Below are 57,671 nucleotides of genomic sequence, written 5' to 3' on the forward strand. Positions count from 1 at the left end.
TGCTGCTGTATTAGAAAAGATGTTGGCAGAGCGCGAGTGCGATCGCTACACCTCCACTCAAGAAGTCAGACAAGCTCTCCAGCCTCTAGTGCGATCGCACCCGGTTTCTCAAGCCCAGACATTAGCAGTTGCCAGAGTTGCTCAACCTGCTCAGCCTACGGCTCCCGCTAGACAACCGAAAGCCAAGTCTAGTGTCTCTAGGGCAAAAACTTGGGTGGTTGCTCCGATCGCGCGGCAACCAGTCGCACCAACTCCTCCGCCAACGCCTCCCGCCCCTGCTCTTGCTCCTGCTCCGGTCAGCCCTGCACCGAGTTCGGTTCAGCCACCGAAACGGTCATTTTTGGGGTTTTTGGGCAATCTGGTTTCCTGGCTCGTGATTAAACCCATCTATTATTTATTACTCAAACCCATTTGGTACCTAGTCAAAAAACTGCTGATTTTAGGGATCAGTGTTTTGGTGTTCGTAGGGGTGAGTTATTGGTTTGGTCCTGCTCTGTTGGCTTGGCTAAAAGACTCGATCATCCCCAGTTCCCAAATTGCCGATTCCGTTGCAGGCTCCAGTTGCCAAGAGCAGGTGTTGAAACGTTATGAAGCCCTCAACCTGCCTACAGGCTCTTTCTATCCACAAGTGAATGAGAAGTTCTACGCTCAGCACCCAGAACTGAAAGGACGCACCTTAACGAGCAAGCCAGAAGACGCGCCCTTACGACAGGATTGGTGCCAAATTGCCGATGAAGTTTTGGACCAAACAGAGAGATCGCAACAGAAGCTGAAGTAATAGCGTTAGGAAAATTGCGATCGCGATCGCCAACACTTCCTCGACTCACCTAACCCCTGCCTAGCTGATTAGGGTGCTATCTCCACTCTCTAGAACGGTGTCTTCTAGTTTGGCATCCTCCAGTTTGGCTCCGGCTAGATTGACATCCTCTAGATTGGCTCCTTCTAGATTGGCGCGTTCTAGTGCCGCTTTGCTTAAATTGGCTTGATGTAGATTCGCCACCTCTAAGTCGGCTCCAGCCAAATTGGCTGCTTCTAAATCTGCCTCACTTAAGTCTGCTTCACTGAGGACTGCCCCCGCTAAGTTAGCAGCTTTCAGATCAGCTTGATCTAAAATCGCGCTGTCGAGCATGGCTCCTTCTAAAATTGCTTCATCGAGCACAGCATCACTCAAATCCGCACCACTGAGGTCAGCTTGGGTCAAATCCGCACCCTTGAGGGCAGCTCCGCTCAATGTTGCTTGGCTGAGGTTGGCCCGCCGCAAGTTAGCTCCATCCAGCATAGCTCCATGCAAAATGGCTCCACTCAAATTAATTCCTTCCAGAACAGCTCCTCTGAGGTCAACGATGCTAAAGTCTCGCTCTCCAGCACTGTAGCGTTGCACCAGTTCTTCCACATTCATCTGTGATCACTCCAGATTGATTAAACCAACGGTTAAATGACTCGCTGGCAGATTGCCTGAGCCAGCAATACAACAAAAGTAAGTGACCCGAAGTGCCCAAACGCCTGTCTAGAGGCACACCTTAGCAGATGGTGGTTCTCATTTCTGCCTGTGACCTAGAGGAGAGTGAGCCGAGGGCATTTGCTATTACTGAGCTAGGAGAATATTCGTTGTGCCAGTTTAGACGGTGGAATAAGGAAGCAACCACGAAAGTCTACTGATGGCTTAACCTAATGCAAGCGATTTTGCAGAGTGGCGATCGCTTGATTTAGACCAATCATGCTGGGAACCATTCACCCTGTTCAGACAACATTCTCAAGGGAGATGACAAGCTATATCATTTTTACTGATGCTAGTTATGCTCCCACGTCCCGATGTAGTTTGTGCGAGTAGGAGTTCTCCATGATAGAAACAGAGCACGAATTTCTGAGTCTGCTGGAACAAGGAGCAGACTCTTGGAATTCCTGGAGAGAGGAAAACCCTACGATCAAACCAGACCTCAGCAGAGCTTATCTGTTTGAGGCGAACTTAGCAGGGGCGAATCTGAGTGGTGTGGATTTGAGTCGCGCTTGCTTAATTGGCGCTAATTTGACAGGCGCAGATCTCTCAGGTGCCGATCTGCAAGGAGCTTATGCCAGTAGCGCCAAGTTGAACCAAGCTAATCTCTATCAAGCAAACTTAGAAGGTGCTGATCTCAGCCAAGCCAATTTAAATCACGCCAACCTGACAGAGGCGATCGCGATATCTACCAATTTCAATTTGGCTGCACTAACGGGAGCTTGCCTTGAAGGTTGGCAAATTAACAGCGCCACACAATTAGAAGACATCACTTGTAAATATGTTTACTGGCAAAGGGAGCAACAGCAACGACAACCTGCCAAGGGAAAGTTCAAGCCAGGTGAGTTGAGCCAACTCGTGCAGGCAGTTCCCCAAAACACTCGTTCGGGGCAAGTAGCTCAGCTCTCAACGACGGCGATCGCCCTGGGTAGCGTCACTACAACCGCTGCTGTTTTAACTCGGGCAGACAATTTGGATGCCCAATCTCCTCATCCCAGTCAAACCATCCCTGCTTTTACCCCACCACAGGAGCGTAAGTGGCGCTTAATTGCGGCAGGAGTACTGATTGGCATCAGCCTAACCGCAGTTGCCAGCACCATGATCCTCCGCTTGACCCAAGCTGAAGCGCCTACGGCACAAACGGATACAGCTCAGCGATCGCCCGCCACCGTTGCGAACTTGCCCGCTTTACCTTGCCAAGAACCACCGCCCCCTGCTTTGCTAAATCGTGCTCCTGACTACGAATACCAAACGGGGACGCAATACTTTGGCCCTCTAGCCAATGGCGAACCTACGGATGGGCGTGGCACGATGGCCTATAGCAGTGGCAATCGTTATGACGGCGAATATCGAAACGGCAAACGTAATGGCTGCGGCACCTTCACCTTTGCCAATGGCAGAAGCTATGTCGGGCAATTTCAGGACGACTGGTTTCAGGGTCAAGGCCTTTGGACTCTGGAGAATGGCGATCGCTATGTCGGAGAGTTTCGCCAAAATAAATGCAACGGACGCGGAACATTCATCTTTGCGGATGGTTCATCTCAATCTGGCACTTGGCAAAATGGTAGCTTGGTAGGCACTAATCTCTCTTGCGATCGCACACCCCTAGAAATGCCTCGCTCTTGAGAAAAGTATCTCCACCTCGCATCCATTAGAAAAAGCCCCGATTTTCAGGAGGACACATCCATGCGTCAGCAGTCACCCCACATCTTTCAGTGGCTCTGTGGTTCCGTCGTTTCGCTATCTGTGGTGAGTTTAGCGGTTGCGGCTCCTCTATCCGCTCAAGCTCAAGATGCACCGCCCCCCACTCCCGCTTCTGAATCTCCTGCTTCACCCAGGCCCACTTCCACCCCAGAACCTACACCCGCTCCAGAAGCCAGCCCCACCTCTCAGCCCACTAATACCTCTCAGCCTGCCACAACACCGCCAGGGTCTTTCGTCGTGCCAGCGATAGAGGAACCTGTTTCTACCCCTACTCCTGCCGCAGAAACATCTCCGACTTCAGAGCCTGTGACTTCTCCTCAAGCTCCCTCGAATATTGATGCTGCCCCGGTGGAAGAGAACGCAACACCAACAGATACTCCAACTGCCGCCCCAGAAGCTGAGCCAACTCAGCCAACTCAGGGCTCCGGAAGCACCCCAGCTCCGATCACTGATCCAAATCCTGCCGCTCTCTGGTAATTCCATTGCAGCAGCAGTAATTCCATCTCACTAGAATCTCGACCGTTAGGACAAAGCGTAGCCGTGTTTCCAGACCGTTCTCTGTGGGTTTGTTTTGGGGCAGCCATTTGCTTGAGTGCTGTTGCTACTCCAGCGGTTGCCCGAGTTGCTCAAACGAACCTCAACCGTAATCAAGCGCCGGCTCCTATGCCAGAGCTAAAAACTAAGGCGCTGACTCCCTATATTCCAGAGCTGCCTCCGATTCGTCCGATTCTGCCAGACGTGACGACGCAAGAAACTCGATTGGTGCTGAAGCTGAAGCAACGTCGCCTCTACGTCTACCAAGGCAAGCAACTCAAAGTCAGCTATCCGGTTGCAGTCGGTCGCTCTGGATGGGAGACGCCCACAGGTCAATTTCGAGTCATGGGGATGGTACAAAATCCTGGATGGACCAATCCTTTCACTCGAAAAGTGATGCCTCCAGGTCCTGGCAATCCTTTGGGCGATCGCTGGATTGCCTTTTGGACCGATGGTCGTAACTCCATTGGCTTTCATGGCACCCCCGATCGCGACTCTGTGGGTCAGGCGGCTTCGCATGGCTGTGTGCGGATGTTGAATGAAGACATTCGCGAATTGTATGAGATCGCGGTGTTGGGGACTCCCGTCAGGGTCGAGCTTTAAAGGGAGCGGAGTTGAGGGACGATCGCTGAGGGAAGTTCTGGATCTCACAATGCCTAGGATAGACTTGAAAGGTAAGGACATCACTTCACCTTAAGGTTTTCATGACGGCTGAAGCAGACGTTGTTAAGCAAAGCGACTTGCTCAATCAATTAGTCCTCGATCGCAACAACATGGAAGAGTTGGGGCGAGTCGATATGCTGTGGATGTATCCCGCAGCCCATCGCGTCCTCGGCTTTATTTGCAAGTCAGGCTTTTTAGGCGCAAAAAAGATTGTCTTTAAGCTGCCACAAATTCAGACACTCGGTACCAATAGCATTCTGGTGCATTCCCAACCAGAGGAAACCGACGGCGAAAAAGTGAAGCAGCTAGATTCATTGCTCAATTGCGAAGTCTGGAGCGACGCTGGTAACAAAGTTGGCCGCATCACCGATTATCGCTTCCAACTGAAAACCGGAGAAATCACGCAATATTTGTTTGTCTCTAGCGGCTGGAGTGGTATCACGGGAGATATCTATCAACTGCCTCCGAGCCGCATCATCAGCTTTGGGCGTAAGCGGGTGCTGGTCCCAGAAGGCGCGGTGAAGTCGTTTGAACTCTATCGACCTGGCATTAAACAAACGCTGAGCAAAGCCCGAAACATCCTCAAAGACGACTATATCTCGCTGGTGAAGCAAGCCCAAAGCCTGACAGAGCAAGCCAAAGAACGGGCACAGGCGATCGCGGAACAAGCCAAAGAAACAGCGCAAACTTTTACTGAACAACTCAAAGAAGAAACCCAAACCTTTACGGAGCAAGCGAAAACCACCAGTCAGACCGTGGCAGAGCAAGTGAAGGAGCGCACTCAAACGGTAGTAGATCAGGCAAATACAGGTTTTCAGAGCCCTTATCCGCCTAGTCAAGCGCCAACCACCCCAGAACCATCCGTCAGCCAACCTGCCGTCTCTCCTCCGCCTCCTGCCTCAACTCCTCAGCCTCAAGCAGCAACAACACATGCCTTTGCCGGCGAGGAAGACGATCCCTGGGACTTCCTAGAAGAGGATGAGCCTTTCACTCCCCCTCCCAGCTATCCAGAGACCTTCAGAAAAGTGGACACTAATCCCAGGACCAAGACAGAGATAGAGGATGGCGATGACGATGACGAACCTTGGATTTAAGCTAGAACTCTAGAACAGCTCTAGAACAGGTTATGAACTGCTGCTTTGAGGTGCGATCGCTGCACAAGTAGAGAATAATTTGCCATGATCGCAGTATGGAGCGATTTCCTACTGTTTTAATTCCTCCCGCGATCGCCGCTGCTGAATCTCCGTTGCAAGTTCAAGCAGCTTTGCAGCAAACTTTGCCGCCGATGGGAGTGCATATGAAGGCTCCCAAAGGTCATTCTGAAAGCCAGTTTGAGCATGATCTGTGGCGCTACTTTCCAGGCAAAATCCAGACGGGACTGCTGGTGAGTAACCCAGCGTGTAAGCAGCCCTATGTGCCAGACTTCGCTTACATTGATCAATCACTCAATTTACATATTGATCTTGAGATTGACGAGCCTTACGCTTACGGCACCCAGAAACCGATCCACTATCTCGGTTCTGCCAAAGACCAACAGCGAAATCAATATTTCCTAGACCAAGGCTGGCTGATCATTCGCTTCAGCGAAGAACAGGTAGTGCGATCGCCTGCAAGTTGTTGCAAAGCTGTAGCCAGCGCGATCGCCACCCTGCTCGGAGATAGCGCTATGCTGCATCCCTTTCGGCAGGTTGCTACGCTAAAGCCCCAGAAACGCTGGACTCAAGCAGAAGGGCAAGGTATGGCTGAACAAGCTTACCGGGAGAAATATTTAGTCGCTCAGCCTCCACCCCAGCCTCCAAAGAATTCTCAGTCGCGCCAATTACAAAAACAAGCATCTCGCCCTAGCACCCGTTTAATCTCCGCTAGTTTCACGTTCTACTGCCCAGAGTGCGGCGATGGCCCGATTCGCTGGCAAGGTCACTATGTCAGTTGCCCCACCTGCCACTACGATGAATTTGTTTTCTAGCTGGCCTGCCACTTGCCATCCTTCGCCCCACCTCGGAGGTGAGGAGATCCGTCCAGCGTCCCTGGCAAAGTTTAGCCAACATGGAAGTTAGAGAGAAGTTAGAGACATATACGCGAGGTGAACTATGTTTCCTTTCTGGAGCAACAACTGGGGCAACGCCTGCTACGGTAACGAACCCATTTCTCGCAAAGCTCGACTAGAACGTAAACTCGGTTTCCTGCGATCGATGCGAGATGACTTAGAAACTAAGTTGGCAGGTCTCAACGCTGCGATCGACAACGTAGAGCGGCAGATTGGCCAAGACGATGTCCCTCAGGTCTAGATAGCGATCGCCTTCTAGAAGTGCTTGAGAGAGCCAAAAACAAACCCCAACCTTCTGGCTAGCTCAGTTGCTAAACGAAAGAGGTTGGGGTTTGTTTTTGCTTATGACGCTTTGTTGGAGGCAGCCGCATTGCGAGACAGGCTGTATTGTCCAGTTCTGCCGCGATACCACTTGTTCTCTTTCACGCCCGCCGAGAGCACATGCAAAATGCGATCGCGAGCTTTGTTGCGCACAGTCTGAGGCATTTCCTGCTCAAAGATGGCATCAACAATCGCGGGTACTTCGATAATGTCTTCGGGCTGGCGTTGCAGTACTACCGAGACGGCTTCAGGCAAAGGAGTTTTACCGAACTCCGACCGCACATATCGCTGCCAACCTTCTAACTTTCTAGCTGGCTTAGCGCCACGCTTAGGTTTGTCAGGGTTAGCCCGCCGACCTCTACCAGATTTAGCAGGAGCGGGAGTTTCGGTTTCTGCTTCTACTTCTGGAGGAGACGCAGGCGTAGAAGGCTCAGGAGCCACCTCATCGGCTACAGGTGCAGGTTTAGCATCCTGAGCTTTACTCGCTCTAGGCTTTCTACCCGGTTTGCCCGGCTGCTTAGCAGGTGCGGCAGGTGCAGCAGGCGCAGCAGGAGTTGAACCTGTATCTGCGGAGCTAAACATACCAATCACGCTTTTCAGGCTGTTGCGCTTTTCGCGGACAGCCTCCAGCTGCACCAAGAGTGTAGCTTCCTGAGATGCCAAATCAGCATCTACGTCTAGGAGTTTAGTCAGAACGGAAGTAGATGTTTGTTCAGATGATGGAGAATCTGTCACCGGAGACATTCCTTTAGGTTACGCATGTTAGTGTTAATTCTAAAAGAGAGAATGAACTGTTCTATCATTTCAGACAAATGTTTTGCATAAAAATTCACATCTTTGTCGCACATAACCCCTCATATCCGCTTTTTTAGACATAAGTTGGCGATCGCTGACACGAATCTCAGTAATTTTACAGATCTAAGTAGAAAAGCTGAAATCCAGCTCTGAACGTTGATTGCTCGTCTGTGTCACTGCCAGATTTACGCTAGTTAATCGTGAAGGCGATCGCCTCCAGTACAGATTAATTAAGCCAGTAATTTTGGCTGAGTCATGCAGGTGGAGATAAGATGATCAAAACTGCTAAAACAGTTAACACTGACGTTCCCACTCGACTCTTGCGATCGCGATGCTGAACATTCCTCAAATTCTGGCTGAAGAGCTAGACCTCAGACCCCACCAGGTTAAAAGCGCCTTAGAACTCTTTGCTGAAGGAGCTACCGTTCCCTTCATTGCCCGCTACCGCAAAGAGCGCACCGAGGAAATGAATGAGGTGCAACTGCGAGCTCTCTTCGATCGCTACACTTACCTCAGCGAGTTGGAAGAGCGCAAAGCTGCCATCTTAGAGGCGATCGCCGCTCAGGGAAAACTAACCGAAGAACTGCAAGCTAAGATTGTCCCTTGCCTCCAGAAAAACGAATTAGAAGACCTCTACCTGCCCTACAAGCCTAAGCGTCGCACTAGAGCCACCATTGCCAGGGAAAGGGGGCTGCAACCGCTAGCCGAGTTTATTCAAGCCTTGAACCGCTCTAGTGCGGCTCCTGCTGCCTTAGAAACAGAAGCCAGCAAATATCTCTCTGAGGAACAGGGAGTGAAGACGAGCGAAGATGCTCTCCAAGGTGCCTCGGATATTTTGGCAGAAGGTGTAGCGGAGCAAGCAGAGCTACGAGCTTATTTGCGGGATTACCTGATGGAGACAGGCATCTTTGTCTCCAAAATCAAGGCAGATTATGCAGAAGGTACAACTAAGTTTGAGATGTACCGCAACTTCCAAGCCAAAGCTAAAGCGATCGCTCCCCATAATCTCTTAGCGCTCTATCGCGGCGAGGCAGAAGGGATTTTAGACTTTGACCTCACCTTCGATGAAACAGCAGTGCTCTCCTATTTGGAGTCGCAGACAATCCGCACCAAAACTCCAGCAGTGCGCGACTTCTACCGCACCATGATTAAAGATGCGTTTAATCGCTTGATGAAAACCTCTTTAATCAGTGAGGTACGGGGCGATCGCAAAGCCTACGCAGATATGGAATCGATCAAAACCTTTGAAACTAATCTCCGGGAATTGCTCCTCTCCAGTCCCGCTGGCATGAAACCCACCTTGGCGATCGACCCTGGTTTCCGCACCGGATGCAAAGTCGCTGTTCTCGACCAAACAGCACAGTTTCTCGCCTATCAAGCCATCTTTCCTCACCAAGCAGCAGCGCAACGCGCCCAAGCCGCTGCCACCCTCAAGCAGTTGATTGAGCGATATCAGGTTGAGTTGATTGCGATCGGCAATGGCACCGCTGGACGAGAAACGGATGAGTTCGTCACAGAAGTATTGGCAACCTTAGACCGCAAGCCAGTCAAGGTGATGGTGAACGAGTCGGGTGCTTCGATCTATTCCGCCAGTGAGGTGGCGATCGCAGAATTTCCTAACTTAGATATCACCGTGCGTGGTGCGATCAGCATTGGACGACGCTTGCAAGATCCCTTAGCAGAACTGGTAAAGATTGACCCTAAATCGATTGGGGTGGGGCAGTACCAACATGACGTAGACCAAAAGCTGCTAAAGAAGAAGTTAGACGAAACGGTAGAGAGTTGCGTCAACTATGTGGGCGTGGACCTCAACACTGCTTCTAAGGAACTGCTGACTTTTGTTTCTGGCATCACTCCCACGATCGCCAACAACATCGTTGCCTATCGCAACCAAAACGGTGCCTTCAAGAACCGCCGTTTACTCCTGAAAGTGCCAAAGCTCGGCCCTAAAGCTTTCGAGCAGGCCGCAGGCTTTTTACGCATTCGAGACGGCGAGAATCCACTGGACAACACCGCCGTTCACCCAGAGAGTTACAAAGTCGTAGAAGCGATCGCCAAGGATTTACAGGTACCTCTCACCCAGATCACGCAAGTTGCAGAACGGGTAAACTCTACCAATCTGAAAAAATATGTGACTGAGACGGTGGGAGAACCGACACTACGCGACATTATCAGTGAGTTAGAAAAACCAGGCCGTGACCCCCGTGCTGAGTTCAAATACGCCACCTTCAGAGAAGGCGTCAAAGAAATTTCAGACTTGCAAGTTGGCATGGAGTTAGAAGGTGTCGTGACCAATGTGGCTAACTTTGGAGCCTTTGTGGATGTTGGTGTGCATCAAGATGGCTTAGTCCATATCTCCCAGCTCGCCGATCGCTTTGTCAGCGACCCCAAACAGATTGTGAAAGTGGGTCAGGTGGTAAAGGTACGAGTGCTGGAGGTTAACGAAGCCCTCAAGCGGATCAGTTTAACCATGCGCTCTGGACAAGAAGCTCCCAGACCCACCAGTCAGCCCAGTAAAGGGAATCAGGTAAGCAAACAGCAAAGCGAAAAGCAGGGTGAAAAGCAGGGCGATCGCGCCAAAACCCCACCTGCCACACTCAACGACCTCAAAGCCAAATTTGGCAAGAAACGCTAGAGAGGCAGCGATCGCTCCTGGTTGAGGAAAAATAGGGGCGATCGCTAGTCCTTATAACTCACCCTGCTTAAGATAGTAATGTTCTCTGTGATAACGTAAATTATCTGGATGGATCTTATGCTCAGCTATTACTGTAAGGACGCCTTCTATTCCTATTAAGGATAAGTTATCTGCTACAGAAAAAGCACCATAGTCAAAGAGCACATGATGATTGGGGCAGAGGCAGAGAAGATTATCTACTGAGTCGCAACCATTGTGAGGTATGCCTAATGGTCTGATATGGGCTGCTTCTGCGTAGGGTCCTACAGCTCCTTCAAAGCGAGTACTACAAACTTGGCAACAGTAATCATATAGCTCTTTGATTCTTCGTGCCTGGTTAGTATCTCTAACAATTCTCAAAATATTCGTTTCTTGGCGATACGAAATAGAGTAAGAAGCTAAGTCGTCTGTAACTTTTGAAGAAGTAAAAATTTCATTTTCAAAAAATTTTACCAGACGATAACGCCAAACGTAATATCCTGCTCTACCTTTTTCTTGCCAAAAGTCTTCTACTCGGTAAAGGCCATCATATCTGTACCCTGTGGAAGGTGAATTGTTACTCTTATGTGCTGAACCACAAATTACCCTAACTGGTAATCCTTTGAGCTTACTCTTTGCTAATGCTAGATTGCCACGATTTAGCTTTTGATGAGCAACTTGCTTACCAGTATTTTGGTCTCGTCCACCTTGACCCGTATAGAGAATTTCGTCACCCAAATCCTGGTCATCCTCATAACCTCCAGACAAGACGATGGAATCTGCTTCATCTGCTTCTGTCCCACTAATCCCTGCTACAAGGGGACGGTGCAGCCCTGCTGCTGCTAACTCTGCCCCAGATTCAAACCAAGAACCAACTGGAAAGCCTGGAATATGACCAAAAATTCTTTCAGGCATACTTCTATTTCACGTTAAGCCTGTTTTTATTCTCAATCAACTTGTCTACTTCAGATAACTATCAACGTGGTCTCCTCTAAGCGGAGGATCACACATTTGATAGCTACGGTCACAGTTGCGCCTGAAGAAAGCTCAAGCCGTGATCAAATCGGGGAATCATTCTGCAATTTAGTTGATTTAGTTCATCAACAATATCAGGACTGTCAAAATCCTTCGAGTTTCGGTTCAGAAAACATGCCTGCTGAGGTTGGTGGCACCGTAAGTGGCTCATGACTGATGCATAGACAAGAGCATCTTGTGGCGTCAAATCATAAGTGTTTTCACAAGATGCTGCTTCGCTCAAAATATCAGCGGTAAGCGCAATGACCTCACCGACTTTGAGAAACCGCTCTCGGCATTGAACAAAGCGCTGTCTTTCCTCCTCATTGCTTTGCACAAGCAAACTAGCAATATCCTGGATGCTCCTGATCCGACTGGTATAAGAAGCTGTACGGGACAGCTGTCGTAATTCAACATCTAGTAACTGTTGCAGATCGCGACGGCTTCTTGCTTGACGACTCAGCTTTTCATGAGGTTCAGCAAGGCTGTAGGCTGGGATAACAAGTTTTGCCTGTCCCGCTTCACAAAGTTGCAGAATTTGTTCACAGCTTGCACACTGCTCTTGCTCAAAGGCTAGCTCTAAAACAAAGTTAGTCTCAACATAGATGTTCACGCTGCCATCTCATGCTCAAACTTTCCACCAGCCAAGACAGCATATAACCCTGAATCGACTAACCATCGCTGAGATTGGTCCATGTTTTCATAAGGTTTCTCAGAGTGCATGATCTCTCCAAGCCATGCTGCAACAATCAATTCCAGGCTTTGCCCACTAATCTGATCAGCTGTTACTCCTGCCTGTTCAAAATAGGGTTGCAGAATTGGATGGGCATCAATCGTATAAGTAGGCTCACTCTGGTCTAAATAACCTTCAGTATCAGCCCATAAATAAAACCGATCTGGAAAGACCATTAAGACATAGGGAGCCTTAGGGAAAGTGCCATGGGCAAGGATATTGCGTCGAAGTTTGGCTGCCCACTCTGCTGATGCGTTGATTTTACGCTTAACTTCAACCACAAGCGCGAGTTGACCGTTGCGGTTGGCAACTGATAAATCCCAACCAGTATCAAGGTTGGTAGTCATGACAAACCCGCCTGAACAATCAACTACTCCCCTATTTTATCGGGATTCCCACAACTAAAGAGAGGTATTAGTTAGGGGTTCAGCATTGCCAAACCCCTATTATCGCTACGCCACGACGAAGTTGACCAGTTTACCAGGCACGACAATCACCTTTTTGATCTCCTTACCTTCGATGTAGCGCTGAGCCAATTCCGACTCACGGGCATATTGCTCCTGGGCCGCTTTGTCAGCTCCCGCAGGTACTTGGATACTGCCACGAGTCTTACCTAAGATTTGAATCACAATCGTGATTTCATCCGCTACCAAGGCCGCAGCTTCCGCTTCAGGCCAAGCTTGCAAGTGAATTGACTCTGTATGTCCAATCCGCTGCCATAACTCATCGGCAATATGCGGAGCCAACGGAGCCAACAGCAAGAGCAATGTCTGAATCCCTTCCACATAGATGGGAGACTCTTTGCAGGAGGCATCTGTGAGCGCATTACTCAGCTTCATCAACTCAGACACCGCTGTGTTGAATTGATATTCCCCTTCAAAGTCTTCTGTCACTGCTTGGATCGCTATGTGGATGGCGCGACGGAGATCTTTTTCTGGCTTGCTCAATGCAGCTAGATTTGCCTTCTTGGTGCGATCGCCACCCTTCTCGGCAAACTCACTCACCAAGCGCCACACCCGACCCAAAAAGCGGAACTGACCTTCCACATCGGCGTCATCCCACTCCAAGTCTTTCTCTGGAGGAGCCTTGAAGAGGATAAACATCCGGGCTGTGTCTGCGCCGTACTTCGCCAATACCGCCTCTGGATCAACCCCGTTGTACTTCGACTTAGACATCTTCTCGTAGAAGACCTCCAGTGCTTCTCCAGTTTCGGGATCTTTGGGATCGGCAGCATTCACCAAGTTAGGTGTGACATATTTACCCGTGGTAAGGTTCTTGTAAGTCAAGCCTTGCACCATCCCCTGTGTCAACAAGCGCTCAAAGGGTTCGTCGAAATTGAGCAGACCGCGATCGCGCAACACCTTGGTAAAGAAGCGGGAGTAGAGCAAGTGCAAAATCGCGTGTTCAATCCCACCCACATACTGATCTACCGCCATCCAGTCATTGGTGATGGCAGGGTCAAAGGCTTGCTGATCGTTGTTGGCATCTGGGTAGCGGAGGAAGTACCACGACGAATCAATAAAGGTATCCATCGTGTCGGTTTCACGCTTCGCTGCGGTGCCACAAGTAGGGCAAGGCACATTCACCCAATCTTCCAATTGAGCCAAAGGAGATGGCCCCCGACCGGAGAACGCAATATTTTCTGGCAACCGCACCGGAAGATCTCGGTCTGGCACAGGTACCGCGCCACAGTTGGGGCAATGAATGATCGGAATCGGTGCGCCCCAATAGCGTTGACGGGAGATCAACCAATCTCGCAAGCGATACTGTACTCTTGCCTTACCAAACCCTTGTGCTTCCGCAAACTGAACGATCGCTTCTTTACCTTGGATCGATGGCGTGCCATCAAACTGACCAGAATTGACCATAATGCCTGGCTCAGTGTAGGCAGCTTCTAGAGGCGCATTGGCATCGCCGCCTTCGGGCACAATCACTGTCTTGATCGGCAAGTTCTTTTCCGTGGCGAACTTGAAGTCGCGCACATCATGAGCAGGCACCCCCATAACGGCCCCAGTGCCATACTCGTACAGCACGTAGTCGGCAATCAGAATTGGCACTTCCTCGCCGGTGAACGGGTTGATCGCTTTGCCTCCGGTTGGAATCCCCCGCTTGGGTTTATCCTCTGCGGTTCGCTCCAACTCACTCTGACCCGCCACTTCTTTGGCGAACGCTTCCACTGCTTCTTTGCGATCGCTCGTGGTGACGCGAGCCGTAAGGGGATGTTCTGGCGCCAGCACCACATAAGTCACGCCATAAACCGTATCCGGGCGAGTGGTAAACACCCCAATTTTTTCGTCAGATCCCACAATGGGGAATTCCAAATAAGCCCCAACTGATTTGCCAATCCAGTTAGCCTGCATCAGCTTGACTCGCTCTGGCCAACCCTTGAGCTTGTCCAAGTCAGTGAGCAGTTGCTCGGCATAATCGGTGATCTTGAGGAACCATTGCTTCAGCAGCTTCCGCTCTACCTTCGCCCCCGATCGCCAAGAACGACCTTCATTATCTACCTGCTCATTCGCCAACACGGTTTGGTCAACCGGGTCCCAGTTCACTGCTGACTCTTTTTGGTAGGCCAAGCCAGCTTGGTAAAACTGCAAAAAAATCCATTGCGTCCAGCGGTAGTAATCTGGCGAGCAAGTGGTGACTTCTCGACTCCAGTCGAAACAGGTACCCAGCTTCTGCAACTGCTTCTGCATTTGAGCCACGTTTTGGTAAGTCCACTCAGCGGGTTGAATCCCGCGATCGATCGCCGCGTTTTCGGCAGGCAAACCAAAGGCATCCCAACCCATTGGGTGCAGCACTCGGTAGCCCTGCATTTTCTTCAGTCGCGCAATCACATCGGCAATGGTATACACCCGCACGTGCCCCATGTGCAGATTACCCGAAGGATAGGGAAACATGGACAGCGCGTAGAATTTGGGCTTGTTAGGATCTGTAGAGGTATGGTCTAAGCCTAGCTCAGCCCAAGTTTGCTGCCACTTGTCCTCAATTGCTTTGGGGGTATACCGGGACTCCACGAACGGAACTCCTGCTAAATTTCAGTCATCTGGTTTGCCTACCTATTCTAAATGCTCGGCACTGGTCTATTACATTGCAAATGGATTTCTTGAAAGTCTTTGTCTACGGCACCCTCAAGCCAGGCGAGGTGAATTACCAACGCTACTGTGCAGGCAAAGTTGTGACGGCAACACCCGCGATCGCTCGTGGTCAGCTATTTGCTTTGCCGTTGGGCTACCCAGCTATGACTTGGGGAACTCAAACGGTGCACGGGTTTTTGCTTAGCTTCCAGGACACAGCCATCTTGTCCCGCTTAGATGCTTTAGAAGATTTTGTGTCAGGGCGATCGCCTGAGCAAAACGAATATCAACGAGAAGTGATTACGGTTTTTGACTCAGAGGGGCAACCGTTGGGCAGGGCTTGGGCTTACCTCATGCACCTCCATCACATTCAACAACTCCGAGGCGTCCTAATCCCCGATGGAATTTGGCTGGCGCAAGCCCGACCCAGTTGAGAAAACACTGACAAAACGAAAGAGGTAAAACAGCTTCCACCCCTGTTTTACCTCTTTTGTGACCTGGTTTCGTTGCCTGAAAAATTGAGACCCGCGATCGCTAGAGCCCGTCTAGCCACTCATACTTCGCTAGCAAATATCTAGCGAATATTATCGTTGGAGTCGTTATGAATATCTTCGACTGCATCCGCTGGTAGAGAAACCGGAGCCTTGGGAATTTCCACCACTGGCTGATCTAGGGCAATCATCAAAGCGTCAGAATTAACGGGCTGCGCCGAGCTAGGCAGTTGTGCATTCTGAGCTACACCTGAGCCTTCAATAGGAGACTGGGCAAACTGGGGGCTGAAAGAGTTGTTGCCGGGAAGGAATCCGGAAACCGCACCCACAAATAAAGCTGCAACCGCTGCGCCACCCCAAAGTAGAAGTTGCTTAGGCCGACGATTAATTCGCTTGAACACGGCATCAACGGTTTGGTCAACCGATTGACTTGCCGCAGGTACGGGCATCGCCTGCAAGCCTTGGCGGAGTTCCAGCAAGCGGGTGTACAAACGCTTAACAACGGGGTCTGTTGCTAGCCATTCTTCGACTTGCTTACGTTCTGCGGCAGTGACTTCACCATCCAGGTAAGCACTCAATAATTCGAAGCGATCGCGTTGGAGCATAGAACGGGCACCCGTAGGTTGATGGGGGTTATCAATCTGTCCAGTGAAACCATCTTCAGGGGACGTTGGTTTAGAGCTGTTACGGGACTCAAAATCAGACATCATCTTTACATCACTACCAGGTCACGCCAGGAAAACACACTAAAATTTACAGACCATTTAGTCTAATAGACCAATCATAGAAGAACAGCTTGAGCCTGACACTGTTCCTAAGTCAGAGACCCTAACCGTATCTCTTACGGTTGATGTTACTGACCATCCAAATAGTTCTGTAATTGAAACTGCAACCGTTGCCTGGCTCTAGCAATTCTTGACTTTACAGTACCCAGAGAAACGCCCGTAATCTCGGCAATCTCTTCATAGGCCATGCCTTCAATTTCACGCAACACGATGGTGGTGCGGAAAACTTCAGGTAAGTCAGCGATCGCCTCACGAAGTTGGTCGTAAAACTCTCGGGTCGTCAAGTGTTCTTCGGGGCCTGGATCAGCAGAAGCAATCTCCCAATCCATTTCTCCGTCATCCATCGCTCGCGGCGCATCTAGAGATAGAGGCTCTGATACTCGCTTGCGCTTCCGCAGTTCGTCATAGAACAAGTTGGTGGCAATACGGCTTAGCCACCCCCGGAACTTCACTGGATCGTTTAAGCGTTTGACATTGCGGTAAACCCGAATCCAGACTTCTTGAGCCAGATCTGAGCGATCCTGCCAATCAGGAGCAAGATGATACAAGACCCGTTCTACATGGGACTGGTAGCGCCGCATTAATTCAGCAAATGCCGAGCGATCGGGCCGTAGCCCTTCTTGACATTGCAAAATCAAATCGTAATTTGAGAGTTTTTCGGGTTGCACTGGCACTTGAGGAGCATTTGCCTCAACCGTGGACCAGGATACAGGAAGAGAGTGACTCATGGGTGGAATCTGGGTCTATAACATTCCTGTTTGGTTTGACGCCGCTAGATTCAGAGAGTTCCCAGGATTCGTCTCAGTTAGTTTTAGCTCTAAGAATTGAGATTGAGCCGCTGAGTGGAGGCCCATCCTTATATTTAGAGCTGATAATCCTGCATCTTGCACATGGTTTTCATTAACAACATTTCAATAGTACTTTGAGGATTGCCAGATTGTTTCAACCTCAAACAAGTTCTATCAACCCCAAAGGCGCGAAGGGCTATAGGGCAGGAGGTTTGATGAGATTGGTAAAGAAAGCTTGAGCTTCTGAATTATTGGCAAGTTGACTGGAACCAACCGGGGTCTGGGCCGTTTCCGAAGCTTGGGAACCTGGGGACCAGTTACCGCCTAAAAATAAATTTAGGGAGAATGTAATAGTAACAGCTAGCAAAAGTTTTTCTGGCATCACGGGCTCTCCTCACAAAGTAGTTCAGTTAGGGAACACTTCTGAAGTAGAGGGTTGCTGGTTTAATACCGCTCATCCTACCGAGGTCCCTGAATCCGCTGTACAGATTTAATGATTTCTACAGCCTTACTTAGAGTGCCCATCAATTACTAAATAACCATGAGGTAAGCAACAAGTTATGATGAATTTTGTCCTGGTTGGTTCCCACCTAAACAGCCCTAAACCAGTGCTTGTTAAGAATCCTTGGCTTTGAGGTCAGCCAGCATTAGATTGATGCGCTCCGCTACATCTGCTTTACCTTCGGGGTCAGCATCGTAAAGAAACACATCTAGAACGAACCAGCGGCACAAAATGGGGTCGATTCGGACTAATTCCAGCATCACGCCATTGATGACTTCAGTCATCCAGGTTCTCGGCAAACGCTGTAATTCATCTCGAATAGCCAAGGCATCTTCTAAGTTTTGACTTTTGTGGGCGGCGATCGCGGATTTAACCACAGCCTCAACCAATTTGTTGAGACCTGCTGTTAGCTCGGAATTGGGGGAGTTCGGATGCTGGTCTTCCAAAGAATTTTTCAGGTAGCACTACTTCTGAGCTTAGTACGACTACCCGAATTATGCCTGACATTAATCACGATTATTTCCAGCGCCAGCATAGCGCCAAACCGTAGTGTTACGAATTCACCAAAGCCGATGCTCTAGCTTGAAATCCAGCTTGGGCCAAGGCATTCACAGCAGCTTGATAATCTTGAACGCGGAACTGAGCTCCTAGACGGACAAATTGGCGGCGATTCGGTGCTGAAATAACGGCCACTACAGAAATTTTGGCTCTCTCTTCTTCGCCTCGATGTTCCAAGAGGACAGTCCGTAAGCGGTGTTGGTCTTCAATATTGCTGGCTCGCTGGGGATCGAGTTCCACCATCAACATTCGTACTTCTTCCACAGGTTCAGCATCATCAATAATGAACTGGTTGCGGTCATCGCGGCGATCGACTTTGCCCCAAATCATTAAACGCGCGTCAGGGATAATGTAAGCGCCAATCCGCTCAAAAGATTTGGGAAATACCACAGCTTCCGCTTGTCCGGTTAAGTCTTCAATTTGCACAATCGCCATGCGATCGCCTTTTTTAGTGACGACAGGCTTGACGCTGGACAGCATGATGATGGTGCTAATGGTGACATCGTCACGCTGATCGCCCAAGTCACAAATATTGATCGGGGCCAAGATTTTAGCGGATTGCTGCACCGATTTCAGCGGATGGTCGGAGATGTAGAAACCGAGCAATTCTTTCTCTAGCCGTAGCTTTTCTTGTTGCGGAAAATCCTCTACGGGCGGCGCTTTAGGAGCAGATTCAAAATTAGTAGCAGTTGTATCAGGGCTTTCAGTCGTTGCTCCACCAAATAGATCGAACAAGTTACCCTGCCCGATCGCTCGATCCTTCGCCCGCGATTGCGCCCAGTCAGTCACTAGCTCCAAATCTTGAATTAGCTGGTTGCGGTTGGAGTTAGGGTCAAAAGCATCCATCGCCCCGCACTGAATTAAGGCTTCTAAAGCTCGGCGGTTTACTGAGCGAGAATCCACGCGATCGCACAAATCTGCCAGCGACTTGAAAGAACCTCCTTCATCCCGAGCGGCCAAAATACACTCGATCGCACCTTGCCCGACGTTACGTACCGCTGACAAACCGAACAAAATACTGGTTTTAAGCGGGGTAAAGTCCACAAGCGATCGATTGATGTCTGGTGGCTCCACCTCGATCCCCATACTCAAACAGGTACTAAGGTATTTTTGAACTTTATCCTGGTCGCCACTATTAGCAGTCAATAACGCTGCCATATATTCGACTGGATAATTCGCCTTTAAATAAGCCGTTTGATAAGTTACATACCCATAAGCTGTGGAATGAGATTTATTGAAGCAATATTCTGCGAAGAGCACCATTTGATTGAAGAGTTCTTCGGCAATTTTGGACTTCACACCACTTTTAGTTGAGCCGTCTACAAAGATTTCTTGATGCTTTTGCATCTCAGATACCTTCTTTTTACCCATAGCTCGGCGTAGCAAATCGGCTTGTCCCAATGAATAGCCACCCATATCTTGAGCAATTTTCATAATTTGCTCTTGATAGACCATGATGCCGTAAGTTTCTTTGAGAATAGGCTCTAAAATTTGATGAGCATAATCAATTTGTTCTCGGCCATGTTTGCGGTTAATAAACTTAGGAATTAGACCCGCATCTAAAGGTCCCGGACGGTAAAGAGCCAGAATCGATGAAATATCTTCTAGATTTGAAGGTTTGAGATCACGTACGACCTGGCGCATGCCAGAAGACTCTAACTGAAAAATACCTTCTAGTTCACCTTTGGCGAGTAGAGCAAAAGCTTTGGGGTCATCAATGGGAATTTCGTCTGGATCAACTTTTTGACCATGCGTTTGCTCAATTAAGTCAACCGTTTTCTGGATCATCGTCAAGTTTCTAAGACCCAGAAAATCCATTTTTAGGAGGCCAATATTCTCGATGTCCTCCATAAAATATTGAGTAATCACAGAGCCATCATTGTTCCGCTGTAACGGCACGATTTCATCTAGAGGTTGTGCTGAGATCACCACTCCAGCAGCATGAACCCCAAAGGTTTTGTTCGTGCCCTCAATCCGGATTGCCATATCAATCCAGCGGCGATAAGTAACGGAAGTGTTGGGAATGGTTTGATTACCATCGTATTTTTCTTTAAATTCTGGGGCGGGAGTGCCGTCCGAAATCATGACCTTGAGCTTGGCGGGTTTGCCCCGAGCTACTGGAATCAATTTCGCCATGCGATCGGATTCGCCGTAGGGAATATCCAACACTCTGGCTACATCTTTCAGCACCGCTTTTGAGGTCATACGGTTGAAAGTAATAATTTGCGCTACTCGATCTTCACCATATTTGCGGGTGACATATTCCAGCATTTGGTCACGTTTTTCAATGCAGAAATCGGTATCAATATCAGGCATTGACTTCCGTTCTGGATTCAAAAATCGCTCAAATAGTAAGCCATGATGAACCGGATCAATATTAGTAATTTTTAGAGCGTAGGCGACTAGAGAACCTGCGGCTGAACCACGTCCTGGCCCCACTGGAATGCCACTATCTCTGGCGTATTTAATATAGTCCCAAACAACTAAGAAATAATTAGGAAATCCCATCTGCTGGAGCATTTTTAGCTCATACTCCAAGCGCTCGCGATAGGTGGGAGGTATTTCTTGGCGAGACTGACAGCTTAATCGCTGGAGTAAACCTTCCCAAGTTACGTATTCTAGATAAGTATCAGGAGTGTGACCTTCGGGAACAGGATAATTTGGTAGAGGATCTTTGCCTAAGATGTCGTAAGGTTCTACTTTTTCAGCAACTTCTAGCGTGGTTGCGATCGCCTCTTCAATCACTTCATCAGGCAAATGATCTTGGAATAGTTGCCGCATTTCATCTGCTGATTTTAGATACTCAGTTCCGCTATAGCGCAGCCGTTTATCCTCAGCAATTAGCTTACCTGTTTGAATACATAACAGCGCATCATGGGCTTCGACATCAAAGCAAGAAATAAAATGCGAATCGTTGGTGGCGACAATTTTGATGTCTAACTCGCGAGCAATTTTAATAATTTCAACATTAACGATGCGGTCTTCGGTAGAACCGTGATCTTGAATTTCGAGATAATAATCCTCTCCAAACAGATCTTTGTACCACTGAGCGACTCGACGCGCGACTTCTGGTTTGCCTTGCATGATGGCTTGTGGCACTTCACCACCCAGGCAAGCACTCGTGACAATTAGCCCTTCGTGGTATTGCTGCAATAAGTCTTTGTTAATGCAAGGGCGAGAAAAAATGCCTTTACCCTGCACCCCCTTTAAGTGGGAGATGGTGGTGAGCTTTACCAGATTCTTATAGCCCTGAGTGTTTTTAGCCAGTACAACTTGGTGATAGCGAGGACGGCGCTCTTGCTTCTCGATGTCACCGTTGATCACATACATTTCGTTGCCAATAATTGGCTTAATATTTTTGCCACGGCAAACTTTGATTAATTCGATCGCCCCATACATGACTCCGTGATCCGTCAGCGCGATCGCGGGCATACCGAGTTCCAAGGCGCGATCGATGAGGGCGGGCAACTGGCTGGCTCCGTCGAGCAAGCTGTAGTCACTGTGAATATGCAGGCCAACGAAAGACATGGGCTTCTCAACCACAGACGGATGGAGATTAGATTACCGCATATCTAGTGTTCGCACCAATAAGTTAACCCCATCACTCCCAATATCTAGCGGAGGTTAAGTTATTAAGTGAAGTTTAAGTCAACTGTGCTATTTACCTCAGGCTGACTGATAGTACTCTTGCACTATTTTATTCGCTTTAGAGCCGAAATGCAGTTAAGTTTTGCGGGCTTGACTGATATATTTAGGGCACTTTAAGTAAAAATGAGGCTCAAATTAACCGGACCATCCAAGTCCCAAGTCGTTAAAAAATTAATATAAGGCCAGCAACTTTATCGGAACTGGTGCAATCACTATTAATACCTCACACACAAGATTTCTCCCGCCCATTATGTTGAATTCCCTGCGACTCCAATTGGCTGTCTCAGCCACGCTAGCGTTGAGTGCCATCAGTTCCGTTAATCCAGCGATCGCGGCTGCTACCTTCAGTCAACAAGAGGTAGATCAGAGCAAATTTATTGCTGTAGCTGCTCCCTATGGCCGACAAGCTCACCAACTCCTCATCTTAGAACAAGTCTCCAATAAGCAGGCCTGCTGGCAAGAAGGCGGAATCGCCACAGGAAGCCATACACCTGTAGAACCGCTGTTACTCGGCTTTGACTTCACTGGCATTTGTGGACGCAGCACCGATAGCAACGGCTACTCTGTGCGGATGGCAGGCCAAGACCTAGGCTTGAAGTATAGTTTGCGAGTGGTCAAACGCAACAATGAATTGGTGCTCATCGGGCAACCCAACCGGGGACAAAATTTACCAGCGTTGGAAATTGGCAGAACCCGTGGCTTAGACTCAGGCTTCGCCAAGATTTTCCTTGATCCAGGTTGGCGGTTGAGTAAGCGCGTTTACAACGATCGCCCATTGGGTCATGTCTACCTCACCAATGATTTGGCTCCGGAGACCCTGCTACCCAGCAATATTGCCACGGGTTCGACTTCACCTACTACGATGCCTGCGGTTGGCTCTACCAAACCTGCGGGTCTGCCGACGACTGGCCCAACTCGGCCTGCCAATGGACCTGTAACTGTTCCTGCTCCCCTACCAGCGGCTCGACCCACTCAACCAATTGGGATTGTTCGACCCACGCAACCAATTGGGACCGTTCGGCCTGCTCAACCCACAGTAGTGATTCCCAAAACCCCCACGACTGCAACTGTGATTCCAGTGCCAGTTCCTCCTCCTCAATCCACAAGTCAGCCCATTAGTCAACCGATCAGCCAGCCAACTGGGGTAACACCTCCGAAACCAACTGCATCCACGTCTATTCCTATTCTGGTACCCTTACCAGAAACCAAGACGGGAAATCGACCCAGCACTTCTAGTGTCAAGCTCCCTGCCATCACGCCTGCGGTGAGCATTCCCCCCGTGACTAACTCCAGTCGTCCTTTACCCAACAGCAGTATTAAGGTGACACCCGCTCCCAGTCTCCCATCTGTTATTCCCTCCCCTAGTGCGCCTAGTAAGGGGGGTTTCGTGGTGCCCACAGTAGGAGAGCAAAGCAGCACCCAGGCACCTGCGACTCCCACAGTTCAGATCAAATTACCAACCGTTACGGTTTACCAGTAAGCTGAATTCTCCGTCCATCTACTAAGGGGCAGAAAGATCGCCAGTAAATAATTCGGTCTTCTGCCCCATGTTTTTTAAGCTAGCTTGGGTTGCTATTAATATTGTCAGCAATACTGTCAGCCCTGTTAGACTTATCCTCCATGCTGGACGATCGCCCAGAATTTCGGCACTCAGAATTTCGGCATTTCATGCTGAAAGAGATCTATGAGCAACCTGATGTCGTTCGGGCTTGCCTAGAGAAGTATCTGAATTTGGACTGGACACAGAATTGCGCTTCAGAGTCTCCAATCGATCTGGGATTGCCAGCCAGCTTCTATAACGGTTTGGCCGAAATTCACATTGTTGCTTGTGGCACCAGTCTCCATGCCAGTTTAGTTGGGCAATACTGGCTAGAACAATTGGCAGGTATCCCGACTAGAGTTCGTTATGCTTCGGAGTTTCTAGATCACCCATTTCCCTTAACTCCCAATACACTGACGATCGCAGTCACTCAGTCGGGAGAAACAGCAGACACACTCAAGGCGCTGACATTCGAGCAACAACGGCGGTCTCAACTCACTCCAGCTTGCCGTCCTCGCTTGCTAGGTTTAACCAATCAACCGGACAGTACCCTACAGCAACGAGTAGACCATATCCTACATGCACCTTCTGAACAGGAAGTGGGAGTGGCAGCAACCAAGAGTTTTGTCGCTCAGTTAATAGTGTTCTACACCTTGGCGCTGAATCTGGCTTGTCGCCGCCAAATGCTATCTAGCGATCGCCTCGATATCTTGCTCAGAGAGCTAGAACGGTTACCCGAAAAGATATCCCAAATTTTAGCAGCAACAGACGCGATCGCCCAACTAGCGAAAGAGTTGGTGGATACTCAAGATTTTATCTTTTTGGCTAGGGGGATTAATTATCCCATTGCGCTCGAAGGAGCCTTGAAGCTAAAGGAGACCAGCTATATTCATGCTGAAGGTTATGCGGCGGGAGAGTTTCTCCACGGGCCGATCGCGATTCTGGATGAGCAAGTAACGGTGGTCGCGATCGCGATGCCAGGGCAAGTTTATGACAAAACTTTGGCGAATCTGCAAAAGGTGAAATCTCGTGGCGCTAGGTTAATTGGCATTACCACGCCTGAAAATTCTGAAGCCGCCGCTTTGTTTGATTCCTTGCTGCCAATTCCAGAGGTAGATGAGTTACTCTCGCCAATTTTGACGGTGATTCCCTTACAACTGCTGGCCTATTACATCACGGTGTATCGGGGGCTAGATGTCGATCGCCCGCGTGGTTTAACTAAATCTTTGAGTGCAGAATAATACAGTCGCGTTTGGTGCTATGAGTCAGCGATCGCTCCCAAGGCGATTAATGTGGTTTTTTGGGCTTCTGTTAAGCCTTTGACCTCTGTAATATTCATTCCTTCATAGGGTCGCGGTGGTTGCAAGGTGTTGAGACAGGTTCCAGTTTCCAGATCCCAACACTTCATCGTTTCGTCTTGGCTCCCACTCCACAACAGGTGATGACGGGCATCCAAAAGCAAGGACCAAACCCAGTTTTGATGACCCGACAAGGTGTTGAGACATTCTCCGGTGCTTAAGCTCCAGATCTTAATTGTTCTGTCAGCACTACCCGTAATGAGCTGATCACTGCTGGGATGAAAGAGAATGGATAGAACAGCACTAGTATGTCCTGACAGAGTTCTCTCACATTCTCCAGTGGCAATATTCCACAGTTTGACGGTGAAGTCATCTCCCCCGGTTGCCAACAGTTGACCATCCGGGCAAAACGACACAGACCACACTCGATTAGCATGCGCTTGGAGAGTTCTGAGACATTGGCCTGTAGCCACATCCCACAGATTAATCATTTGCTCATAACCACCACTCGCAAGCAAGCAGCCATCTGGACTAAAGGCAACTGACAACACAGAACTCGTATGTCCTGACAATGTCTGGAGACATTCTCCACTGGTGATGTCCCACAACTTGACTAGATGGTCGTAACTACCACTGGCGACTAATCTGCCATCTGGACTTAAGGCGATCGCCCAAACCCAACTGGTGTGACCTTGCAATGTTTTTAGGCATTCTCCAGTTTGCACATTCCACAGTTTAATTGTGCGGTCTAAGCTGCCTGTTACTAAAGTTTGACTATCCGGCGTAAAGGCGACGCCAAAGATACGATTCGTATGTCCGCGAAAGATTTTTTTCAGTGGGTAGGTCAAACTGCGAGATGCGTCTGAATCTATGGCGTTGAAATCCCATAATCTAACTGTTTGGTCTTCATGACCACTCGCGAGCCATTGCTGATCTGGGCTGAGGGCGATCGCATAAATCGAGTTGCTGTGCCCCTGAATAGTTCTGGCACATTGGCTCGTAGAGATATCCCAAATTCTGGCCGTATGGTCATCTCCCCCGCTTGCGAGTAGCTGTCCCTCTGGGTGAAAAGCTACAGACCAAACTCGATTGGTATGTTTTTCTAAAGTAGTGAGACATTTACCTGAAGGCACACTCCACAGCTTTACAGTTTGGTCATAGCTACCACTAGCAACCACTTTGCCGTTCGGGCTGAACGCGACAGAGGCTACGGTGCTGACATGCCCTGGAAGCGTTTTCAGACATTCTCCCGTGCTAGCATTCCAGAGCTTCACGGTATTGTCAAAACTGCCACTCACCAGCGTTTGCCCATCTGGACTGAGTGCCAGCGCTTTAATCCAATGACTATGTGCCGGGAAGCTTTTGAAACATTCTCCTGTGGCGATCGCCCAGAGCTTGATGGTTTGATCTTCACCTGCACTGGCTAGGGTTTGGCCATTAGCAGCAACACTCACCGCCCAGACACAAGCGGTATGCCCTGCCAAAACTCTTAAGCAATCTCCTGTCTGGATATCCCAAATGCGGATGGTATGGTCGGTACTACTGCTAATGAGGATTTGCGCTGCTGCACTATCGGGAAAACTAGGATGAGGCGCAAAGGCGATCGCCGTGACAATGCTGGTGTGTCCATGCAAAGTTTTGAGGCATTGTCCTGTTTCTACATTCCACAGCCGCACTGTATGATCTTGCCCACAACTGGCTAAAACTCGGCTGTCCTGGTTAAAAGCAACCGCCCAAACCCAACTATTATGGCCTTTGCAAGCTACCATCTGCTTGCTGTTTGTTGCTCTCCAAATATGAATGTCGCCATTGGTATCACTGGTGGCTAAGAGCTGACCGTCTGTGTTAAAGGCTACGGAAGTAATGCCGCCGAAAGTCGCTGCAAAAACACAGTGAATGAATTCTGCCTGAGCAAAATTTACTTGATGTAAATTGACATCCTGTAGATAGGCTTGGCGGATCTTTAACCCGGAAAAATCATAACCTGCTAAATTCGTCTCTAGCTGACGAAATAAGTTGAGGAGATTGCCACCGCCATATCCGGTGAAGCCGAGCGATTGGCTCTGTAGCTGAGTCAGCAGCTGATTCAGTTTTTGTTCGAGCTGTTGTAGAGAGCCTAATTTGGTCAGCGATCGCTCCACCACAGCTTTTAGAATGAGCCGAATTTGGCTTTCCCGAATATATTCTTTGGCTTGCCCCTGCATCAACACATGACTCAACAGCAACCGAGGAGACACTGTGACGATTTCCTCACAGACTTGCTCGATCAGTTTCTCGGTCACATATTCCATCACCACGGGCTGTTGCGTAAATCCCAGTGGGCGAGTCGCACCAGCAGTCGGCTTGGCTGTGTCAATCAGACAGCGCCATGTCAGCGATTCCAGAGTCTCCATTAATTTGGGTCTGGAAATCTCCGGTATCATGTTGACTTGCAATTCTGCCGGAACAACTGGTTCCCGATTAATTGCTAGCCAATACATCACCTGAGCTTCTATGTCTGACAAGCGCTCAAACTGTTGAGTCAGTAAGGTCGCAATGCCGTTAAATGCTCCCATACCTTGGTCGAGAAACGCCGCAATATCACCGGCAAACAAATCCTGAATTGAGGTGGCGGCAATCTTGAGCGCCAACGGATTTCCCCGGTAGTGCTCGATCAACTGCTCTTGTTCGGTGGTCGAACCTGCCAATCCTTTAGCCAGCAAAATTTCATGCCCTGCGATCGCCTCTAACCCAGCTACTGGCAGCGTTCGCACGGGTAGCAAATCTCCTTCTAGCGCTCCGACTTCTTGAGGTTTCTCCCGAGTCGTAATCACCAAGCAACTTTGATGGGAGATCTCGCCGACCCGCCTCAGCAACTCTCCATAGCTTTCATAACCGCTGCGGTAAGCTCCTGCTCGCATACCTCCTTGGAGGATCGCCTCAAAGTTATCCAGAATCAGTAGACAGCGAGATCCTCGCAACAGCTCCAACAGACGAGAAAGCTGGCCGCTTAAACTTTCTGGCAAGGTGATGTCTTGCTGACGAGATAAAAACTTGATCAAAGTTGCGAGTAGCTCTGATAAGGGCGGGGCATCTCGCAGCGATCGCCAAATCAGACACTCAAACTCACCCTCTAATTGCTCCCCAACTTTGACAGACAAAGCTGTTTTACCAATCCCTCCCATCCCCAAAAGGGTGACGAGACGGCAACGGTCTTGCTGAACCCACTGACGCAAAGTGCTGAGTTCATCGGCTCGACCATAAAAGATCGACACATCAATCGCTTCTCCCCAATCTTGAGCCGGGAGTGAGGAGCTAGAAGCGTGAGCTAAGGAGGTGCTACTATCTCCTCGATCGCTAACTGCAACTTCCTGGCGCTTGGCTTGCGATCGCTTCAACACGGTTGGGCAGTTGAATTTTGTGACTCTCTCGCCTAAAGCATCCGAGAGTAACTGCCACAACTTAGCACCCGTATCTTTGATGTAGCCTTGGTCATAGCCAGATTCTTTCGCGATTTCTGAATATGACCATCCTTCCCAAGCTCGCTTAAATACTGTCTCTTGCACTTTATTTAAGCGGCCTACCTCTAGAACCTGCTCAACAATCCCTAATGCTTCTTCAGCAGTCATCAACCTGCAACTCAATCTTGGCTTTCAGTGAATAAATGACATTTAGCACGCTCATCAGGCGTACTAGCCGTTTACGCACCCCTCAATAAGCTTATCCGCAAATTTACGGTTTATCTGACTTTATTCTGACCTTCCCACACGAACAAATTAGGGAGATCAGGGTTGATATCGTTCAAAACAACACTTCACAACTAAGTAGCTTGGGTATACAGTTCTCCGCAAAGCCCTGCTACCTCTCAACCTTAGGCGATCGCTGGCTGAACGCCTCATTGCTCGATCACTGAGAAACAGCAGTTTGCTTCTGTCTGGTCTGCACCTGCTCCACAAATTGTTGAATCACTTGAAGATAGCGGCCCTCACCGATAGCAGCGACATCATTGTGTCCCGCATCCTCTACCAATAAAAGTTGCTTAGGGTCTGGCGCTGCCTGGAATAAAGTGCGGCTCATTTCTGCGGGAACTGTCAAGTCTAGAGTGCCGTGGATGAACAACACAGGCGTGTTCAACGATCGCACCTTTTCCAAGGAGTTAAACTTCTGCGTCAACAACAGATCCGCTGGAAATAGACCAAATCCACCTCGAACATCGACCATCCGGCGCATGGAAGTAAAACTGCTTTCTACGATCAGCCCAGCGACTTCAGGCTGCTTGATGGCTAAGTCGATTGCGATCGCTCCACCTAAAGAATGACCATATAGAAAAATCTGTTCCGGTGGAATCTCCCGGACTTGAGTTAGATAGTTCCACGCAGCTTGTGTATCTGCATAAACCTGCGCTTCAGTAGGAAAACTGCCCTCACTGCGACCATATCCTCGGTAGTCAAACACAAAGACAGATAGCCCTAGCTGATGAAACCGCTGAGATTGAGATACAGTGGCTCCCACATTCGCCCCATTGCCATGTACATACAAAACCACGCCTTGTTCTGGCTCTGTAGCGGGCATCCACCATCCATGTAAGCGCTCGGCTTTGCCTGTAGGAGTGGTGATGGGTATCCAGATATCTTGATAAACCAGATTGACAACTGCGGGTGTGGTTTCGCTAACGGAAGCAGGAAAGAAGATAAACCGATTTTGCCGAAATAGTAGGAAGACACAAGCTGCTAAATAGGCGATCGCCAGCCCTCCTCCCAAAATCAGCAACAACTTCAGCAATAGCTTGAACAGCAAAACCAGCGTGGGCATAAGTTTCAATTCCAGAGCCAATGAAGAGCGCTAGCCGTAACTCCCGTTGAAGTTGTTACTGACTAGCGCCATTCTCTGTATCACTTTAGCTAAGTGCCACTCCAGCTAAATAGAGTGCCGCTTGAACACATAGTAAGAGCCTGCTGCCGCGACTCCTAGTAACAAGCTGCTTCCTAGCGCCAGAGGCATTGTGGTATCAGGACTCGCAACTGTACGAGTCACTGTTTCTTCAGCAGAGTGGATCGGATCATGATGAGCTTGAGCGCTCGGGGCGATCGCGTGAGCAGCACCCACTAAAGCTAGCGTCAGGGAGGAGAATTGCCAAAATAAGCCTAAGTTCATACATCCTGCCTTAGAGTCTAGAAATTTCGTCATCCCTACAGGAAGACTGAAGGCATAATAACTAGACTCTGAATGTTCACTAATGGATCTTTAGAGAGAAAACAGAGTTAACCCAGATAGGGCAATTGCTCGTGCCAAGGCGTAGATTGCTCATAGGCATAGGCAACCTGGAACAAGATATCTTCCCGTAGCACATTGCTGATCATCTGTAGACCAATGGGCATGCCTTTGTCATCAAAGCCACAGGGAACGCTCAAGCCTGGTAAGCCCGCTAAGTTCACCGGAATGGTCATCAAGTCAGACAGATACATGCTTAACGGATCAGCTGTTTTCTCACCCGCCTTAAATGCCGTAGAAGGGGCAGTGGGACAAACTAACAGATCCACTTGTTCAAAGGCTCGCTCGAAGTCTTGCTTGATCAAAGTCCGAACTTTTTGGGCCTTCAGGTAATAAGCGTCGTAGTATCCAGCAGACAAAGCATAGGTGCCAATCATGATCCGCCGCTTCACCTCAGAGCCAAACCCTTGAGCGCGGGTCTTGGTATACATCGCCAGGATGTTATCAGGGTCTTCCGAGCGGAAGCCATATTTCACGCCATCATAGCGAGCCAAATTAGCCGAAGCTTCAGAGGGCGCAATGATGTAGTAAGTGGGCAAACCGTAGCGGAAACTAGGACAAGAAATCACTTGAATTTCCGCACCCAAATCTTGAAGCTGTTGAATCGCTTTGGTGACTGCAGCTTCTACGACCGGATCAAGTCCTTCGCCAAAGGTTTCTTGAATTACCCCAATTTTGCGCCGACCTCTGGGTTTGAGATCAGGCTTGAGAAATTTTGAGTAGTCCGGGATTTCTACGTTAAGGCTGGTCGAGTCTTTGGCATCGTAGCCTGCGATCGCCTGCAACAAAACTGCTGCATCTTCGACACTGCGACCAAACGGCCCAATTTGATCCAACGAAGAAGCATAAGCCACCAAACCATAGCGCGAAACCAAGCCATAAGTTGGCTTCAGACCCACCACACCGCAGAAGGAAGCGGGTTGCCGAATTGATCCGCCGGTGTCTGATCCCAAAGCGACTACGCACTCTCTAGCCGCAACCGCCGCCGCCGAGCCACCAGAGGAGCCACCAGGCACACGCTCTAGATCCCAAGGGTTAGCGGTGACTTGATACGCTGAGTTCTCGGTGGAGCTACCCATCGCAAACTCGTCCAGGTTGGTTTTACCCACCATTACAGCCCCAGCGGCAGCTAGCTTCTGGGTCACTGTGGACTCGTATGGCGGCACAAAGTTTTCTAAAATTCGCGAACCGCAGGTCGTGGGAATACCCTGCGTACAGAGATTGTCCTTAATCCCTACAGGGATACCTGCTAACAGTCCGATTTCTTCCCCTGCCGCAATTTTGGCATCGACTTGCCGTGCTTGCTCTAGCGCCCGATCTGCCGTGACGCACAGAAAGCTATGCAATTTCGGCTCTAGGGCTTGAATACGCTCTAGAGCTTCTTGGGTAATTTCCACAGCCGAGCGCTCTTTGCTGACAAGCTGTTGATGCAACTCGCGGATGGATGCCATGCAGCGACCTCTTCCTGACTCAAAGTCCAAAACTTTAGTATACGTTTCTGCAAATACACCTTATCTGTTTAGGCGAATAAAGTTCTGGTCAGCCAGTATAGAAATTGAGAAATTAAGGGTTAAGATGCAATCGCAAAATTCGAGTTTCGATCGCGCTGCTCAAGCTGCTCGTTTGCATGTGCAGAGCCAAGGGAAAGGGTTTCCCATTCTTTGTCTGCACGGCCATCCTGGGTCAGGCAGTAGTTTGTCAGTGTTTACCAATCATTTATCCCAGCGTTTCCAGACCATTGCGCCAGATTTACGGGGTTATGGCAACAGCCCTGCTCAGCAAGCATTTCAGATGGAAGATCATCTACTGGATTTAGAAGCGGTGCTCGATCGCTATCAAGTTTCGCGTTGCTTAGTTTTGGGTTGGTCGCTAGGTGGCATTTTGGCGATGGAACTGGCCCTAAAATTTCCCCAACGAGTCAGCGGCTTAATTTTAGTCGCGACAGCCGCTCGCCCACGCGGTAGCCATCCGCCCATCACTTGGCAGGACAATTTTTATACGGGGTTAGCATCGATGATCAATCGCCTTTCCCCGGGTTGGCAGTGGAATATTGAGGCATTTGGTAAGCGATCGCTCTACCGCTACCTGATTCAGCAGCACACCGCGATCGCCTACCAGTATTTAGCCGATGAGGCACTAATTGCCTACCTCCGCACCTCCCGAGAAGCCACCCAAGCTCTGACAGTCGCTTTGAGAAAAGACTATAACCGCCTAGCGGATCTCGCTCAAATTACTTGTCCCAGCTTAGTCTTAGCGGGTGCCGAAGATCGCCACATCACGGCTCAATCTAGTTGGGAAACTGCTCAGCACCTCCAGAACAGTCAATGGCATTGCTACCCAAACACAGCTCACCTATTTCCTTGGGAGATCCCCGATCAAGTCGTAAAAGATATTGATCGGTGGCTAGCTCTCCATCCAGAAGTGATGAAATCAAATTAGGTTGGTTTTCTTAGCGAACCTCAAGGGTAGCCACAGGTTTAAAGGCAATTTTGAGCGTGACAACTCACACTACTAAAATTGCCCACTAAGAATCCGAGACTTTCCCAGAGGCATTTTTACCTCCAAATCATCCGCGATTGTTAGGTCGGCAGGGGTTTTGCAGCGCTTTACTGTGACTCGAATCCCTTGAGCGCCTTCTTGCTCCAAATCCTCAACGTAACCAGATTTGGCAACTTGAGCTTCTTGAGAACTGAGGAATGGCCCAAAGTAGTAAGTACACCGAGGCCTATCAGTAACAATCTCAACCCAAAAAGCGAGCCCAAGAGTCTCGAGAAAACTGACCAAAACTTCTTTCATGATTCTTTTTCTGTGCCGATTACCAACGTTTTACGGGGTGCTACGCAGGCTTTTACTGTCGTTATTATTCACACTTTGTTATACTCTGTTGCATTTCTTTTTTCAATTCCTTCTTTGTTAGGCATGTTGGCAAAATCAAAGGAGGTGCCATGCCGCTGTCGGTAAATTTCATAAAGTACCATTCCTGTGGCAACGGAAGCATTGAGGCTGGGAGTCTTGCCGCTTAACGGAATGGAGACTAAAACATCACAGCAGCGCTGTACCGTTAAGCTTAAACCTTCCCCTTCGGAACCAATGACCAGCACAATCGGGCCAGAAAACTTCACCGTGGGGACTGGCTCGCTCGCTCCCGCAGCAGTACCGTAAATCCAGAATCCGGCAGTCTTGAGTTCTTCTAAAGCGCGGGTCAGATTAACGACCCTAGAAACAGGAAATGTTTCTAAAGCCCCTGCGGCTACTTTCTTCACAACGGATGTAATCCCCGAAGCTCGTCGTTGTGGGATCACCAAGCCCTGGGCTCCTAACGCTTCAGCAGTCCGAATAATAGCTCCTAAGTTGTGGGGGTCGGTGATCCCATCCGCCACAATGATTAAGGGCTGACTCGTTGCCGCTTGGGCTTGGGCAATCAAATCACCCAAATCAGCATATTCATAGGGTGCAACCTGGGCAATCACACCTTGATGATTTGCACCTGGCGCAATATAGCTAAGACGTTGCGGCTCTACTTCGTCAATGACAGTGCCATTGGCTTTGGCTTGCAGCAGCACGGTATGAAATCGAGGGTCATAACGCAGTCGAGGAGTAATCCAGATCCGATTGAGCGGATGTTGGTTTTCCAAGGCCGTTAGCACCGGATGACGACCATAGATCAAGTCGCTTTCTTCGGACTCGCCTGCTGGCTTAGTGGAAGTCTCGTCAAAACGGCGATCGCGGTTTTCCTGCCCTCGATCCCGTCCTTCACTCCGCCCCTCAAACTTGCGATCGCGACCTTCACTCCGCCCTTCAAAACTGCGACCCCGACCTTCTGAGCCACCGCGACCTTCGAAGCTGCGCTCACGCCCCCCAAAGTTACGCTCCCGTCCTTCAGGACGACCGAAACTCCGGTCGCGGCCTTCGTTGCGGCCTTCGTTGCGGCTTTCAGAACTAGAACTGCGATCGCGCTCTCCAAAGCTGCGGCCACGATTTTCAGGGCTGCGTTCCCGCCCTTCCGAACCCCGCTCACGCGGCTCAAAACTGCGTTCACGGGGGCCAAAGTTACGCTCCCGTCCTTCGGGACGACCAGAATTGCGATCGCGCTCTCCAAAGCTGCGATCGCGGCTCTCAGAGGGGCGCTCCCGTTTATCAAAGTTACGAGTGGGTTTATCTGAGCGTTGCCGAGGAGCCTGGAAATCTCCTGTGTTTGCAGTAGGCCTAACTCTAGGCTCTCCGTCACCTGCCCCCCTCCGGTCGCTGCCTCGGTATTCTCCCCCTCTATAATCGGTTCCCTTACCAGAGGGGCGCTCCTTAGCAGATTTTGTGCGCAGACGAGGACTTGAGCTGCGAGACGCATCCTTCGGGATGGGGCGGCCTTGGCGGTCTCCTGACTGACCTTGCGATTGAGACCCTTTACCTTCAGCGGCTCTACCGCGGTCTTTAGAGTAATTCTTCTTGGCGGCCATATTATTCTCTCAATAATTCGAAAAATTTATATCCCGGAGCCTTCAAGTCCCCACTGGTCTGAGGCTCATTATGTTGACCAGGAGGTAGCTACTCCTCTAGCGTTGGGTCTAGTTTCAGTTGGGCCAATAAATAAGCCAAACGCTGGGGATTGGTTAGGTATAGATAGCCCATTAAAGCTTCTAGACTAGTCGCCTGCTGATAGATTTCTGGATTCACTCGCTTGGAGCGGCTAGAAGCGGCGTTACGTCCTCGTCTCAGAATTTCTAACTCTTCGCCGGTCAACAAAGACACTAGCGATCGCAGATGGTGAGCCTGGCTTTCAGCTCTGACCTGCGCCACAACTCGCTGATGATAGCTTTGCAGTCGCTTGGGAGGAAGCAGGTACTGAGAGCGGATATACAATTCATAAACCGCATCTCCCAAGTAAGCCAACGCACCAGGTGAAATCGTCTGCAACTGAGCCGTGGGCAGAGTGATAGTGGGCAGAAAATTAGCTGGGCTAGCCAGGTCTTGAGCTGCCTGTGTATCCGAAATTTCTAAGCAATCTTCTTCTGCTTTCACAGACAGCTCTTACCTTGTCAGCTAGATCCCACAGAACCGTTATTTTCCATCATAGGTCAGTCGATTAATTCGCTACAGTCTTGCCATTTTTGCAGAATGACAAGCTATCCAGTTAAGCCTGGATAGCTTGATGGCGCGACTTTTGCATGAGTCAAGCTGACTTGACGTTCTCTAAGGCCACATCGACTGAAGTTTGCAGAGCTAAGAATTGCTCTAGACGAACTAGCTTCACAGTTTGGGTCACTCGAGGATTAGTGACAATCTGCAAGGTTCCCTCAGCGGCTTGCGCCTTTTTGGCTAGCTGCACCAGCGCACCCAGTCCAGAACTATCAACAAAGTCGATATGGGAAAGATCCAAAATGACATGCTTGGGGCCTTCTTCGACGCATTTTGTGAGCACCTTACGAAAGGTAGGTTCAGAAAATGCATCTAACAGACCCGTCAGACGGAAGAGTTGGCAATTATCTCTGACTTCGCGTGTGCCTCTAAGGCTAACGGTCAGGGTGAGTGGCTCAGGAATAAATCCCTCCTAACAAAAAATGTCCATAATTCGAGGCTCCAGTATACACTTTAGCCAGTTTTCAGGACAACTCATGCCAGTATAATCCTTAGCTCCATGCCTGTAACCTCAAGTTTGCAACTTTAAGTTTTTTAGGACGTTGCTTCGGTGGCGACGGCGGTAGGACGATCGCCATTAGTTTTGGCAGCTCGCATAGTCTGCACAAAGTTCTCAAACAAATAATCTGCGTCATGCGGACCAGGACTAGCTTCCGGGTGATATTGAACCGAAAACAATGGCAAGGATTTGTGCCGCAAGCCTGCTACCGTGCGATCGTTGAGGTTAAGGTGGGTGATTTCCACATCTGCATCAGGCAGGGATTCTGGCGCGATCGCGAAGCCATGATTTTGGCTGGTGATCTCAATTCGCTGCTTTAATCCAGCAGGTTGATTGAGTCCTCGATGACCAAACTTCAGCTTGAAGGTTTCTGCCCCCAACGACAACCCTAAAATCTGGTGGCCCATACAAATGCCGAAGATGGGTTTTTGGCTGGTCAAGAGTGCCTTGGTCGTGGCAATACCTTCGGTTACTGCCGCCGGGTCACCGGGCCCATTCGAGAGAAAAATCCCGTCTGGATTGTATTTCATGATTTCGTCAGGAGGCGTGTCGGCTGGAACCACAAGGACTCGGCAACCGTAACTAGCCAGACGACGCAAAATATTGCGCTTAATCCCAAAGTCCAACGCCACCACGGTTAACAAATTAGAGCCGCTCTCATCGTTCTGAGCAGTAGGGCTGAACTCCCACACGGAATCGGTAGGGTCAGACCATTCGTAAATCGTTGAGGTCGTTACTTCCTGGACTAAGTTGAGACCAGCCATACTGGGTGCATTTTGCACCTGCTCCAGCAGTTCTGTGGGATCAAGAATTTCGGTCGAGATTGCCCCATTCATGGCTCCAGCAGAGCGAAGCTTACGCGTCAGGGCGCGGGTATCAATGCCGTAAATGCCTGGAATGTTGTGTTGCTTCAGGTAGTCCGATAGAGATTGGGTCGATCGCCAATTGCTAGGACGTGGGCAAATATTACGAGCGATCGCCCCTCGTACCTGAGGCCGTGCAGATTCATCATCTTCAGGGTTTACACCAGTATTTCCCAACTCAGGATAAGTGAAGGTAACAATTTGACCGCAATAGCTGGGATCAGTCAAAACCTCCTGATAACCCGTCATTCCTGTGTTGAACACAACTTCGCCAATGGTGGTCCCAGGCGCACCAAAAGACCACCCCCGGTAAACTGAACCATCCGCAAGAACTAAAAGAGCAGGTTGAGGGGCAGAAAGAGCCATAGAAGTCTAGATAGGAGGACCTTGGAAACTGATACTTGAAAACTACTTGCCGGACGCTATTATCCCATGCCCAATTGTAAGTGTCGTATCGAAAACTGCCGAATCCGGCTGGCCCAGTAGGAGCACATTAGGGCGAACTTGTCTCTGCTGGAACGAGCACTTTCAGAGCCTGGTGCACAACTTGGAATGTCACAGGCAACTCACCAATTTGATGCCCATCAATATGAAAAGGCAGCTTGGTAGGTGAACTAAGACGCACCTTTGCCACTTGGTAAGTTTCAATTTTGGGATTGTAGTGGTACTGACCTCGACTAATAGACCAAAAATGACGCACCAGTTCCCATTTGCTGAACTTGCGATAAACGCTGACAGTCAGCAGCCCATCATCCATCAGCGCGTCAGGAGCCACCGTAAATCCGGTTCCATAATAGGGACCATTGGCAATCACAACTAGCAGAGCTTGGAGCTGAAATTCGCTGCGAGTTGCGAGTTGACGGCGCAAAAATCGTTGACGCAGGGAGGTACGTGTCGTCGCGTTTGCCAAGGGACGATCTAACTCAATTTTCAAGCGCTGAGGTTGATAACTAATGGCTAAGCGGACAGCTTGCAGCGTTCGTCCCCATTGCCCATCTTTCACTTCTTCCCCTAAAGGAAAGAGAGCCGCATCTAGCCCTACCCCAGCAGCCTCAAAAAAGTAGTGCTCAGCGTCGTTGTTGGCTTGTCCAACATCAATACTTTTGATTTGCCCTTGTGCGATCACTTGACAGGCTTGAGCCAGATCAGTCGGTATGCTGAGGCTACGAGCAATGTTGTTATAGGTGCCAATGGGAACAATGCCCAGCGGAATTGGAGCGTGAATCAGCCCTTTTGCGACTTCACTGACTGTGCCATCTCCACCCCCCACAATCACCATGTCATATCCTTCTTCTACGGCTCGTTGGGCCAGCAGCGCCGGAGATTCATCTGGCTTGGTAAATGCGAGATCAGCTCGAATATCTTCTGTCTCCAAGGCAGCAATGATATCGGGCAGCTTCATGGGGTTAGGCTCATCCGTACCGGAAACCGGATTCATGATCAAACTTGCACGCTTCACTGGCTTGGCCCCACTTGGATGTTGTGAATCAATATCAACTTATTCAGTGTCTAAACTAAACCTAGCTGATTCCAGCTTGGTGCCGCTCAATTGACTAAACAAGCCAACCGTCTTTTGAGCAGGCGATCGCCCTGTACGGAATCTCAGCTGGGGTCGGTGAGTCTAAAGTAGAAGAGTGAAAACTGAAGATATCTAGCTTGTAGACTTTAAACCATCCCACGGCAGTTGTTTGCCTTCCTATGCCAAAGCTTTTTCCGTCGAGAGCGATTTTGCTGATTGTGTCGGGTGTCTTAACGCTGGCTAGTACAGGTTGCAGCGGCTCCTCGATCAAGCCTTCGGCGCAGAGTCTGTCTGCTCCCACGCCTACTCCCAGTGCTGCGCCAGTGGCTGCATTACCGATTGATCCCTCACCTGTAGTGATTGAAGAACCTGCGTCTCCACCTACTCCAGAACTAGACCCCTTTGAGTTTGCGCTCGATCGCGCTGCCAGTGCTGCTAGCATTGGAGCCTCCGCGCAATCCCAAGATGACTGGAAGTTAGTGGTGAGCCAGTGGCAAGAAGCGATCGCCTTCCTCAAACAGGTGCCAAACTCCAGCCCTTACCAATTGCTAGTTAAAGAAAAAATTAGCGAGTATCAGCAGCAACTCACGTACGCCAAAAAACAAGCCACCAAGCCAGATGGAGCGGCTGAGCCCCCTACTGAGAGCGTTATTGCTTTAGCGCCTCCCCCGATCCCACAACCCGTAGAAGCCTCACGCTCCAATGTCGCCACCCGACCGACTCAACCTGCACCTAGGCGCGAACGAGTTTTTGAGGCTCCGATCAAGCGCCGAGAAGGCGGCACTCCCGTCATTGATGTCACCTTTAACGGCAATCAAACCTTTGAGATGATTGTGGATACGGGCGCAAGCGGCACCTTGATTACTCAGCAAATGGCAGCCGCTATGGGTGTCAAACCCGTTACCAAAGCCCTGGTAGACACAGCCAGCCAAAAAGGAGTAGAAATTCCTGTCGGCTTTGTCGATTCGATTGAAGTAGATGGGGCAGTCGCCAGCAATGTATCAGTTGCGATCGCAGGGCCTGACTTAGATACTGGATTGCTTGGTCACGATTTCTTTGGCAACTTTGACGTCACGATTCGGCGCGACGTGGTGGAATTTCGAGTCCGATAACGCGATCCTACTGTACTGAGTTTGTATGCAACTGAATTTCGATTACGCAAAGCTGAAAGAGGCTTTGATTTCTGCCACAGCTGAAGCATTTGCCCAAATCAAAGCAGTTGCTGAAGCTGAGTCTCTCTATATTTTCGGCCTCTACATTTGCCGGGAAGGCACTTCCATTACACCCACTGCCAACACAGAAGCAGGGCTGACTCGGCTGGCCCAAGAGTATGCTCATAAGTACGGCAAGCCGAGCAACTTGTATCAACAAAGTTTACGCTGGTCGCCCTGGGACTGGACCTACCATGCTCAAGGCCAAGAATTTTATGCTGAGGTAGAAGACCTTCTAGAAAGTACTTGGTCTGAAGCAGATTGCCGATACCTTCTAGAAGCTCAAAAGGTGTTTCAGGTTTGCCGTGAAGCTTTAGCACAGCTCGATCGCCAAGCCGTTTTTGACACAGGTAACGTGCGTGAAGCTCTCCTACTCAATTTGTTCAAGAACGACCAAACTCAGGCACAACTCTTACAAGAAGCCCGCTACCTGAACAGCCCAAAAGCTTGCGATCGCTTCGCTGTGGAATTGCACCAAGGCCAAACTGTGTTTTTCCAAAAAGCCCGTTAGACAAAACTAGGCAAAAGCGGAAGTACCGAAATCAGGAGGAACATCCTGCCAGCGACCTTGGCCCACGGCTCGGAGCGCTTCTTTCAAGTCTACGTCTCCGGTGTAAATCGCTCGACCGACGATCGCCCCTGTGACCCCGGAGGGTTCTAGCCCCAGCAAGCTCAGTAGATCGGTGACAGAGCTGACTCCACCCGACGCAATGACTGGGATGGCGATCGCGGTAGCTAATTCGCGGAGTGCGTCTAGATTGGGGCCTTGCAGCGTGCCGTCGCGGTGAATATCGGTGTAGATAATTGCGGCTGCGCCCAGTTGAGCCATACGCTGCGCCAAATCTGTGGCTAATACTTCCGAGGTCTCCAGCCAACCGCGTGTGGCTACCTTGCCGTTGCGGGCATCAATCCCCACCACAATCTGACCGGGAAATTCTTGGCAGAGCTGCGCTACTAAATCCGGTTGCTCCACGGCCACGGTGCCCAAAATAGCCCGTTGCACGCCTGTAGCCAGCAGATTGGCCACACTCTGGCGATCGCGCAAACCGCCCCCCACTTGAACTGGCACATCCACCGCTCGCACAATTGCCTCAATCACTGGCAAATTCACCGGATGTCCAGCCTTGGCTCCATCTAAATCAACCAAGTGCAATCGAGGTGCGCCTTGTTCCGCCCACTGCCGCGCGACTGCCACCGGATTTTCATCAAACACTTGTGATTGGGCGTAGTCACCCTGGTACAACCGGACACAGCGACCTTCTAGCAGATCAATAGCTGGAATCACATCCATGACTTCACTATCCCTTACCCGTAAACACCAAACTTGCTACAACTCAGGTTTGCGATCGCGCTACCCAGTTCTCATTGAAGCAGGTTTGTTCTCATTCAGGAGCAAGGCCACAGACTCCAAGCCACGACCTGAGTCTCGATTTGCGGCTAAGAATCAAACAAGTGCTTCCAATACACCAACTTACTCAGTTCATCTCACCCAACTCTTTTCCTGGCAGCGTCACTCTAAAAACGACTTGATTTGCTCGACTTTCAACTTTAATCTGTCCTTTGAGCAGTGCTACCAGCTTCTCGACTAAAGCTAAACCCAAACCTGTCCCTCCCTGTTTCCAAGGGTCATGGCTGGGGACTCGATAGAATTTCTCGAAGATGTGAGCTAAGGCTGGCTCAGGAATTTCGCAACCAGAGTTTTGAATCGTGAGTTCGATTTGATCTGACTTCTCAAATCTAGAAGCTAAAGCGATCGCCCTTACGCTAACGACGATCTCGCCTCCCGATGGAGTATATTTGCAAGCGTTATTCAGCAGTTCTGCCACAATGCGCTCTAAACCATTCTCCATTGAGAGCAAGGGTGGGAGATTCGCCGGGATGTTTAGCTGCAAATTTTGTTGGCGTTCTTTGGCTCGTTCTTGAAAGGGTTCCAAGATGGAGGGGAGCCAGTCTTGTAGCCGCAAACTTTCTAGCTCTACCGAGACAGCCCCCGCTTCCAACCGCTGAAAGTCTAGTAAATCGTTGATGAGTTCGATTTCGCGATCGCACTCTTTGCTCAAGATTTGCATGTAGCGATCGCGTTGCTCTGCATGTTTAGCCAGCTTCAACATCTGAATTGCCATTTTGATGTTGGTCATGGGGGTGCGCAGTTCATGAGAGACGGTAGACAAAAAATCATCCTTGGTTCGGTTTGCCATTTCGGCCTCAGACCGAGCGGCTTGCTCCTGAGCGGCAGCGGCTTCGGCAATATAGCGAGCTTGAGAATTGCATAAAGCAGCGGCTGTAAAGTCTGCCAAGCTGGTCATGACTCGCACATCTTCGGCATCAAAGTGGCAGTGCTCATCATGGGAAACAATCCAAATCGTGCCTAAAGGTTGCCCCTGAGCTAGCAGCGGAATCACTAATCCTTCAACAATGGTTGGTTTAGCTTGCTGAAAGTAGGTGAAATATTGTTCGGGATAGGAATATAGCTGGGGCGCACCTCGATCTATGCAAATGCCGCAAGGGCTAAAGTGACGGGGAGTTGACCCTTGCTCGTAAGCCGCTAAGCCTCCTGCCAAACATGTCCAACGAAAAATAACCTCGCCAGTCTCGGTGGTCTCTAGCAAACTCACCCCTGCTGTTCCGGCGTGGCAAAGCTTCAGAGCCATTTGAACCAGTTGTCTCAGCATAGTGGCAGGCTGGTCCACCATTTGTCTAGCTAAGCTGTGGAGAGCCGCATTCTCTGCCTGAAAGTTTGGCAATCTGGAGACTGGCCCCAACAACCTGTGCGTGATCAGAATATCTTCTAAGACAATTTGCTTCGAGGACAAAGAAGTCATAACGCACTGAATTCAAAGGGCAAAGAGATTTTGAGGTGAAGTTCACCCTTCAACTTCAGTTTGCCCTACCGATAGAGTGGCCCAACCTAATTGATAAATGTCTTATCTTTCTCGACTGGCTTTCGTAGCCTTTACGCAGATGGAGCGAGTTCTCCTAATATTTTGAATTTGATGTGATTAATGGACAAATCTCCGAGAGAAACGCCCAAAGATTCGCCTATGGGTGCTCCTTGAACTCTGACGTTTTCAAACGAAACACCTTTCGCCATTTCAGCGTGATACCAAGCCAAGCCCATAAAGAAACGAGTTGGGTAGGGGCCGCGATCGACCACATCATCTGGGTTGGATTCCATTGGTAGCCAGCCAAATCCTGGGATATAGAACTCAATCCAAACGTGATTGAAATCAGGTTCTAAAGGGACAAATTGTCGCTCAGCATAAGGGGGGCACTTGTAGCGACCCACAGTGCGGCAGGCAATTCCATTCAGGCGAGCTAAAGCTAAAATCAGGCCGACATATTCCCCACAGGAACCAATGCCCCGCTCTAGCACAACATCGGGAGTGTCGATATGCGGTTTGATGCCATAGGAGAGGCGATCGTAAACATAATTACGAATCTTCAAAACTCGGCGCAACAGATTGGTTTCTGTGCCGACTGCGGCTTGGGCCGCCCAACGAATGGGAGCTTTATCCATTGCCAACTCATCATCATCCACTAAGTAGCGAGCCTGAAACTCTGGCGACAAAGCTGGGGCATTCTCTACTTCACGCGGAGCAAGCTGATACTTGATACTCCAGACTTCTAAAAGCGCCTTCCAGCCTAATAAGCGCCGCTCTCCGGGTTTCAACGCAGCAAACTTAAAGACTGCTACCCGTTGCCCATCGTGCAGTTCTTCTGTAAACGGCACCCCAATCGGCTCCACCTGCCTGACCTTTTGCCGATTAGTTTCCGCAGGCAGCGCAATCCGCCACTCCACGTTTTCTAAATGCACTTCCTCTAGCGGTTGCAACTCCTCCACATACGACATTTCAATCAAGTAGCCGTTGGAGAGGGCATAGCGCTCGTCTTCGTAATAGTGAAAGTGCAACGGATGGATAAACGTGCGATCGCGAATGGCGAGTTCATGGGACGGATCGGCATTGGGGTTATCGCGAATGTAGGGTTCTTCCCCCGCATAAGCGAGATAAAGAATATCTTGGCCACTGGCAGGATGACGGTGAAAGGCTAAGCCTGTGGGTTGGTCAAACGGAGTCAGGACACTAAAGCGGATTTCCCCGGTGCCGCGATCGAGACAGTAAACAGTTTGCTCAATGCGATCGCTGACCCAGAGTTCTTCGTCCCGTACCGTCAGGTGTTCGCTACCTACCCCCGGCGTAGGAAATCGGGTAATTTGCCGAGCCGTAGCCGCCTCAAAAATCACGATGTAACCGAGTTTTTGAGAACTCACATAAACAGTGGATTGCCAAATCGCCACGCCATCAATCTGGTAGGGCAAAGTGACAAAGTGGTGCGGTGTCAGATCGCCCAGGGTGCAATAGTAAACGCTACTGCCTCGTGTAAACCAAAGTTTGTCCCCTTGAACCGCTAAACCCGTCGCATCTAAAAAGTCTGCCGTGTGATGTGCGTTTAGAATCTGCGTGTCGCCATTGGTCACAGTGACTTGGAGCAGATATCCCCGGACTGTATCCACTGCCAGCAAAGTGTCTTCCCAAAAACTTAACCCCTGGAGGGCATAAGTGCCAAAGGGACGAATGGTACTTAACCAAGGGTCGAGTGGTCCAATTGCAGCAGTCAATGGTTGGAGAGAAGGGGGCGGTTCAAGGGGCATAGTTGCAGGTTTTCCAGCAATGGCCTCCTCATAATAAACAAAAGCCCTCCGGGCTGATCGTATCCCAGCCATACTCTCTGGACAGAATTTTGATCTCGTACTCCAGATACTTGTGTCCCAGTGGCCCACCAGCGGAGCATTTATCTTCAAGGTATGGTTGGCAATTTATGAATCAACGAGCTTTATTACTAGTCAATCGGCAGGCTCGGCGGGGCCAGGAGGCCCTCACTCAAGCGATCACTCACTTGCAAGGTTGGGGTCTAGATTTGCTAGAAGAATCAACTGCTGATCCTCAGCAGCTACCTGATTTGATTCGTAGCTACCGCGATCGCGTTGATTTAGTCATTGTAGGTGGTGGGGACGGCACCATGAATGCCGTCACTGAAGGCTTGGTTGACACTCAGTTACCTCTGGGAATTTTGCCCTTAGGCACGGCCAATGACCTAGCTCGGACACTCTGCATCCCCACAGACTTAGCTCAGGCGTGCCAAATTATTGCCGAAGGTCGGGTGCAACGGATTGATCTAGGTTGGGTGAATGGCAAATATTTTTTCAACGTTGCCAGCCTTGGCCTGAGCGTCCAAATCACTCAGCAGATGACCAAAGAAGTAAAGCGTCGTTGGGGTGTGTTTGCTTATTTAACGACTGCCCTTCGGGTCGTAAGGCAATCTCGCCCCTTTAGGGCCGAAATCCGTTGTCGGGGAGAATCTATCCCAGTGAAAACGGTACAAATTGCCGTGGGGAATGGTCGCTATTACGGTGGGGGCATGACCGTGGTAGAAGATGCCGCGATCGATGATAATCGGCTCGATTTGTATAGCTTAGAGATTCAAAATTGGTGGCAGATTATTCCCCTATTACCCGCCATGCGAGGCGGGCAGCACATTAAGTCGTCTAAGGTCCGGGCATTAGCTGGAAAAGAATTTGAAGTGCATACTCGCAGACCCCGTCCGATTAATACAGATGGCGAAATTACTACTTACACGCCAGCTACTTTTCGAGTCGTTCCCAAGGCGCTATCAGTTTTGGTTCCCAACTCCCCGCCTCCGACAAGTTAAACCAGGAACGCGATTCTGTAGTTTGAGCGGCTAGGCGATCGCCGGAGAGCAATTCTGGCAGATCAAGCGCTGACCAGTTGAGGGGTTGCTCTTGCAAGGTGAGTTCTGGCATGCCTAAGCCATAGCCTTGACCAAAATCGACTCCCAACTCCCGACAAAATTCTATATCTGCAATATCTTCTAGACCTTCGGCTAAAACCAAAATTCCCAGTTCGTGGGCTGAGTGGAGAAAGCTCTTGATTAGCACTTGCTGGAGGGCATGCTGACTACAACCATGCACCAGTTGGCGATCGAGCTTAATTAAGTCAGGATAAAAGCCCGTAAAGTAGTGGTCAAACGAAACATTACCGCACAAATCATCCACAGCAATGCCAAATCCTTGCTCGCGAATCCAAGGAACGAGTTCGCTCAACTCCGGGCAGTCCAGTAGAGCTTCTACTTCCGTCAATTCAAATACAATTTGCTGGGGTCGTAAGCCTAAGTCAAAAACTTGCTGAAAGTTCTGGGCTAAGGCTTGGGGATTTTGAATAATAGCGTTCGGTAAAACGTTAATAAAAAAGGTTTGTTCAGTATTAAAGTTAGCGATCGCTTCTAAACAAGTTTTACGCGCTAGTTCATCAAACTCATGCACACATCGACTAGAAAGTGCAGCATCTACCAACTGCTTGCCACTAAAAGCCGCTCCATTTTTACCAGTCGCTCTCGCTAAACACTCGTGTGCAATCACATTTCCAGAAGACAAATTAAAAACAGGTTGATATTTGAAGAATAACGTTTGATTAATTAGAACTTCAAAAAACCAACTGTATTTAATAGATGCCGTCAATGCACTGAGGGGTTGAGCATGGAGAAATTCAATTAGTAATCCTTCCGAGTTCAGGGGCGATCGCGTAAAGAAACAACGAGAAAGCAGTTGGCTCTCATCGGATACAGTCTGGCCAATTTGCAAGCAAACTTCGATCAACTGTTGATCGGTAACGGCCAAATAAAGCAGTTGAGGAATATTAGGAAGATTTTGAAACCCTAAGCCATGCAGGCACTGCTTCACCTCTGGGTTATGAGGTTGAATAATCAGCTTAAAGGAATTGGAGAGCACCGAGGTATCAATAGGGGACACAAACAAGAAACCTTTTTCTATCGCTGCTTAAATTTTAAGTAAAGGCGTTTCATTAAGGAATGATGAAGTAGCTGAATAATATCCCGCAAAATGCTGAGTCTGCCTGTGCAATCAAGACAAATTTATTACTTAACATATCAGCTCATGTCTTACTGCTCAGCTAATTAATTGAATGCCCTGTTACTTTAAAACTTAAGCGGAAATTATCTTTCCTGGCTTCAGAGCTTAGTAATTATTTACTGACAATTTATTCAATTCCTGTATCTTTCTATACTCTTTTTATACTTATGTTTTCCCAATGTTAGGGCTGGATGCTTTTAGACAAGGATTGGGCTGAGGATTAAAATTATTAAATTGGCATCAAAAGATTTACTTATCAAAAATTTGAATGTTGGGACGAGCCGAGTTACTCCAAGCTCAACCAATTCCCGATCGCTCAGGGTTTCGTGGCAAATACAGAGCTAGAACTGGAACGGGCTCAAAGTCGCTCAGATTGCGGTTACAACAGCCTAGGAGCAGATGGAAACCAAATTTAAGCACTATGATTAAGTGCTGTAGGCGTTGTTTTATTTCCCGTGACTCTATCCATGGCTTCAGATTCACCGCCAGACTCTGTTGTGGCTTGGCATACCCTAGAGGCTGAGAAAGCTCTAGAGGTTCTTCAAAGCGATCGCGAATCTGGCTTAACGACTCAACAGGTGACAGAGCGCTTAGCACAGTACGGCCCCAACGAGCTAGTTGAGTCTGCGGGCCGCAGTACCTTAGCCATCCTGTGGGATCAGTTCAAGAACATTATGTTGTTGATGCTGATGGGTGTTGCGGTCGTCTCTGCCATTTTGGATTTGCGTTCTGGCAGCTTTCCTAAAGACGCAATCGCCATTACCTCGATCGTAGTTTTGAACGCTATCTTGGGCTACGTGCAAGAAAGCCGGGCTGAAAAGGCTTTGGCTGCTCTCAAAAGTCTGGCCTCTCCTAGGGTTCGGGCGATCCGGGATGGCAAAATTGTTGAAGTCAGCTCAAAAGAGTTGGTTCCAGGCGACGTCATGCTGCTTGAAGCAGGGGTTCAGGTGTCTGCGGATGGCCGCCTCATAGAAGCATCAAATCTGCAAGTCCGAGAATCGGCTTTGACTGGGGAAGCTCAGCCAGCAACTAAGCACGCAGAAACTCACTTGCAGGAAGAAACACCTTTGGGCGATCGCCTCAACTTGGTCTTCCAGGGCACTGAGGTCGTCCAGGGGCGGGCTACGGTGCTAGTTACGAATACTGGCATGAAGACCGAACTGGGCCACATTGCCACCATGCTTCAGTCTGTCGAGGCGCAGGAAACGCCTTTGCAAGAGCGCATGACCCAGTTGGGGAACGTGCTTGTAGGTGGTTCGCTCGTTCTAGTGGCTTTAGTCGTCATTGGTGGCGTCATACGAACCGGAAACTTTAGCACCTTTGAAGAATTGCTAGAAGTTTCTTTGAGTATGGCTGTTGCGGTGGTTCCCGAAGGCTTGCCTGCGGTGATCACGGTGACATTGGCCCTGGGGACGCAGCGCATGGTTCGTCGGCAAGCGCTGATTCGTAAATTGCCTGCGGTGGAAACCCTTGGTTCTGTCACCACCATCTGTTCTGATAAAACTGGAACACTGACTCAAAACAAGATGGTCGTGCAACTCGTCGATACTGAGCGTCATACTTTCCGGGTTTCTGGCAACGGTTACGATCCAGTCGGCGAGTTTCAGCTAGAGCAACAAGCTGTTTCCCCAGAGCAATACTTAGAGCTACAAACTTTATTAATTGCTTGTATTCTTTGCAACGACGCGACCTTGCAGTATGAGAAAGACCAATGGGTCATTTTTGGTGATCCCACCGAAGGAGCGTTGCTCACTTTAGGTGCGAAGGCAGGTGTTGACAAAGCAACTTGGGCTCGTAAACTGCCACGAGTTTCCGAGTTTCCTTTCTCGTCTGAGCGCAAGCGCATGAGCGTAATTTGCGAAGCGAGTGATTACCGGCCCATTACAGCCACGGCCGCAGACCCAATTCAATATCTGATGTTCACCAAGGGGTCTCCAGAGTTGATTTTGGAACGCTGCACCCATATGCAGGTGGGCGATCGCTTAGAGCCGTTAAACGCAGAACAGCGAGCCGAAGTGCTAGACCAGAACAACCAAATGGCAGGTCGGGGTCTGCGCGTTCTAGGGTTTGCTTACAAACCCCTGGCAACTTTGCCTGCCGAAGGCTCCGATGAAGCCACCGAAAAAGGATTAATTTGGCTCGGTTTAGTAGGGATGCTGGACGCACCTAGACCAGAAGCCAAAGAAGCTGTCGCTCGTTGCCGCGCCGCAGGTATCCGTGTGGTGATGATTACAGGTGACCACCAACTAACCGCCCAGACCATTGCCCAAGAGCTAGGAATTGCCCAACCAGGCGATCGTGTGGTCAGTGGTCAAGAACTCGATCGCATGAGTTTACAGGAACTCGAAGATCAAGTCGATCAAGTTAGCGTTTATGCCCGCGTTTCACCTGAGCACAAACTACAAATTGTGCAAGCTCTGAAGCGGCGTGGTAGAGTCGTCGCCATGACCGGGGACGGCGTCAACGATGCTCCCGCCCTGAAGCAAGCCGACATTGGCATCGCCATGGGAATTACGGGTACTGATGTCAGCAAAGAAGCCAGCGACATGGTGCTCCTAGATGACAACTTTGCCACCATCGTAGCTGCGACTGAAGAAGGCCGCACCGTTTATACCAATATCCGCCGCTTTATCAAGTACATCTTGGGCAGCAACATTGGCGAAGTGCTCACCATTGCGGCAGCTCCCTTGATTGGTCTAGGAGGGGTTCCCCTTTCGCCGCTCCAAATCTTGTGGATGAACTTGGTGACGGATGGTTTACCCGCCTTGGCCCTTGCGGTTGAACCTCCAGAACCCAACGTCATGAATCGGCCTCCCCACGATCCCCAAGAAAGCATTTTTGCGCGGGGTTTGGGTTCCTACATGATCCGAGTGGGCATTGTTTTTGCTGTTCTAACCATTGCCCTGATGACTTGGGCCTACGGTTACACTCACGCACCTGGATACGATCGCTCACCTGATACTTGGAAAACAATGGTGTTTACCACCCTTTGCCTCGCGCAGATGGGCCACGCGATCGCCATCCGCTCCAATGTGCGTTTGACCATTGAGCTTAACCCCTTCTCAAATCCGTATCTCCTAGGAGCTGTGACGCTGACAACGATTCTGCAATTGTTGCTAATCTATGTCCCACCGCTGCAGAACTTCTTTGACACCTTCTGGTTAAGTCCTTTGGAGTTAGCCATTTGCTTTGGCTTTAGTGCTTTGATGTTCACTTGGATCGAGCTAGAAAAGCTATTTCTCCGTTGGCAGTCGGCTCGACGCGGCTAAACGCCCAGGCCAATTGCTATCCAATTGCTAAAAGTCTAATGGCTAAACTTGTTGGCTAGGGTGGTCTTGGGTAGGCAAAACCCAACTCATACCACTCCACAAATCTAATAGAGTGCAGTAGTAGGGGTGTGCTAAGGTGCGCCCCTAATAATTTTGAGCGATCGCTTCCTCTGAGCTCATCGCCTATTGCCGACCGCTGACCGTGACTTATGTACCTCAAAAGTCTTCATCTGCGCCACTTTCGCAACTATTTGGATCAGCGGGTGGATTTCTCTGCTCCCAAAACTATTTTGGTCGGCAACAATGCCCAAGGTAAGTCCAACTTGTTGGAAGCAGTTGAGCTACTGGCAACTCTGCGATCGCACCGAGCTGGCCGCGATCGGGACTTGGTGCTAGAAGGAGAGACGATTGGCCAAGTTGCTGCCCTGCTGGAGCGAGACACTGGCCCCATTGACCTCACCCTCACCCTAAGAAGTAATGGTCGCCGCACCGTAGCGCTGAACAGCGAACCTTTACGTCGCCAGCTCGATTTTCTGGGCGTTCTCAATGCCGTAGAATTCTCTAGCTTGGATTTAGATTTGGTCCGGGGTGGACCGGAAAAGCGCCGAGCCTGGTTAGATGCCCTACTGACCCAATTAGAGCCGATCTACGCCCATATCTTGCAGCAATACAACCACATCTTGCGGCAACGCAACGCCCTGCTGAAGCAGCGGCAACAACGCACCCCAGAAGCCAGCTTATTTTCTCCGCCGCCAGAGCCTACAGAAGCGATCGATGAACCAGGCACCTTGGAGTTGTGGAATACGCAGCTTGCCGCCGCAGGGTCTCGCGTGATTCGCCGCCGGGCGCGGGTTTTGGAGCGGCTAGCTCCTTTAGCTGAGAAATGGCACCAAGAAATTAGTGGTAGTACCGAGGTGTTGCAAGTTAGATATGCACCGAATGTGGTGTTAACCGAGGATGACCCCGCTCAGGTACAGCAAGCCTTTCTAGACAAAATCCAGCAACGGGCGATCGCCGAACAGCACCAAGGCACTACCCTGGTTGGTCCGCACCGAGACGAAGTGGAATTTAGCATTAACCAAACGCCTGCTCGTCAATATGGTTCCCAAGGCCAGCAACGCACGTTAGTTCTAGCCTTGAAGTTAGCAGAACTCAAACTAATTGAAGAGGTCGTGGGGGAGCCCCCTCTGCTGTTATTAGATGACGTTTTAGCTGAGTTAGACCTGAATCGGCAAAATCAATTACTCGATGCCATTCAAGATCGATTCCAAACCTTAATTACCACCACTCATCTCGGCTCTTTCGATGCCCAATGGCTAAATTCTTCACAAATCTTGGCAGTACGAGCGGGGCAGATTTCGCCGATCTAATCCAGGTAATCCTGATGCATCTGCTTCCACTTCGTAATCGTAATTACGACATCTGTTGGCTGACTTATCCCATTTTATGAGCACGTTTCTAAGTGATAAAAGCTGTCATGGAGAACCATGAAATTAATCAATTAGGGTCTTCGCTACGGCAGATTAAGCAAACCTCAATTCGCTCGGGTGAGGCTGGTGCGGTTCGGCTGTGGTATCAGGGGGGTGAACCTTACTTCGACATTTTTTTTGAGCTACAAGACGACCACCTCCGCTGGTTTCAATTTACCTTACGAGGCAAATCTCTCTCTTGGAGCCAAAGAGCTAAAAACGTTCAAACAGGCACAACTGACGAACCTCGAATTAACGACACTACTTACTACGCTGGTAGCAAATTGATTCAAACAAATCACACGGTTGATCAAAATTTTGTACAGCTAGTTCGAGCCATTTTGCAAACGAGAGCAGATGAAGCTGTATTTCAGCAAGCGATCGCCCTGCTGGACAGCCAAGTCCAAACTTGACCATTCAATTAATCCATGATTGCTTTATTCCAGCTTATTCCAGCTTAAGGTTGCGTTAAGTACTCTGAGGGAATCTTCTCCGCCTTACCAGACGCGACTAATGCTTGGTAAATAAAAGCCGCAGCATCCGCCCGAGTTGCCTTTTCGTTAGGCTCTAAAACGTTTGGTCGCGGATGAGATACGGCTAAACCCGCTTGCGTTGCAGAGGCCACCGCACCCGTCGCATATTTAGGAATCTGCGCGGCATCTTGATAGGTTTGCAACACTTGGGTGGGGGCAGTAGAGCGAGGCAGTTCTAAGCCGCTTGCCAGAGCTACCAACGCTTGCACTCTCGGAATTTGTTGGGTGGGCTGAAAGATATTTTTGGGATAGCCTGCCAAAAAACCATTTCGAGACACTTCTTGAATCGCATCAGTGGCCCAAAAATCACCAGCAACATCTTTGTAACTGACTGCTTGCTGCTTCGCTGGTTTGTCGAAGGCTTTTTGCAGCATTGACGCATACTCTGCTCGCGTCACCGGAGCATCCGGGCGAAATGTACCATCCGGAAAACCGCTGATAATATCGCGCTGAACTAAAGCAGTAATAAAGGGATAAGCCCAATAATTTGTCTCAACGTCTGAGAAGCCCTCTGGCTCAGCGGTTGTTGGGGTGGGGCTGGGGGTTGGAGTAGCAGGTGGCCGCACCGCAAAGGGAACTGGCACTACATTAGGTTGGGCAGGCTCCGGCGCAGGTACGGTTGTTGGGGTTGGCTGGTTGGGGGTTGGAGAGGGGGTCACCACTCCTTCAACTGGGCTAGGGGATGCCGTTGGCGTTGCAGTGGGAGTGGGTGTTGCAGATGGGGTTGAGGTTGGGTCTAGAAGGCCGCCTAAGTTAAACCCTTGTCCTTCTCGACCTAACGACCAAAACAAGATCCCGCCAATCACACTAAAGGCTAGAAAAATACCAATGAATTCATCAAATCCCAAGGGGTCTCTACGGGATGGCTGAGGATTAGGGGGCAACGAATTGGTCATCTTAACTCCAGCAACGCCAAATGCGCGAAGTTTGGTTAGATTCTACGCCCAATTTATAACCCCGATCGTGCTGAGTAGCAATTAGCCACAAGTTAGAGAAAAAGTTTACCTAATTTCCCACAGATACCGAGCGAGAGGCGATCGCGAATCTTTCTACCTTGCTGGCGCTGTCACCCTCGGTCGCGGGGAAAGAGGGTTGAGTGGGAAAATGCTCGTCAAGAATGGTAGAAACAGTTTCCGGATGGATGCGGGTATAGCGAGTCTTGTCAGGCATTACAACCATAGTGGGGCCTGCCTTGCAATGCTTCATGCAGCCTGTCCCTTTAATGGTTACCTGATTGGTGAGGCCGCGATCGCCCAACTCCGACTCCAACGCCTGGCACACCGCTCTGGCACCCCGCTTCATACAGTCTGATTTTTGGCAAACCAAAATTGTGGTTTTGCCTGGAGCAGGCGTTGCCTTTTGGGGGGCCGCTGGAGCCGCTTCACCCGGTACAGCGGGGTAAATGGCGTAAGCTTTGAGTTTGGCAAATCCAGTTTTGGAATCCAGCTTTTTCTCGCCAGTCACTCGGATCCAATCGCCTAGGTTTAACACCTTACCTTCAGCAATAAATGAGGCCACGACGCTAGCTCGTGACTCTTTAGAGAGCTTGATGCAAACCTCGCCTTCAGGGGTAGCCACTCGGATGCGCTTGAACTTGTAGCCATCTTCCATCTCAAAACCCAGAAAGCGCCCTTCCAAGCTGAATTCTAGAACTTGACCGAATTTGGACTTACTCATGATGACATCCCAAGGTTTGATAGGTTTACGTTTTTCTCAAAAGGGGTAATGCAACGTGCAATGCGGTGAATCGAAGATAGATATGAGTTTTCTAAAGTTTAGTAAGTATGATTGCTTATTAAATCTGCACAAATATTGATTGGCGGAAGAATTTAGGCTTTAAGTTGCCAACAGAGGTCTAACCAATCGATTAACTCAGTGCGAGCAGCAGTTAAATGCTGTATCACGCTACGGAGTTGAACCGCTTCTCCCACTGTCTGGACTTCTACCGACAAGGTGCCATCTCCAGCACACCAACACTGAACTCCTAACTCTTGCAACCGTTGGTAAACTTGCCAGCGATCGCACCGGGACACCGTAACTACTTGGCCGACGGGGGAGTTCAGACTAGATTGGTTCATAAGGTGTCTTCCTAAATGCAAGAGATTCTTAGTTGCAAGCGCCAGAGAAGCCGAACAAATTAAAAGAGGTGCTGCAAAGGAGTCGCAAGTAGACATTTAATGGCGTCTGCTTTTGAGTAAATACGGGTAGCAGCCGTGAAATTCCGTATTCCGATTAGGCGATCGCTAGCAGGTGATGAACTTAGATTGCCCACAGAGGAGCTAATGTGATTGATCAGTTTCGTTAATACATGGCTGGATCGGCTCACTAAGTCAGGGGCAAGACTCTAAATTATTGAGAATAATAGTCAATAATTTCGTTAAAAACAATATAACAAAAACTGTGTATTTGAAAACTCTTTTCATTAAGAATTCATCAGATCTGCTATCAAAGCCAGATTTGAGGCAAGCAAAAGCTGGGCAGTGAGGTCACTACCCGAGTTCGGCGATCGCTTGCAGAGACGCCTAGAGTGCTAGCGCAGCCTTGATCTGGAGCGTCAGCTCAGCTTTAGTGGGTCAGCTTTAGTGAGGTAGATTAATGCTCAATGTCTAAATTCAATACGTAAGCGCCAAGCTGTACTTTTTCCGACCACAACTCATACTCAATCCGCAAATGGTGGGGTAGAGCTTGGCCCTCTAGCTTGAGACTGCGGGTAAAGTTGCGCAACCGCATCTGGCCGCTGCTGCTGAGCAAGTCACTTTGCAACCAATAGCGGCTCAAGCCGTAAACGCCTTGCTCCCAGAAGTGGCGATAGCTAAAGCGACCGTTGCCCTGCATAGTCATAATGACGCGATAGGGCGAAATTTCTAGCCACAACAACCGAGGCGCAGGAGTGGCTGCCAACGTCTCTTGATCCGAAATCCCCACGCCTGTGGTGCCAGCATCTAGAGCTTCCAGATGGCCTTCTCGGTCTTGGAGCGTTGGTTCAGTTAGCAACAGGTGAAACCGTTCTTGGTCCTTCTGGTATAGAGTTGCAGCGGTATCAACCACAGACCAGATCGGCAGGTCTGTTGACACAAAAGATAAGCAAACAGGCTTGCGGTGATGCGTCAGCATGAAGTGTGAGGAGTGTGAGGAGGTGGCGATGTTTTCGGATAGCTACTAACAACTCAGCCTTAACATCTAAAGAAAGCGGTAGGATTACTACGCAGTTCTAGGTCAGTCTATCTCAATGCCAGCTCCGATCGTAACGTTGACAACCGCAGAAAATCAGCATCAGCTCACAATTGCCCAACCCACTGCAGGTCTTGCTTTACAGGGCCGGGTTCAAATTCCGGGCGACAAATCCATTTCCCACCGAGCCCTGATGTTAGGAGCTTTGGCCGAGGGAGAAACGCAAATCCAAGGGCTGCTGCTAGGCGAAGATCCTTGCAGTACAGCGAGCTGCTTTCAGGCAATGGGAGCAGAAATCTCAGAGTTAAACACGGATCTGGTGCGCGTGCGGGGGATTGGCCTAGGCAATCTGCAAGAGCCAATGGATGTCTTGAACGCGGGGAACTCTGGTACTACTCTGCGTTTAATGCTAGGCATTTTGGCTTCTCATCCCGATCGTTTTTTTACCGTGACAGGCGATAGCTCTTTGCGATCGCGCCCCATGTCCCGCGTCGTCAAACCGCTACAACAAATGGGTGCCCAAATTTGGGGTCGTCAAGGAGGAGCTTTAGCGCCCTTGGCAGTGCAAGGACAAGCGCTTAAACCTAGTCACTACCACTCGCCCATTGCCTCAGCTCAGGTCAAGTCCTGCATTCTGCTGGCAGGACTCATGACTGATGGCCAAACGACAGTCACCGAGCCTGCCCTTTCCCGGGACCACAGCGAGCGCATGTTGCGGGCCTTTGGCGCTGAGTTGACGGTCGATCCAGAAATGAAGAGCGTCACGGTCACAGGCCCAGCACGGTTACAAGGACAAACCGTGATTGTTCCTGGGGATATTAGCTCTGCCGCCTTCTGGCTGGTAGCAGGGGCGATCGTACCTGGTTCTGAGTTGTGGGTAGAGAACGTTGGGGTAAATCCCACTCGCACGGGAGTTCTAGATGCTCTAGAAATGATGGGAGCTGACATTACTCTAGAAAATCAACGAATTGTAGCGGGCGAACCCGTGGCTGATTTGCATGTGCGGCATAGCAGCCTGAAAGCTTGTGAAATTAAGGGAGATATCATTCCCCGCTTAATTGATGAAATCCCAATTTTGGCCGTAGCTGCCGCCTTTGCTCAAGGCACCACCGTGATTCGGGATGCGGAAGAGCTACGGGTGAAAGAGAGCGATCGCATTGCCGTCATGGCAGCCCAGCTCAATCAAATGGGGGCACAAGTCACAGAATTACCCGATGGTTTAGAAATTACAGGAGGTGCTGCCCTCCAAGGTGCTGAAGTGGATAGCCACACCGATCACCGGATTGCCATGAGTTTGGCGATCGCAGCTTTAAACGCTACGGGTACCACCACCATCCACCGAGCTGAAGCAGCCGCCATTTCCTACCCCAACTTCACCAGCACTTTGCAGCAGATCTGCCACCCCTTGTAGGGCTTAATTCGCTATTGAGATTTGGCAAATTTGCTTAGTAGCCATTCAGCGATCTAGTTTGCAACCGCAGCGATCGCTTTTTTGTCATGGCTTGGACATTTCAGGTTCAACTGCTAAAAGTCGGCACTCGTTAACTTAGGGGGCTAATGGTTTGCTTCCTCTATTCTTTGCCTGCCTTTAAATCTTGAGGACCTTCAGGAATCAAGCTGCCTTGCCTTGAATACTAGGGGAAGCGGCTATCTTGGACTCAAATTTAGGTTTTACGCTAGCTAGTTCCCGCTAGTCAGGCAGAGTTGCATGAAGTCAGCGAGCTAAAGCTGTGGTTTTCAAGCTGGAACAGAGGGGTAATTTTCCAGAAGTTGTAATTAAGCAAGGATTTTTTAATCGGATGCTAGATCACCGAGTTTCTAGCCAAGTTAGCAAATCACTTGCAGCCTATTTAACAACTAACTAAATATCAGCTAAATTTGATTTTCACATCAATTCTCGCATCAGAATAATAGCTATTAGTAACAGCTAGTAATCATAAAATTGGAAGTCTAAGGATCATGGACTTCGGTCTTGATGATGCTAAAGGAACGCTTACCATGATTCAGCTTTGATGGTTAGTTGGAGTTTTTAAAGCCATACTACGTAAGTACTCAGCAGCCAATCAGCACTTTCAGCCTCTGTATTGTTTAGGATGCAACTTCGGTTATCTACTGACATTATGTGAAAGGATTATGATGACGCCAAACCATAAATTTAATTCTTTTATAAGAAATAATTAGTTGAATCTACGGTTTTCACAAACCTAAATTTAGTCATCAGGATTCGTACTTATTTTGACAGTCGTCTAAAAACATCATGAAAAAAATTCTTGTAATTGAGGATGATCTCCCAGTTCGAGAAAACATCCTAGAACTATTAGAAGCCGAAGCGTTTGATGCCATTGGGGCAGAAAATGGTGCGGTAGGCGTGCAAATGGCTCGGAAACATCTACCAGACCTAATTCTTTGTGATGTGATGATGCCAGAGCTGGATGGTCATGGTGTGCTGGCCACTTTACGGACAGAACCCGCTACAGCTGCGATTCCTTTCATCTTCTTGACAGCCAAAGCTGACAAAACTGACTTTCGCCAAGGCATGAATTTGGGAGCCGATGACTATTTGACCAAACCTTGCACTGCGGATGAGCTGCTAGGGGCGATCGCAGCGCGCCTCCAAAAACAAGCCGTCGCCACCGAGCAGTACACCACCGCTTTGAATCAGGCGCAAGAACAGCTCAATCAGTTAATTCGGCATGATAGCTTAACGGGCTTACCCAACCGCTTAGCCCTACGAGAGCGATTTACGGAGATTTTGGCTCAAGCGAGCCAAGCGAACCATCTAGTCACCATTCTGCTGATCCATCTGAATCGGTTTAATCGCATCAATGACAGCATGGGTTATCAAGTGGGGGACTTGCTGATTCAAACAATGGCGGAGCGGATTGTTGCTTGTGTGCAACCCATAGACAGCGTCATTCGCCTCAATCCAGAGCAATTTATTGTGATTCTGTCTCACTCCGAGCAAAATCAGGCAGCGGCAGTGGCCCAGCTCGTCCTAGACCGCCTATCTATTCCCTTTGTCTTGGAAGGACAAGAAATTTTTATCACGACCAGCATCGGTATTACTACTCATACCGACGCTGCTGACAATGTTGACCTGCTAATTAAGCAGGCTGATGCCGCCATGCAAACCGCGCAGAAACAGAGCGGCAACCACTATGA

General features: G+C 49.6%; 49 protein-coding genes (2 of these 49 cut by a window edge). 20 read left to right on the forward strand and 29 right to left on the reverse strand.

Annotation, left to right across the window (positions count from 1 at the left end):
- A protein-coding gene (locus tag H6F90_RS09740; protein ID WP_190552279.1) for a serine/threonine-protein kinase crosses the window boundary here: on the forward strand, positions 1–778 show its 3' portion. The gene continues 752 nt to the left of window position 1, outside the view; only the last 778 of its 1,530 coding nucleotides appear in the window; its start codon lies beyond the left edge, outside the window; its stop codon occupies positions 776–778.
- Positions 779–838: 60 nt separating this feature from the next.
- Here the strand turns inward: H6F90_RS09740 and H6F90_RS09745 are convergent, their stop codons facing one another.
- Positions 839–1,399 (reverse strand): pentapeptide repeat-containing protein, encoded by a 561-nt coding sequence (locus H6F90_RS09745; protein ID WP_190552280.1) that lies wholly within the window; start codon positions 1,397–1,399, stop codon positions 839–841.
- Positions 1,400–1,840: 441 nt separating this feature from the next.
- On the opposite strand from H6F90_RS09745, the gene H6F90_RS09750 reads away from it, so the two are divergent.
- From H6F90_RS09750 to H6F90_RS09775, 6 genes are all read left to right on the forward strand, one after another.
- A complete protein-coding gene (locus H6F90_RS09750) occupies positions 1,841–3,121 on the forward strand; it encodes a pentapeptide repeat-containing protein (protein ID WP_190552281.1) in 1,281 nt (426 codons plus the stop codon).
- A gap of 60 nt (positions 3,122–3,181) precedes the next feature.
- The gene (locus H6F90_RS09755) at positions 3,182–3,676 is read left to right on the forward strand and encodes a hypothetical protein (protein ID WP_190552282.1); all 495 of its coding nucleotides are present in this window, start codon (positions 3,182–3,184) and stop codon (positions 3,674–3,676) included.
- Between the two features lie 63 nt (positions 3,677–3,739).
- On the forward strand, positions 3,740–4,336 hold the full coding sequence (locus tag H6F90_RS09760; protein WP_370587983.1) for a L,D-transpeptidase: 597 nt from the start codon (positions 3,740–3,742) through the stop codon (positions 4,334–4,336).
- 101 nt (positions 4,337–4,437) lie between these two features.
- Positions 4,438–5,490 (forward strand): PRC-barrel domain-containing protein, encoded by a 1,053-nt coding sequence (locus tag H6F90_RS09765; RefSeq protein WP_190552283.1) that lies wholly within the window; start codon positions 4,438–4,440, stop codon positions 5,488–5,490.
- A gap of 95 nt (positions 5,491–5,585) precedes the next feature.
- Positions 5,586–6,362, forward strand: coding sequence for a DUF559 domain-containing protein (locus H6F90_RS09770; protein ID WP_190552284.1), 777 nt, complete (start codon positions 5,586–5,588; stop codon positions 6,360–6,362).
- Positions 6,363–6,486: 124 nt separating this feature from the next.
- On the forward strand, positions 6,487–6,684 hold the full coding sequence (locus tag H6F90_RS09775; RefSeq protein WP_190552285.1) for a hypothetical protein: 198 nt from the start codon (positions 6,487–6,489) through the stop codon (positions 6,682–6,684).
- Between the two features lie 101 nt (positions 6,685–6,785).
- Here the strand turns inward: H6F90_RS09775 and H6F90_RS09780 are convergent, their stop codons facing one another.
- Positions 6,786–7,508 carry a hypothetical protein gene (locus H6F90_RS09780; RefSeq protein WP_190552286.1) on the reverse strand — a complete coding sequence of 241 codons (723 nt, stop codon included), beginning with the start codon at positions 7,506–7,508 and terminating at the stop codon, positions 6,786–6,788.
- A gap of 382 nt (positions 7,509–7,890) precedes the next feature.
- Between H6F90_RS09780 and H6F90_RS09785 the strand changes: the two genes are divergently transcribed.
- Positions 7,891–10,194, forward strand: coding sequence for a Tex family protein (locus H6F90_RS09785; protein WP_190552287.1), 2,304 nt, complete (start codon positions 7,891–7,893; stop codon positions 10,192–10,194).
- 51 nt (positions 10,195–10,245) lie between these two features.
- Here the strand turns inward: H6F90_RS09785 and H6F90_RS09790 are convergent, their stop codons facing one another.
- The 4 genes from H6F90_RS09790 to leuS all read right to left on the reverse strand — a co-directional run bounded on the left by H6F90_RS09790 (position 10,246) and on the right by leuS (position 14,976).
- The gene (locus tag H6F90_RS09790; protein WP_190552288.1) at positions 10,246–11,127 is read right to left on the reverse strand and encodes a YDG/SRA domain-containing protein; all 882 of its coding nucleotides are present in this window, start codon (positions 11,125–11,127) and stop codon (positions 10,246–10,248) included.
- Between the two features lie 109 nt (positions 11,128–11,236).
- Positions 11,237–11,839, reverse strand: a complete 603-nt coding sequence (locus H6F90_RS09795; RefSeq protein ID WP_190552289.1) for a PIN domain-containing protein — start codon at positions 11,837–11,839, stop codon at positions 11,237–11,239.
- Positions 11,836–12,306: a hypothetical protein gene (locus tag H6F90_RS09800; RefSeq protein ID WP_190552290.1), complete on the reverse strand. Its 471-nt coding sequence runs from the start codon at positions 12,304–12,306 to the stop codon at positions 11,836–11,838. The genes H6F90_RS09795 and H6F90_RS09800 overlap by 4 nt, the downstream gene beginning before the upstream one ends.
- A gap of 105 nt (positions 12,307–12,411) precedes the next feature.
- Positions 12,412–14,976, reverse strand: coding sequence for a leucine--tRNA ligase (leuS, locus tag H6F90_RS09805; RefSeq protein WP_190552291.1), 2,565 nt, complete (start codon positions 14,974–14,976; stop codon positions 12,412–12,414).
- 80 nt (positions 14,977–15,056) lie between these two features.
- On the opposite strand from leuS, the gene H6F90_RS09810 reads away from it, so the two are divergent.
- The gene (locus tag H6F90_RS09810) at positions 15,057–15,470 is read left to right on the forward strand and encodes a gamma-glutamylcyclotransferase (protein ID WP_199295810.1); all 414 of its coding nucleotides are present in this window, start codon (positions 15,057–15,059) and stop codon (positions 15,468–15,470) included.
- Positions 15,471–15,610: 140 nt separating this feature from the next.
- Here H6F90_RS09810 and H6F90_RS09815 read toward each other — a convergent pair whose 3' ends face one another.
- From H6F90_RS09815 to H6F90_RS09835, 5 genes are all read right to left on the reverse strand, one after another.
- Positions 15,611–16,237 (reverse strand): anti-sigma factor, encoded by a 627-nt coding sequence (locus H6F90_RS09815; protein WP_242024399.1) that lies wholly within the window; start codon positions 16,235–16,237, stop codon positions 15,611–15,613.
- Positions 16,238–16,380: 143 nt separating this feature from the next.
- Positions 16,381–17,040, reverse strand: a complete 660-nt coding sequence (locus H6F90_RS09820; RefSeq protein ID WP_190439613.1) for a sigma-70 family RNA polymerase sigma factor — start codon at positions 17,038–17,040, stop codon at positions 16,381–16,383.
- 256 nt (positions 17,041–17,296) lie between these two features.
- Complete coding sequence (locus tag H6F90_RS09825; protein WP_190552292.1) at positions 17,297–17,482, reverse strand: hypothetical protein; 186 nt, start codon at positions 17,480–17,482, stop codon at positions 17,297–17,299.
- 233 nt (positions 17,483–17,715) lie between these two features.
- Positions 17,716–18,048 carry a hypothetical protein gene (locus H6F90_RS09830; RefSeq protein ID WP_190439616.1) on the reverse strand — a complete coding sequence of 111 codons (333 nt, stop codon included), beginning with the start codon at positions 18,046–18,048 and terminating at the stop codon, positions 17,716–17,718.
- Positions 18,049–18,154: 106 nt separating this feature from the next.
- Complete coding sequence (locus H6F90_RS09835; protein WP_190552293.1) at positions 18,155–21,688, reverse strand: DNA polymerase III subunit alpha; 3,534 nt, start codon at positions 21,686–21,688, stop codon at positions 18,155–18,157.
- A gap of 370 nt (positions 21,689–22,058) precedes the next feature.
- On the opposite strand from H6F90_RS09835, the gene H6F90_RS09840 reads away from it, so the two are divergent.
- Both H6F90_RS09840 and H6F90_RS09845 read left to right on the forward strand, forming a co-directional pair.
- Positions 22,059–23,288 (forward strand): DUF3747 domain-containing protein, encoded by a 1,230-nt coding sequence (locus H6F90_RS09840; RefSeq protein WP_190552294.1) that lies wholly within the window; start codon positions 22,059–22,061, stop codon positions 23,286–23,288.
- A 140-nt stretch (positions 23,289–23,428) separates the two neighbouring features.
- Positions 23,429–24,589, forward strand: a complete 1,161-nt coding sequence (locus tag H6F90_RS09845) for an isomerizing glutamine--fructose-6-phosphate transaminase (protein WP_190552295.1) — start codon at positions 23,429–23,431, stop codon at positions 24,587–24,589.
- A 17-nt stretch (positions 24,590–24,606) separates the two neighbouring features.
- Here H6F90_RS09845 and H6F90_RS09850 read toward each other — a convergent pair whose 3' ends face one another.
- The 4 genes from H6F90_RS09850 to gatA form a co-directional block, all read right to left on the reverse strand.
- Entirely contained in the window at positions 24,607–28,254 is a 3,648-nt protein-coding gene (locus H6F90_RS09850; RefSeq protein ID WP_190552296.1) for an NB-ARC domain-containing protein, read from the reverse strand.
- Positions 28,255–28,531: 277 nt separating this feature from the next.
- Positions 28,532–29,437 carry an alpha/beta hydrolase gene (locus H6F90_RS09855; protein WP_190552297.1) on the reverse strand — a complete coding sequence of 302 codons (906 nt, stop codon included), beginning with the start codon at positions 29,435–29,437 and terminating at the stop codon, positions 28,532–28,534.
- 105 nt (positions 29,438–29,542) lie between these two features.
- Positions 29,543–29,812 (reverse strand): hypothetical protein, encoded by a 270-nt coding sequence (locus H6F90_RS09860; RefSeq protein WP_190552298.1) that lies wholly within the window; start codon positions 29,810–29,812, stop codon positions 29,543–29,545.
- A gap of 74 nt (positions 29,813–29,886) precedes the next feature.
- Complete coding sequence (gatA, locus tag H6F90_RS09865) at positions 29,887–31,347, reverse strand: Asp-tRNA(Asn)/Glu-tRNA(Gln) amidotransferase subunit GatA (RefSeq protein WP_190552299.1); 1,461 nt, start codon at positions 31,345–31,347, stop codon at positions 29,887–29,889.
- 124 nt (positions 31,348–31,471) lie between these two features.
- Between gatA and H6F90_RS09870 the strand changes: the two genes are divergently transcribed.
- Positions 31,472–32,335, forward strand: a complete 864-nt coding sequence (locus H6F90_RS09870; RefSeq protein ID WP_190439641.1) for an alpha/beta fold hydrolase — start codon at positions 31,472–31,474, stop codon at positions 32,333–32,335.
- A gap of 72 nt (positions 32,336–32,407) precedes the next feature.
- Here H6F90_RS09870 and H6F90_RS09875 read toward each other — a convergent pair whose 3' ends face one another.
- The 6 genes from H6F90_RS09875 to H6F90_RS09900 form a co-directional block, all read right to left on the reverse strand.
- A complete protein-coding gene (locus tag H6F90_RS09875; protein ID WP_190439644.1) occupies positions 32,408–32,692 on the reverse strand; it encodes a DUF1816 domain-containing protein in 285 nt (94 codons plus the stop codon).
- Between the two features lie 68 nt (positions 32,693–32,760).
- Positions 32,761–34,350 (reverse strand): 23S rRNA (guanosine(2251)-2'-O)-methyltransferase RlmB, encoded by a 1,590-nt coding sequence (gene rlmB / locus H6F90_RS09880; RefSeq protein ID WP_190552300.1) that lies wholly within the window; start codon positions 34,348–34,350, stop codon positions 32,761–32,763.
- 88 nt (positions 34,351–34,438) lie between these two features.
- Positions 34,439–34,912 carry a ribonuclease III domain-containing protein gene (locus tag H6F90_RS09885; protein ID WP_190552301.1) on the reverse strand — a complete coding sequence of 158 codons (474 nt, stop codon included), beginning with the start codon at positions 34,910–34,912 and terminating at the stop codon, positions 34,439–34,441.
- A gap of 151 nt (positions 34,913–35,063) precedes the next feature.
- Entirely contained in the window at positions 35,064–35,432 is a 369-nt protein-coding gene (locus tag H6F90_RS09890) for an anti-sigma factor antagonist (RefSeq protein ID WP_190439908.1), read from the reverse strand.
- Between the two features lie 131 nt (positions 35,433–35,563).
- Positions 35,564–36,757, reverse strand: a complete 1,194-nt coding sequence (gene carA / locus H6F90_RS09895) for a glutamine-hydrolyzing carbamoyl-phosphate synthase small subunit (RefSeq protein ID WP_190552302.1) — start codon at positions 36,755–36,757, stop codon at positions 35,564–35,566.
- A 127-nt stretch (positions 36,758–36,884) separates the two neighbouring features.
- A complete protein-coding gene (locus H6F90_RS09900) occupies positions 36,885–37,850 on the reverse strand; it encodes a diacylglycerol kinase family protein (protein WP_348252034.1) in 966 nt (321 codons plus the stop codon).
- 239 nt (positions 37,851–38,089) lie between these two features.
- On the opposite strand from H6F90_RS09900, the gene H6F90_RS09905 reads away from it, so the two are divergent.
- Together H6F90_RS09905 and H6F90_RS09910 are read left to right on the forward strand one after the other, a co-directional pair.
- Positions 38,090–39,022, forward strand: a complete 933-nt coding sequence (locus H6F90_RS09905; protein ID WP_190552303.1) for a TIGR02281 family clan AA aspartic protease — start codon at positions 38,090–38,092, stop codon at positions 39,020–39,022.
- 25 nt (positions 39,023–39,047) lie between these two features.
- Positions 39,048–39,632, forward strand: a complete 585-nt coding sequence (locus H6F90_RS09910; protein WP_190552304.1) for a DUF4303 domain-containing protein — start codon at positions 39,048–39,050, stop codon at positions 39,630–39,632.
- 6 nt (positions 39,633–39,638) lie between these two features.
- Here H6F90_RS09910 and hisA read toward each other — a convergent pair whose 3' ends face one another.
- From hisA to H6F90_RS09925, 3 genes are all read right to left on the reverse strand, one after another.
- Positions 39,639–40,412 (reverse strand): 1-(5-phosphoribosyl)-5-[(5-phosphoribosylamino)methylideneamino]imidazole-4-carboxamide isomerase, encoded by a 774-nt coding sequence (gene hisA / locus H6F90_RS09915; protein ID WP_190552305.1) that lies wholly within the window; start codon positions 40,410–40,412, stop codon positions 39,639–39,641.
- A gap of 184 nt (positions 40,413–40,596) precedes the next feature.
- Positions 40,597–41,943: a GAF domain-containing sensor histidine kinase gene (locus H6F90_RS09920; protein ID WP_190552306.1), complete on the reverse strand. Its 1,347-nt coding sequence runs from the start codon at positions 41,941–41,943 to the stop codon at positions 40,597–40,599.
- A 131-nt stretch (positions 41,944–42,074) separates the two neighbouring features.
- Positions 42,075–43,772 carry a transglutaminase family protein gene (locus H6F90_RS09925; protein WP_190552307.1) on the reverse strand — a complete coding sequence of 566 codons (1,698 nt, stop codon included), beginning with the start codon at positions 43,770–43,772 and terminating at the stop codon, positions 42,075–42,077.
- A gap of 167 nt (positions 43,773–43,939) precedes the next feature.
- On the opposite strand from H6F90_RS09925, the gene H6F90_RS09930 reads away from it, so the two are divergent.
- On the forward strand, positions 43,940–44,830 hold the full coding sequence (locus H6F90_RS09930) for a lipid kinase (protein ID WP_190552308.1): 891 nt from the start codon (positions 43,940–43,942) through the stop codon (positions 44,828–44,830).
- On the opposite strand, the gene H6F90_RS09935 is transcribed toward H6F90_RS09930, so the two are convergent.
- On the reverse strand, positions 44,763–45,947 hold the full coding sequence (locus H6F90_RS09935) for an EAL domain-containing protein (protein ID WP_190552309.1): 1,185 nt from the start codon (positions 45,945–45,947) through the stop codon (positions 44,763–44,765). The genes H6F90_RS09930 and H6F90_RS09935 overlap by 68 nt on opposite strands.
- 587 nt (positions 45,948–46,534) lie before the next feature.
- On the opposite strand from H6F90_RS09935, the gene H6F90_RS09940 reads away from it, so the two are divergent.
- The 3 genes from H6F90_RS09940 (at position 46,535) to H6F90_RS09950 (ending at position 51,218) form a co-directional block, all read left to right on the forward strand.
- Positions 46,535–49,336, forward strand: coding sequence for a cation-translocating P-type ATPase (locus H6F90_RS09940; protein WP_190552310.1), 2,802 nt, complete (start codon positions 46,535–46,537; stop codon positions 49,334–49,336).
- A gap of 209 nt (positions 49,337–49,545) precedes the next feature.
- Complete coding sequence (recF, locus tag H6F90_RS09945; RefSeq protein WP_190552311.1) at positions 49,546–50,706, forward strand: DNA replication/repair protein RecF; 1,161 nt, start codon at positions 49,546–49,548, stop codon at positions 50,704–50,706.
- A 107-nt stretch (positions 50,707–50,813) separates the two neighbouring features.
- A complete protein-coding gene (locus tag H6F90_RS09950) occupies positions 50,814–51,218 on the forward strand; it encodes a hypothetical protein (protein ID WP_190552312.1) in 405 nt (134 codons plus the stop codon).
- 44 nt (positions 51,219–51,262) lie between these two features.
- Here H6F90_RS09950 and H6F90_RS09955 read toward each other — a convergent pair whose 3' ends face one another.
- The 4 genes from H6F90_RS09955 to H6F90_RS09970 all read right to left on the reverse strand — a co-directional run bounded on the left by H6F90_RS09955 (position 51,263) and on the right by H6F90_RS09970 (position 54,452).
- Positions 51,263–52,234, reverse strand: coding sequence for an S-layer homology domain-containing protein (locus tag H6F90_RS09955; protein WP_190552313.1), 972 nt, complete (start codon positions 52,232–52,234; stop codon positions 51,263–51,265).
- Between the two features lie 109 nt (positions 52,235–52,343).
- Positions 52,344–53,015 (reverse strand): ferredoxin, encoded by a 672-nt coding sequence (locus H6F90_RS09960; protein WP_190552314.1) that lies wholly within the window; start codon positions 53,013–53,015, stop codon positions 52,344–52,346.
- Between the two features lie 152 nt (positions 53,016–53,167).
- Positions 53,168–53,416 (reverse strand): Asr1405/Asl0597 family protein, encoded by a 249-nt coding sequence (locus H6F90_RS09965; protein WP_190552315.1) that lies wholly within the window; start codon positions 53,414–53,416, stop codon positions 53,168–53,170.
- Between the two features lie 514 nt (positions 53,417–53,930).
- On the reverse strand, positions 53,931–54,452 hold the full coding sequence (locus H6F90_RS09970; RefSeq protein WP_190439702.1) for a hypothetical protein: 522 nt from the start codon (positions 54,450–54,452) through the stop codon (positions 53,931–53,933).
- A gap of 115 nt (positions 54,453–54,567) precedes the next feature.
- Between H6F90_RS09970 and aroA the strand changes: the two genes are divergently transcribed.
- Both aroA and H6F90_RS09980 read left to right on the forward strand, forming a co-directional pair.
- On the forward strand, positions 54,568–55,920 hold the full coding sequence (gene aroA / locus H6F90_RS09975) for a 3-phosphoshikimate 1-carboxyvinyltransferase (RefSeq protein ID WP_190552316.1): 1,353 nt from the start codon (positions 54,568–54,570) through the stop codon (positions 55,918–55,920).
- 846 nt (positions 55,921–56,766) lie between these two features.
- Positions 56,767–57,671 carry the 5' portion of a GGDEF domain-containing response regulator gene (locus H6F90_RS09980; protein WP_190552317.1) on the forward strand. 817 nt of this gene lie beyond the right edge of the window, so only the first 905 of its 1,722 coding nucleotides appear in the window; its start codon is at positions 56,767–56,769; its stop codon lies beyond the right edge, outside the window.

The organism is Trichocoleus sp. FACHB-591 (assembly GCF_014695845.1).
Classification (GTDB): domain Bacteria; phylum Cyanobacteriota; class Cyanobacteriia; order FACHB-46; family FACHB-46; genus Trichocoleus.

Coding starts and splice junctions, on each gene's coding strand:
- H6F90_RS09775 (WP_190552285.1), top strand. CDS start 6,487: ATGTTTCCTTTCTGGAGCAACAACTGGGGCAACGCCTGCTACGGTAAC.
- H6F90_RS09960 (WP_190552314.1), bottom strand. CDS start 53,015: ATGAGTAAGTCCAAATTCGGTCAAGTTCTAGAATTCAGCTTGGAAGGG.
- hisA (WP_190552305.1), bottom strand. CDS start 40,412: ATGGATGTGATTCCAGCTATTGATCTGCTAGAAGGTCGCTGTGTCCGG.
- H6F90_RS09745 (WP_190552280.1), bottom strand. CDS start 1,399: ATGAATGTGGAAGAACTGGTGCAACGCTACAGTGCTGGAGAGCGAGAC.
- gatA (WP_190552299.1), bottom strand. CDS start 31,347: ATGGCATCCATCCGCGAGTTGCATCAACAGCTTGTCAGCAAAGAGCGC.
- H6F90_RS09930 (WP_190552308.1), top strand. CDS start 43,940: ATGAATCAACGAGCTTTATTACTAGTCAATCGGCAGGCTCGGCGGGGC.
- H6F90_RS09950 (WP_190552312.1), top strand. CDS start 50,814: ATGGAGAACCATGAAATTAATCAATTAGGGTCTTCGCTACGGCAGATT.
- H6F90_RS09850 (WP_190552296.1), bottom strand. CDS start 28,254: ATGACTGCTGAAGAAGCATTAGGGATTGTTGAGCAGGTTCTAGAGGTA.
- H6F90_RS09790 (WP_190552288.1), bottom strand. CDS start 11,127: ATGCCTGAAAGAATTTTTGGTCATATTCCAGGCTTTCCAGTTGGTTCT.
- H6F90_RS09820 (WP_190439613.1), bottom strand. CDS start 17,040: ATGAGTCACTCTCTTCCTGTATCCTGGTCCACGGTTGAGGCAAATGCT.
- H6F90_RS09860 (WP_190552298.1), bottom strand. CDS start 29,812: ATGACGAAATTTCTAGACTCTAAGGCAGGATGTATGAACTTAGGCTTA.
- H6F90_RS09955 (WP_190552313.1), bottom strand. CDS start 52,234: ATGACCAATTCGTTGCCCCCTAATCCTCAGCCATCCCGTAGAGACCCC.
- carA (WP_190552302.1), bottom strand. CDS start 36,757: ATGGCTCTTTCTGCCCCTCAACCTGCTCTTTTAGTTCTTGCGGATGGT.
- H6F90_RS09925 (WP_190552307.1), bottom strand. CDS start 43,772: ATGCCCCTTGAACCGCCCCCTTCTCTCCAACCATTGACTGCTGCAATT.
- rlmB (WP_190552300.1), bottom strand. CDS start 34,350: ATGGCCGCCAAGAAGAATTACTCTAAAGACCGCGGTAGAGCCGCTGAA.
- H6F90_RS09970 (WP_190439702.1), bottom strand. CDS start 54,452: ATGCTGACGCATCACCGCAAGCCTGTTTGCTTATCTTTTGTGTCAACA.
- H6F90_RS09800 (WP_190552290.1), bottom strand. CDS start 12,306: ATGACTACCAACCTTGATACTGGTTGGGATTTATCAGTTGCCAACCGC.
- H6F90_RS09965 (WP_190552315.1), bottom strand. CDS start 53,416: ATGAACCAATCTAGTCTGAACTCCCCCGTCGGCCAAGTAGTTACGGTG.
- H6F90_RS09855 (WP_190552297.1), bottom strand. CDS start 29,437: ATGCCCACGCTGGTTTTGCTGTTCAAGCTATTGCTGAAGTTGTTGCTG.
- H6F90_RS09920 (WP_190552306.1), bottom strand. CDS start 41,943: ATGACTTCTTTGTCCTCGAAGCAAATTGTCTTAGAAGATATTCTGATC.
- H6F90_RS09910 (WP_190552304.1), top strand. CDS start 39,048: ATGCAACTGAATTTCGATTACGCAAAGCTGAAAGAGGCTTTGATTTCT.
- H6F90_RS09770 (WP_190552284.1), top strand. CDS start 5,586: ATGGAGCGATTTCCTACTGTTTTAATTCCTCCCGCGATCGCCGCTGCT.
- H6F90_RS09750 (WP_190552281.1), top strand. CDS start 1,841: ATGATAGAAACAGAGCACGAATTTCTGAGTCTGCTGGAACAAGGAGCA.
- H6F90_RS09875 (WP_190439644.1), bottom strand. CDS start 32,692: ATGAAAGAAGTTTTGGTCAGTTTTCTCGAGACTCTTGGGCTCGCTTTT.
- H6F90_RS09840 (WP_190552294.1), top strand. CDS start 22,059: ATGTTGAATTCCCTGCGACTCCAATTGGCTGTCTCAGCCACGCTAGCG.
- H6F90_RS09940 (WP_190552310.1), top strand. CDS start 46,535: ATGGCTTCAGATTCACCGCCAGACTCTGTTGTGGCTTGGCATACCCTA.
- H6F90_RS09835 (WP_190552293.1), bottom strand. CDS start 21,688: ATGTCTTTCGTTGGCCTGCATATTCACAGTGACTACAGCTTGCTCGAC.
- H6F90_RS09825 (WP_190552292.1), bottom strand. CDS start 17,482: ATGCCAGAAAAACTTTTGCTAGCTGTTACTATTACATTCTCCCTAAAT.
- H6F90_RS09845 (WP_190552295.1), top strand. CDS start 23,429: ATGCTGGACGATCGCCCAGAATTTCGGCACTCAGAATTTCGGCATTTC.
- H6F90_RS09755 (WP_190552282.1), top strand. CDS start 3,182: ATGCGTCAGCAGTCACCCCACATCTTTCAGTGGCTCTGTGGTTCCGTC.
- H6F90_RS09765 (WP_190552283.1), top strand. CDS start 4,438: ATGACGGCTGAAGCAGACGTTGTTAAGCAAAGCGACTTGCTCAATCAA.
- H6F90_RS09905 (WP_190552303.1), top strand. CDS start 38,090: ATGCCAAAGCTTTTTCCGTCGAGAGCGATTTTGCTGATTGTGTCGGGT.
- H6F90_RS09785 (WP_190552287.1), top strand. CDS start 7,891: ATGCTGAACATTCCTCAAATTCTGGCTGAAGAGCTAGACCTCAGACCC.
- recF (WP_190552311.1), top strand. CDS start 49,546: ATGTACCTCAAAAGTCTTCATCTGCGCCACTTTCGCAACTATTTGGAT.
- H6F90_RS09780 (WP_190552286.1), bottom strand. CDS start 7,508: ATGTCTCCGGTGACAGATTCTCCATCATCTGAACAAACATCTACTTCC.
- aroA (WP_190552316.1), top strand. CDS start 54,568: ATGCCAGCTCCGATCGTAACGTTGACAACCGCAGAAAATCAGCATCAG.
- H6F90_RS09815 (WP_242024399.1), bottom strand. CDS start 16,237: ATGATGTCTGATTTTGAGTCCCGTAACAGCTCTAAACCAACGTCCCCT.
- H6F90_RS09870 (WP_190439641.1), top strand. CDS start 31,472: ATGCAATCGCAAAATTCGAGTTTCGATCGCGCTGCTCAAGCTGCTCGT.
- H6F90_RS09810 (WP_199295810.1), top strand. CDS start 15,057: ATGGATTTCTTGAAAGTCTTTGTCTACGGCACCCTCAAGCCAGGCGAG.